The organism is Promicromonospora sp. NPDC050880 (genome assembly GCF_044456525.1).
Taxonomy (GTDB): Bacteria; Actinomycetota; Actinomycetes; order Actinomycetales; family Cellulomonadaceae; genus Promicromonospora.
On the sequence record NZ_JBITFV010000007.1, the window covers coordinates 1 to 54283 of the forward strand.

The 54283-nt window shown below is 72.2% G+C and carries 43 protein-coding genes and 1 tRNA gene; 20 read left to right on the forward strand and 24 right to left on the reverse strand.

The genetic code is table 11. From position 1 onward, the window contains the following. Positions 1-164: 164 nt before the first annotated feature. From xerC to ACIBBF_RS13580, 5 genes are all read right to left on the reverse strand, one after another. A complete protein-coding gene (gene xerC, locus ACIBBF_RS13560) occupies positions 165-1457 on the reverse strand; it encodes a tyrosine recombinase XerC (RefSeq protein ID WP_397413958.1) in 1293 nt (430 codons plus the stop codon). A 229-nt stretch (positions 1458-1686) separates the two neighbouring features. Then, the gene (ychF, locus tag ACIBBF_RS13565) at positions 1687-2772 is read right to left on the reverse strand and encodes a redox-regulated ATPase YchF (protein WP_397413960.1); all 1086 of its coding nucleotides are present in this window, start codon (positions 2770-2772) and stop codon (positions 1687-1689) included. A gap of 11 nt (positions 2773-2783) precedes the next feature. Continuing rightward, positions 2784-3551 (reverse strand): DinB family protein, encoded by a 768-nt coding sequence (locus ACIBBF_RS13570; protein ID WP_397413962.1) that lies wholly within the window; start codon positions 3549-3551, stop codon positions 2784-2786. A 51-nt stretch (positions 3552-3602) separates the two neighbouring features. Beyond that, complete coding sequence (locus ACIBBF_RS13575; protein WP_397413965.1) at positions 3603-5204, reverse strand: hypothetical protein; 1602 nt, start codon at positions 5202-5204, stop codon at positions 3603-3605. Then, complete coding sequence (locus tag ACIBBF_RS13580) at positions 5186-6007, reverse strand: ABC transporter ATP-binding protein (RefSeq protein ID WP_397413967.1); 822 nt, start codon at positions 6005-6007, stop codon at positions 5186-5188. The genes ACIBBF_RS13575 and ACIBBF_RS13580 overlap by 19 nt, the downstream gene beginning before the upstream one ends. Before the next feature lie 188 nt (positions 6008-6195). Between ACIBBF_RS13580 and ACIBBF_RS13585 the strand changes: the two genes are divergently transcribed. Continuing rightward, the gene (locus ACIBBF_RS13585) at positions 6196-7695 is read left to right on the forward strand and encodes a DNA recombination protein RmuC (RefSeq protein ID WP_397413970.1); all 1500 of its coding nucleotides are present in this window, start codon (positions 6196-6198) and stop codon (positions 7693-7695) included. Between the two features lie 126 nt (positions 7696-7821). Here ACIBBF_RS13585 and ACIBBF_RS13590 read toward each other — a convergent pair whose 3' ends face one another. Continuing rightward, a complete protein-coding gene (locus tag ACIBBF_RS13590) occupies positions 7822-8859 on the reverse strand; it encodes a 4-hydroxy-3-methylbut-2-enyl diphosphate reductase (RefSeq protein WP_397413972.1) in 1038 nt (345 codons plus the stop codon). A 64-nt stretch (positions 8860-8923) separates the two neighbouring features. On the opposite strand from ACIBBF_RS13590, the gene xseA reads away from it, so the two are divergent. Together xseA and ACIBBF_RS13600 are read left to right on the forward strand one after the other, a co-directional pair. After that, the gene (xseA, locus tag ACIBBF_RS13595) at positions 8924-10183 is read left to right on the forward strand and encodes an exodeoxyribonuclease VII large subunit (RefSeq protein WP_397413974.1); all 1260 of its coding nucleotides are present in this window, start codon (positions 8924-8926) and stop codon (positions 10181-10183) included. Between the two features lie 76 nt (positions 10184-10259). Next, positions 10260-11408 (forward strand): epoxide hydrolase family protein, encoded by a 1149-nt coding sequence (locus ACIBBF_RS13600; protein WP_397413976.1) that lies wholly within the window; start codon positions 10260-10262, stop codon positions 11406-11408. Between the two features lie 10 nt (positions 11409-11418). On the opposite strand, the gene ACIBBF_RS13605 is transcribed toward ACIBBF_RS13600, so the two are convergent. Next, the gene (locus ACIBBF_RS13605; RefSeq protein WP_397413978.1) at positions 11419-12168 is read right to left on the reverse strand and encodes a class I SAM-dependent methyltransferase; all 750 of its coding nucleotides are present in this window, start codon (positions 12166-12168) and stop codon (positions 11419-11421) included. Positions 12169-12251: 83 nt separating this feature from the next. Between ACIBBF_RS13605 and ACIBBF_RS13610 the strand changes: the two genes are divergently transcribed. Next, positions 12252-13208, forward strand: a complete 957-nt coding sequence (locus ACIBBF_RS13610) for an RNA polymerase sigma-70 factor (protein WP_397413980.1) — start codon at positions 12252-12254, stop codon at positions 13206-13208. On the opposite strand, the gene ACIBBF_RS13615 is transcribed toward ACIBBF_RS13610, so the two are convergent. Both ACIBBF_RS13615 and ACIBBF_RS13620 read right to left on the reverse strand, forming a co-directional pair. Continuing rightward, complete coding sequence (locus ACIBBF_RS13615) at positions 13174-13917, reverse strand: SDR family oxidoreductase (RefSeq protein ID WP_397413983.1); 744 nt, start codon at positions 13915-13917, stop codon at positions 13174-13176. The genes ACIBBF_RS13610 and ACIBBF_RS13615 overlap by 35 nt on opposite strands. Positions 13918-14034: 117 nt before the next feature. Further along, complete coding sequence (locus ACIBBF_RS13620) at positions 14035-15654, reverse strand: ABC-F family ATP-binding cassette domain-containing protein (RefSeq protein ID WP_397413985.1); 1620 nt, start codon at positions 15652-15654, stop codon at positions 14035-14037. A gap of 124 nt (positions 15655-15778) precedes the next feature. Between ACIBBF_RS13620 and ACIBBF_RS13625 the strand changes: the two genes are divergently transcribed. From ACIBBF_RS13625 to ACIBBF_RS13640, 4 genes are read left to right on the forward strand one after another with little or no spacing between them, the layout of a single operon-like run. Further along, complete coding sequence (locus ACIBBF_RS13625) at positions 15779-16069, forward strand: exodeoxyribonuclease VII small subunit (protein ID WP_397413987.1); 291 nt, start codon at positions 15779-15781, stop codon at positions 16067-16069. Continuing rightward, positions 16066-17001: a carbohydrate kinase gene (locus ACIBBF_RS13630; protein ID WP_397413990.1), complete on the forward strand. Its 936-nt coding sequence runs from the start codon at positions 16066-16068 to the stop codon at positions 16999-17001. The genes ACIBBF_RS13625 and ACIBBF_RS13630 overlap by 4 nt, the downstream gene beginning before the upstream one ends. Continuing rightward, entirely contained in the window at positions 16998-17687 is a 690-nt protein-coding gene (locus ACIBBF_RS13635) for a carbonic anhydrase (protein ID WP_397413993.1), read from the forward strand. Before ACIBBF_RS13630 ends, ACIBBF_RS13635 begins: the two co-directional genes overlap by 4 nt. Before the next feature lie 55 nt (positions 17688-17742). After that, positions 17743-19188 (forward strand): class II fumarate hydratase, encoded by a 1446-nt coding sequence (locus ACIBBF_RS13640; protein WP_397413995.1) that lies wholly within the window; start codon positions 17743-17745, stop codon positions 19186-19188. A gap of 230 nt (positions 19189-19418) precedes the next feature. Here the strand turns inward: ACIBBF_RS13640 and ACIBBF_RS13645 are convergent, their stop codons facing one another. After that, positions 19419-20189 (reverse strand): GPP34 family phosphoprotein, encoded by a 771-nt coding sequence (locus tag ACIBBF_RS13645; RefSeq protein ID WP_397413997.1) that lies wholly within the window; start codon positions 20187-20189, stop codon positions 19419-19421. Between the two features lie 255 nt (positions 20190-20444). Further along, entirely contained in the window at positions 20445-21704 is a 1260-nt protein-coding gene (locus ACIBBF_RS13650) for a PhoH family protein (RefSeq protein WP_397414398.1), read from the reverse strand. A 504-nt stretch (positions 21705-22208) separates the two neighbouring features. Here ACIBBF_RS13650 and ACIBBF_RS13655 point away from each other — a divergent pair. Continuing rightward, a complete protein-coding gene (locus ACIBBF_RS13655) occupies positions 22209-22763 on the forward strand; it encodes a DUF1697 domain-containing protein (RefSeq protein ID WP_397413999.1) in 555 nt (184 codons plus the stop codon). A 117-nt stretch (positions 22764-22880) separates the two neighbouring features. Beyond that, entirely contained in the window at positions 22881-24173 is a 1293-nt protein-coding gene (gene nhaA, locus ACIBBF_RS13660) for a Na+/H+ antiporter NhaA (RefSeq protein ID WP_397414001.1), read from the forward strand. Between the two features lie 24 nt (positions 24174-24197). Here nhaA and ACIBBF_RS13665 read toward each other — a convergent pair whose 3' ends face one another. The 5 genes from ACIBBF_RS13665 to ACIBBF_RS13685 all read right to left on the reverse strand — a co-directional run bounded on the left by ACIBBF_RS13665 (position 24198) and on the right by ACIBBF_RS13685 (position 29335). Beyond that, the gene (locus ACIBBF_RS13665; protein ID WP_397414400.1) at positions 24198-25370 is read right to left on the reverse strand and encodes an acetyl-CoA C-acyltransferase; all 1173 of its coding nucleotides are present in this window, start codon (positions 25368-25370) and stop codon (positions 24198-24200) included. Positions 25371-25544: 174 nt separating this feature from the next. Next, positions 25545-26195, reverse strand: coding sequence for a CoA transferase subunit B (locus ACIBBF_RS13670; RefSeq protein ID WP_026365903.1), 651 nt, complete (start codon positions 26193-26195; stop codon positions 25545-25547). 3 nt (positions 26196-26198) lie between these two features. Beyond that, the gene (locus ACIBBF_RS13675) at positions 26199-27011 is read right to left on the reverse strand and encodes a CoA transferase subunit A (protein WP_397414003.1); all 813 of its coding nucleotides are present in this window, start codon (positions 27009-27011) and stop codon (positions 26199-26201) included. A 73-nt stretch (positions 27012-27084) separates the two neighbouring features. Further along, positions 27085-27834, reverse strand: coding sequence for a 3-hydroxybutyrate dehydrogenase (locus ACIBBF_RS13680; protein ID WP_397414005.1), 750 nt, complete (start codon positions 27832-27834; stop codon positions 27085-27087). Positions 27835-27961: 127 nt separating this feature from the next. Next, entirely contained in the window at positions 27962-29335 is a 1374-nt protein-coding gene (locus tag ACIBBF_RS13685) for an MFS transporter (RefSeq protein WP_397414008.1), read from the reverse strand. 166 nt (positions 29336-29501) lie between these two features. On the opposite strand from ACIBBF_RS13685, the gene ACIBBF_RS13690 reads away from it, so the two are divergent. After that, positions 29502-30431: a LysR family transcriptional regulator gene (locus ACIBBF_RS13690; RefSeq protein ID WP_397414010.1), complete on the forward strand. Its 930-nt coding sequence runs from the start codon at positions 29502-29504 to the stop codon at positions 30429-30431. A gap of 73 nt (positions 30432-30504) precedes the next feature. Here the strand turns inward: ACIBBF_RS13690 and ACIBBF_RS13695 are convergent, their stop codons facing one another. Continuing rightward, entirely contained in the window at positions 30505-32061 is a 1557-nt protein-coding gene (locus ACIBBF_RS13695) for a helix-turn-helix domain-containing protein (RefSeq protein WP_397414013.1), read from the reverse strand. Between the two features lie 156 nt (positions 32062-32217). Between ACIBBF_RS13695 and aceA the strand changes: the two genes are divergently transcribed. After that, positions 32218-33570, forward strand: a complete 1353-nt coding sequence (gene aceA, locus ACIBBF_RS13700) for an isocitrate lyase (protein WP_397414016.1) — start codon at positions 32218-32220, stop codon at positions 33568-33570. Continuing rightward, the gene (gene aceB, locus ACIBBF_RS13705) at positions 33570-35462 is read left to right on the forward strand and encodes a malate synthase A (RefSeq protein ID WP_397414018.1); all 1893 of its coding nucleotides are present in this window, start codon (positions 33570-33572) and stop codon (positions 35460-35462) included. The genes aceA and aceB overlap by 1 nt, the downstream gene beginning before the upstream one ends. A 345-nt stretch (positions 35463-35807) precedes the next feature. Here aceB and lysA read toward each other — a convergent pair whose 3' ends face one another. The 4 genes from lysA to ACIBBF_RS13725 form a co-directional block, all read right to left on the reverse strand. Next, positions 35808-37169, reverse strand: coding sequence for a diaminopimelate decarboxylase (gene lysA, locus ACIBBF_RS13710; RefSeq protein WP_397414020.1), 1362 nt, complete (start codon positions 37167-37169; stop codon positions 35808-35810). Next, positions 37166-38827 carry an arginine--tRNA ligase gene (gene argS / locus ACIBBF_RS13715; protein ID WP_397414022.1) on the reverse strand — a complete coding sequence of 554 codons (1662 nt, stop codon included), beginning with the start codon at positions 38825-38827 and terminating at the stop codon, positions 37166-37168. Before argS ends, lysA begins: the two co-directional genes overlap by 4 nt. A 109-nt stretch (positions 38828-38936) precedes the next feature. After that, positions 38937-40481 carry a hypothetical protein gene (locus ACIBBF_RS13720; protein WP_397414025.1) on the reverse strand — a complete coding sequence of 515 codons (1545 nt, stop codon included), beginning with the start codon at positions 40479-40481 and terminating at the stop codon, positions 38937-38939. Further along, the gene (locus ACIBBF_RS13725; RefSeq protein ID WP_397414027.1) at positions 40478-41068 is read right to left on the reverse strand and encodes a SigE family RNA polymerase sigma factor; all 591 of its coding nucleotides are present in this window, start codon (positions 41066-41068) and stop codon (positions 40478-40480) included. The genes ACIBBF_RS13720 and ACIBBF_RS13725 overlap by 4 nt, the downstream gene beginning before the upstream one ends. Before the next feature lie 206 nt (positions 41069-41274). Between ACIBBF_RS13725 and ACIBBF_RS13730 the strand changes: the two genes are divergently transcribed. The 4 genes from ACIBBF_RS13730 to ACIBBF_RS13745 all read left to right on the forward strand — a co-directional run bounded on the left by ACIBBF_RS13730 (position 41275) and on the right by ACIBBF_RS13745 (position 43967). Then, positions 41275-41347 (forward strand) — tRNA-Arg (locus tag ACIBBF_RS13730). Between the two features lie 505 nt (positions 41348-41852). Further along, positions 41853-42650, forward strand: coding sequence for a TSUP family transporter (locus ACIBBF_RS13735; RefSeq protein WP_397414029.1), 798 nt, complete (start codon positions 41853-41855; stop codon positions 42648-42650). Positions 42651-42688: 38 nt separating this feature from the next. After that, entirely contained in the window at positions 42689-43249 is a 561-nt protein-coding gene (locus ACIBBF_RS13740; protein WP_397414031.1) for an STM3941 family protein, read from the forward strand. Between the two features lie 55 nt (positions 43250-43304). Continuing rightward, the gene (locus ACIBBF_RS13745) at positions 43305-43967 is read left to right on the forward strand and encodes a CYTH domain-containing protein (RefSeq protein ID WP_397414033.1); all 663 of its coding nucleotides are present in this window, start codon (positions 43305-43307) and stop codon (positions 43965-43967) included. Between the two features lie 25 nt (positions 43968-43992). Here the strand turns inward: ACIBBF_RS13745 and ACIBBF_RS13750 are convergent, their stop codons facing one another. The 3 genes from ACIBBF_RS13750 to ACIBBF_RS13760 form a co-directional block, all read right to left on the reverse strand. Further along, positions 43993-45237: a D-alanyl-D-alanine carboxypeptidase family protein gene (locus ACIBBF_RS13750; RefSeq protein WP_397414035.1), complete on the reverse strand. Its 1245-nt coding sequence runs from the start codon at positions 45235-45237 to the stop codon at positions 43993-43995. A gap of 168 nt (positions 45238-45405) precedes the next feature. Then, positions 45406-46452: a hemolysin family protein gene (locus tag ACIBBF_RS13755; protein WP_397414037.1), complete on the reverse strand. Its 1047-nt coding sequence runs from the start codon at positions 46450-46452 to the stop codon at positions 45406-45408. Further along, complete coding sequence (locus ACIBBF_RS13760) at positions 46449-47879, reverse strand: hemolysin family protein (RefSeq protein WP_397414039.1); 1431 nt, start codon at positions 47877-47879, stop codon at positions 46449-46451. The genes ACIBBF_RS13755 and ACIBBF_RS13760 overlap by 4 nt, the downstream gene beginning before the upstream one ends. Positions 47880-48120: 241 nt before the next feature. Between ACIBBF_RS13760 and ACIBBF_RS13765 the strand changes: the two genes are divergently transcribed. The 3 genes from ACIBBF_RS13765 to ACIBBF_RS13775 all read left to right on the forward strand — a co-directional run bounded on the left by ACIBBF_RS13765 (position 48121) and on the right by ACIBBF_RS13775 (position 54172). After that, entirely contained in the window at positions 48121-48804 is a 684-nt protein-coding gene (locus ACIBBF_RS13765; RefSeq protein ID WP_372494744.1) for a response regulator transcription factor, read from the forward strand. A 25-nt stretch (positions 48805-48829) separates the two neighbouring features. Then, positions 48830-50026 carry a sensor histidine kinase gene (locus tag ACIBBF_RS13770; RefSeq protein WP_397414041.1) on the forward strand — a complete coding sequence of 399 codons (1197 nt, stop codon included), beginning with the start codon at positions 48830-48832 and terminating at the stop codon, positions 50024-50026. A 357-nt stretch (positions 50027-50383) separates the two neighbouring features. Next, on the forward strand, positions 50384-54172 hold the full coding sequence (locus ACIBBF_RS13775; RefSeq protein ID WP_397414043.1) for a multifunctional oxoglutarate decarboxylase/oxoglutarate dehydrogenase thiamine pyrophosphate-binding subunit/dihydrolipoyllysine-residue succinyltransferase subunit: 3789 nt from the start codon (positions 50384-50386) through the stop codon (positions 54170-54172). Positions 54173-54283 lie beyond the last annotated feature (111 nt).

The window sequence follows — 54283 nt, forward strand, 5'->3', positions numbered from 1 at the left end:
CGGCTGGCTGCACTACTACAACCACCACCGCGCGCACTCAGCGATCGGCAACCAACCACCCATCACCCGACTGAACAACCTCCCTGGACATCACAGCAGCCCTCTGACCTCACAGGTGTGCACCTTGCTCCGCGCGCGACCGCTCTGGGCCCAGCGCGTCACAGTCAGCCCGAAGCCTGTGTCCCGGTCTTCGTGTCGGCTTGCGGGGTCCGCAGTGCCCGGCGCTCGGCCAGATCGTCTTTGAACGCGGCTCCAAGCTTCTCGGCGATCCGGTGCCGCCGTTCCTCATCCCCGAGGTGCTGGTAGTGCAGCACGACGGTCGGGTTGCTGTGCCCAGCAATCGCCATCAGCTCTGCCAGTGTCGCGCCGGAGCGCGCCGCCCAGGTCAATGCCGTGTGCCGCAGGTCGTGGAAGTGCAGCTCGTCCAGCCCGACGGCCTTTCGGACGACGAACCACTTGCGCTGGATGATCTGGCGGTGCATCACTCCCCCACGCGCCGCCCGGAAGACGATCCCGTCCGATCCGGGTTCGGAGAACTTCTCCAGGTGCTCCCGCAGGATGGGGACCACGAAGGACGGGATCGCGATCTCTCGGTAGGACGCATCCGTCTTCGGCTCACCGATCTCCTTGAACTTGCCTCGCTCCCGATGATCGGCCGCCGTGCCCCGCACGGTGACCGTTGCACGCGACGGATCGTCAAGGTCCAGGTGTCTGCGCTTGAGCGCACGCAGCTCCCCGTTGCGCAGACCCGTGGTCACGGCCAGCGGCACGATGGCCCGGAGGTAGTCCGGCATCAGTTCCGTCATGCGCCACATCTGATCGGTCGTGACAACGATCGGTTCGTGCACGGCCTTGTACCGCAGCGCACCCTTGACCTTCGCCGGCGAGGCATTCAGCAGCTCGTGGTCCACGGCATCGTTCAGGATCGACGAGAGCACCTGATAGGCAGAAAAGGCGGCGCCGCGCCCGTCGGACTTCTCCTTGCCGTGCCACTTCCTACCGCGTGCTTCCTCGGCCAGCACTACGCGCAGCTTCGTGTACCAGGTGGCCACGTCCAGGCGGGTGAGGTCCTTCAAGGGGATGTCGCCCAGCACGGGCAGGATCCGCTTCTCCAACGCCGTCTTGTAGCGGTAAAGGGTCCCCGGTCGCAGGGTCTTGCCCTCGATCGACCGGTACGCCCACTCGCGGAGCGTTACGGACCGCTGCTCGGCCAGACGCGCCTCCAGCTCGCGCACCTTCGGTGGCTTCCACTCGCCGCGGTCGATCAAGATGCGCTCGGCGTTGAGCCACGACTCGGCGGCCATCTTGTCGCCGAACGTCTTGGGGTGCCGCTCCAGGTCCGGGCCGGTGTAGCGCGCACGCCAGCCGGTCACCTTGCCGGTCGTGGCGCTCCTGCGCTTCTCCAGCTCTCCGAAGACTCGCTTGCCCGGTGTGGCTGCCAGGGTGGTCCTCTCCACCCGTCAGGTGTCCCAGCCGCTCCCTGTGGGGGAACGGCACACCCGGCACAACCTCAGACGCGAGCACTCACCTGCGGAAACACCCCGGATCCCGTGGGGGAACCATGGGGGAATGGGCGGCCCCTGGAGGCCATTTCCGTCCACCGCTGTCCCGAGGGCTCAGAAGCGTTACCGCAGGTCAACCGGTATTTGGCCTGGTCAGGAGACCAGGCCGAGACCGGGGTGATGCTCAGACGTTGAACCGGAACTCCACCACGTCCCCGTCCTGCATCACATAGTCCTTGCCCTCGATCCGCGCCTTCCCGGCCGCCTTCGCCGCCGCGACCGACCCGGCCTCGACCAGGTCCTCGAACGAGATGACCTCGGCCTTGATGAAGCCCCGCTCGAAGTCGGTGTGGATCACGCCGGCCGCCTGCGGTGCCGTCCAGCCCTTGTGGATGGTCCAGGCGCGGGCCTCCTTCGGGCCGGCCGTGAGGTAGGTCTGCAGACCGAGGGTCTCGAAGCCGACCTTGGCGAGCTGGTCCAGGCCCGACTCGTCCTGGCCGGTCTCGGCCAGCATCTCCGCGGCCTCCTCGGGCTCCAGCTCGACGAGCTCCGACTCGAACTTGGCGTCCAGGAAGATCGCCTGCGCGGGGGCGACCACCTTGCGCAGCGCCTCCTGCGCGGCGGTGTCCGCCAGGCCGGCGTCGTCGGTGTTGAAGACGTAGATGAACGGCTTGGCCGTCATGAGCTGCAGGCTCGCGATCTCGGCGAGGTCCAGGCCGGCGTCGGTGGCGCCCTGGTACAGCGTGATGCCCTTGTCCAGGATCTCCTGGGCCTTCTTCGCGGCCGCGTACAGGACGGGGTCGCCGCGCTTGATCTTGACCTCCTTCTCCATCCTCGGCAGCGCCTTCTCGAGGGTCTGGAGGTCGGCCAGGATCAGCTCGGTGGAGATGGTCTCGATGTCGCCGGGGGCGTCGGCCGAGCCCTCGACACGCACCACGTCCGGGTCGTCGAAGGCACGCGTGACCTGGCAGATCGCGTCGGCCTCGCGGATGTTGGCGAGGAACTTGTTGCCCAGGCCCTCACCCTCGGACGCGCCCTTGACGATGCCCGCGATGTCCACGAACGACACCGTGGCCGGCAGGATCCGCTGGCTGTCGAAGATCTCGGCGAGCTTGTCCAGTCGCTCGTCGGGCAGCGAGACCACCCCCACGTTGGGCTCGATCGTGGCGAACGGGTAGTTCGCCGCGAGCACCTGGTTGCGGGTCAGAGCGTTGAAGAGGGTGGACTTGCCGACGTTGGGCAGGCCGACGATGCCGATAGTGAGAGCCACGTCGCGCAAGTTTACGTGGACTCGGGCGACGGGGCGGCGCCCGCGTCGATGAGGTCCAGGTCCCGCGTGGCGAACGAATGGTGCTCCCACTCCTCGGACAGCACCACCCCGATGCACTTGCCGACGGTGAACGGCTCTGACTGGTCCATCCACGGCGGCGGCGCGGCCGGGCTGCCGGCCTCTTCGGGCGTGAGCGCGGCGAGGACGTCGCGGACCTCCTGCACCCGCTGCCGCCTGACCTCGAGCACCTCGGCGTACGACGGCGCAGCGGCAGGGTCGATCCCGATCGAACCCGCCCGCGACGAGAACTGCGAGTGCGGAACGCCGGCCGGCCAGAACACGTCGGCGTCCCGCCTGCCCTGCGCACCCCAGCGCAGCCAGCCGTCCGTGCAGCACACGAGGTGGCGCAGGGTCTGCGCGAACGACCACTCGTCGTCGACCGACACGTCCACCGTGCCCGCCGGCATCGACGCGACCCTCTCGTACGTGGACTCCCACATCTGGACATAGGCGTCCAGGGCCGCGCGGAGCCCGGCCACGGTGCGGTCCTGGAGCAGGGCACGCTCCGGATGGCGTCTGTTCAGCTCGGCCTCGACCAGCGGCGCCACCTCCACGCCGTTGACCCGCAGCCCGTAGATCGCCCCGTCGATGTCGGCGTCGACGAGCTCCACGCCCCGCATCCGGACGCCGTTGAGCACGGCCTCACGGAACTGGGCACCGCTCATGTCGACGCCACGGAAGTGCGCCCCGCGCAGGTCCTCGCCCTCGATGTGCCTCATGACACGGACGCTACGCCGGACCACTGACACACCGCGGCCCGGCAGCGACCGTCACGGGAACGACTGGACCTGCTGGAGCAGCTCCGGCAGGCGCCTGTCGTACACCCGGGCCCCGAACCGCACCCCGAGAACGAGCATCAGCGCCCCGTAGAGCACGCCCAGCACCAGCGTGGCGACACCCCACACCGCGCCGCCCAGCACCAGCGCCGCGATCCCCACCGCGAGCACGGGGACGGACAGCCCCAGGGTGATCACGAACCCGAGACCCTGGGAGACCAGCGTGGCGACCGCAGCTCCCTGCGGGGACTTGAGCGGGCTCTCCCCCGGCTTGGCCACCGGGTACACGAGCCGCGCCGAGACCGCGCACGACACCGCGGTACTGACCAGCAGGAGCCCGAGCGCCAGCCCCAGCAGAGGCAGCAGAAGGTGCCAGGAGTCGGCCACCCAGACGGTGGCCACCACCGTGATCGCCGCGACCAGCGGGGCCACCAGCAGCATCGGGATGGCCCGGCCCCAGCGGTCCGCCTTGCCGTCCACGCCCGCGGCGACGTGCAGCGCGAACGCGGTGTAGTCGTAGCCGATGTCGTTCGAGATGCTGAAGCCGAGGATCCACGCCACGAACGGGCCGGTGGCCAGCAGCATGAAGTAGTTGCCGGTGCTCTGCGTGGTGAAGTAGATGATGACCGGCAGCAGCGGCACGACGGCGATGGACCCGGAGTAGCGCGGGTCGCGCAGCCAGTAGGTGGCGGTGCGCGCGGCGACGCCCCAGGTGGGCGAGAACCGCACGAGGCCGAACGCGCCCAGGCCCTTCGCCCGGCCGCCCCCGCCGTCTCCGACGGGCGGGCTGACCAGGGCCCTGCCCAGCGCCCGGTCCCAGACCAACCAGCCCAGGGCGATGGTGCCGAGCGCCACGGCGAGCCGGCCGGCCAGGCCGAGCCAGTCGCCGTCGTGCGCCGCGCTCGCCAGCGACCACGCCGCGCCGAACGGCGTCCAGCCGACGACGCCGGCCGCCTGCTCGAACATCGGCCGGAGCTGGTCGCCGACGCTGCCGTCGACCGAGACCTCGAACCCGTTGGAGAGCGACGAGATGAGCGGGCCGATCATCACGACCAGCACCAGCGCGACGATCGTGACGACCTCGCGATAGCGCCGCGACTCCAGCACGGGTGCGAGCGCCGTCGTGATGGCCCGGGACCCGATGACGCACGTGGCCACCCCCAGCACCGCACCGACGAGTGCGACCAGGAGCACGCCCGGTTCCAGCACCCAGGCGAAGGCGGTGCCCAGCGCGAGGAGCACCGTGGCGAACCCCGGCACCGAGATCAGCCCCGCGACGGCCAGGCCCGCCACGAGGGTGCGCCGCGGGATGGCGAAGGTGGTGAACCGGTGGGGGTCCAGGGTCGCGTCCACCCCGAAGGCGAAGATCGGGATGATCCACCAGCCCAGCACCGTGAGCGCCCCGCCCAGCGTGATGGCCAGACCGGCCCAGGCCGGATCCTCCAGGAAGGCCAGCCCGCCCACGAGAGCCAGCAGGGTGCCGACGACGCCCAGCGCGTACAGCGACGCGATGATCAGGCCGATCGTCTGCCACACGCTCTTGCGGAACGTGTTGCCCATGAGGGTCAGCTTGAGGGTCAGGAACCGCGCAACCACGAGAGCCCCTCCGAGTGCTGCCGGCCGCCGACGAGGTCCACGAACCGGTCCTCCAGGGTCTGCTCGCCGCGCACCTCGTCCACGGTGCCCGCGGCCAGCACGTGCCCGCCGGCCAGCACGGCGACGTGGTCGCACATGCGCTGCACCAGGTCCATGACGTGGCTGGAGACGATCACGGTGCCGCCGTTCGCCACGTAGCCCTTGAGGATGTCGCGGATGTTGGCGGCGCTGACCGGGTCGACCGCCTCGAACGGCTCGTCGAGCACCAGGGTGCGCGGGGCGTGGATCATCGCGCTGCCCAGGGCGATCTTCTTGGTCATGCCGGCCGAGTAGTCCACGACGAACGTGTCCGCGTCGCCGGCCAGGTCGAACGCCTGCAGCAGGTCGGCGGTGCGCTCGACGACCGTCTCCTTGTCCATCCCCCGCAGCATCCCGGCGTAGGTCAGGAGCTGACGGCCGGTCAGGCGGTCGAACAGGCGCACGCCGTCGGGCAGGATGCCGAGCGTGGCCTTGGCCTCGTCGGGGCGTGCCCACAGGTCCACGCCGTGCACCCAGGCCGAGCCGAAGTCCGGCCGCAGCAGGCCGGTCGCCATGGAGAGCATCGTGGTCTTGCCCGCGCCGTTGGGGCCGACCAGGCCGTAGAACGAGCCCGCGGGCACGTCCAGGTCGACGCCGGAGACGGCGATCTTCTGGCCGAACCGCTTCCAGAGGCCGCGCACACTGAGCGCCGCGGTCGGGTCGTGCGGGGGAGGTTCGGGAGCGCCCTGGGTCCCTGTGCTGCCCGGAGGTGCGGGGATCGTCATGGCACCCAACGTAGCGGGGACCTCGGACATCGTGGATCCGACGCGGGGATGAGTCCGGGCGAGAAACCAGGTCCACCTGTGGACGGAGTATCCGGCGGCCGCGGGCCGCCGACCACAAACCGGGCGATTCCGGCCGCCCGGGGTGTCAGCGTGCCGGAGTGTCGGTGGCTCGTGGCAGCCTGTCGCTCATGGACATCGCCGCAACGATTCTGCTGGCCCTCGGCGCCCTCCTCGTGGGCGCACTGCTGGGGTGGCTCGGTCATGCGCAGCGCATCGCGCCCGCCCAGCGCGAGGCCGACCTGGAGACCGCGCGCCTGCGTGCCCAGGCCGAGTCCGCCGCGGCGCAGATCGCCGCCGCGCACGAGCGGGCCGAGGAACAGGTCGCCGCAGCACGCGAGCGTGCCGCCGAGCAGATCGCCGCGGCGCGCACCGAGCAGGAGAACGCCCGGCGGCAGTTCCAGGCGCTCGCCGGGGATGCGCTGGACGCCAACAGCAAGCGCTTCCTGGAGCTCGCCGAGGAGCGGCTCAAGCGGTCGGCGTCGGCCGGCGAGCAGGCGCTCGCGCAGCGGGAGGCGGCCGTGAAGTCGCTGGTCGACCCGCTGACCAAGGCCGTGGAGCTCGTACGCACCGAGGTGCTCCAGGCGGAGAAGGCGCGGATCGAGGGGCAGGGCGCGCTCGTGGAGCAGATGCGCAACGTCGCCGAGGTGTCGGCGGACCTGCGCAACGGCACCGCCGACCTGGTCACGGCACTGCGCTCCTCGCAGACCCGCGGGGCGTGGGGCGAGCTCCAGCTCCGCAAGGTGGTCGAGTCCGCGGGCATGATCAACCGCGTCGACTTCACCGAGCAGGCCCAGGTGACCAGCGAGGACGGCACGCTCCGTCCGGACATGGTGATCAACCTCGCGGGCGGCAAGCGGGTGGTGGTCGACTCCAAGGTGGCCTTCCTCGGCTTCCTGGAGGCCCAGCAGTCGGACGACGCCGCCTACCGCGAGCAGCGGCTCGACGCCCACGTGCGGCACATGCGCAAGCACGTGGACGACCTGGCCGCCAAGAAGTACTGGAACCAGTTCGAGCCGGCGCCCGAGTTCGTCGTCATGTTCGTGCCCGCCGAGGCGTTCCTGTCGGCCTCGCTGGAGCGGTCGCCGGAGCTGCTGGAGTACGCGGCGCAGAAGAACGTCATCATCGCGACGCCCACCACGATGCTCGCGCTGCTGCGCACGGTCGCGTACGCCTGGCGGCAGGAGTCGCTCGCGGAGAACGCGCAGAAGGTGCTCAGCGTCGGCAAGGAGCTGTACGCGCGTCTGGTCACCATGACGGGCCACGTCACCCGGACCGGCCGCGCGCTGGAGACGGCGACGAAGAGCTACAACCAGATGATCGGCTCGCTGGAGCGCAACGTGCTCACCTCCGCGCGGCGCATGGTCGAGCTCGACGTGGTGGACGAGCGGGACAGCGTGGAGGAGCTCAAGGGGGTCGAGGAGGTGCCCCGTCCCATCACCAAGTCCGAGCTGCTGGCCGCGGACGAGGGCGGGATCGTCGCGATCGACCGCGCTCAGGAGGCGGACGGCATCCTGGTGCAGGAGCTGGAGGTCACCGCGCTCGCCGTGACCGACAAGCGCGCGCTGGAGGCGGTCGAGAAGGCGTCGACCGACACCGGCCCCGCCCCCGCCGTCGGTCAGGCGGGCTGAACGGCCACGGCCAGAACCGTCGGTAGAACGTCAGGAGGTCGGCAACCCAGGTTGCCGACCTCCTGACGTTCTACCGGCCACGCGCCGCCCCACGGACCAACCCGGTCCAGGGGGCGGCGGGCGGTCTCAGGCCAGCGGCAGTTCCGTGCGGGTCTCGCGGCGGGGCCGCTTGGGCTCCTCGCCCGCGGCCTTGAGGCCGGCGCGCAGCTCGCGCGGCAGCGAGAACATCAGGTCCTCGGTGGCCGTCCGTACCTCGTCCACGTGGCCGAAGCCGTGGTCGGCGAGGTGGGCGATGACGTCCTGCACGAGGATCTCGGGCACCGAGGCACCGGAGGTCACGCCGACCGTCGTGACGCCCTCGAGCCACTCGTCCTTGATCTCGGTCTTGCGGTCCACGCGGTAGGACGCCTTGGCGCCCGACTGGAGCGCGACCTCGACCAGCCGCACCGAGTTGGACGAGTTCGCGGAACCGACCACGATCACCAGGTCGCACTCGGGCGCCAGCTTCTTCACCGCGACCTGGCGGTTCTGCGTGGCGTAGCAGATGTCGTCGCTGGGCGGGTCCTGCAGGGACGGGAACTTCTCGCGCAGCCGACGCACCGTCTCCATGGTCTCGTCGACCGACAGGGTGGTCTGCGAGATCCACACGACCTTCTCGGGGTCGCGCACCACGACCTGGTCCACCTCGTCTGGCGAGTTGACGACCTGCACGTGCTCGGGCGCCTCACCGGCGGTGCCCTCGACCTCCTCGTGACCGGTGTGTCCGATCAGCAGGATGTCGTAGTCGTCCTTGGCGAACCGGACCGCTTCCTTGTGCACCTTGGTGACCAGGGGGCAGGTCGCGTCGATCGTGTCGAGGCTCCGTGCCACCGCCGAGGCGCGCACCGCAGGCGACACCCCGTGCGCGGAGAACACGAGCCGGCTGCCCTCGGGAACCTCGTCGGTCTCGTTGACGAAGATGGCGCCGCGCTCGCGCAGCGTCTCCACCACGTGCTTGTTGTGCACGATCTCCTTGCGCACGTACACCGGTGCGCCGTACGTCTCCAGGGCCTTCTCGACGGCGACGACCGCACGGTCCACGCCGGCACAGTAGCCGCGCGGGGCGGCCAGCAGGACGCGCTTGGTCTGGGTCTCAGCAGGACGCTCAGGGCTCGTGACGCTCACGGTCGCCAGTCTAGGGGCGGTGTGCGGAGGGCTTGTGTCGGTGGTGGGTGGCAGGGTTGGACACGTGACGGAACCCACCCTGCGGCCCCAGCCCACCGAGCTCCCCGTGAAGGCACTCGACACCACGGCCACCAGCCCGTGGCCGGTCCGCGTGCTGTCGGAGAAGATCAGGGGCTACATCGACAAGATGCCGCCCGTCTGGGTCGAGGGCCAGGTGGTGCAGTTCAACCACCGTCCGGGCTCCGGCATGCAGTGGCTGACCCTCCGCGACACGGATGCGGACGCCTCCCTGCCGGTGACGATCTTCTCCCGTGTGCTCGGCATGCTGCCGCAGCCGCCCGCCGAGGGCGACCACGTCGTCGTGCACGCCAAGCCGGTGTTCTGGACCAAGCGCGGCACGCTGCAGATGCAGGCCAGCGAGATCAAGGCCGTCGGCGTCGGTGAGCTGCTCGCCCGGATCGAAGCGCTCAAGAAGGTCCTCGCGGCGGAGGGCCTGTTCGACCTCGACCGCAAGCGCCGCCTGCCGTTCCTGCCCGCCGTGGTGGGGCTGGTGTGCGGTCGCGAGTCGAAGGCGGAGCACGACGTCGTGGTGAACGCCCGGGCCCGCTGGCCACAGGTACGGTTCGAGATCCGCGAGGTCGCCGTGCAGGGCGTCAACGCGGTGCGCGAGGTGTCGGCCGCGATCGCGGAGCTCGACCAGGACCCGGCAGTGGACGTCATCGTCGTCGCCCGCGGCGGCGGCTCGGTCGAGGACCTGCTGCCGTTCAGCAACGAGTCGCTGGTGCGCGCCGTCGCGCAGGCCCGTACGCCGCTGGTCAGCGCGATCGGGCACGAGACGGACGCCCCGCTGCTCGACCTGGTCGCCGACTACCGCGCCTCGACCCCCACCGACGCCGCGAAGCGCATCGTGCCCGACGTCTCGGAGGAACGGCTCCGGCTCACCCAGGCCCGCAGCCGCATGCGCGGCGCGGTCACGGCGATGCTGGACCGGGAGCAGCACGGCCTCGACGGCGTCCGCTCGCGCCCGGTGCTGGCCGCACCGCAGACCATGCTGGAGTCGCGCGAGCGCGACGTGGTCCAGGCGCTCCGGCACAGCCGCCACGCGCTCAACTCCCTGCTGCTGCAGGCGAGCGGTGAGATCGGTCGGCTCGGCGCCCAGGTCAGGGCGCTCTCCCCCGCCTCCACGCTGGAGCGCGGCTACGCCGTCGTCCAGCGCTCGGACGGCCACGTGGTCCGGCGGCCGGACGACGTCGAGGTCGGCGCCGATCTGCACGTACGCCTGGCGGAGGGAGCACTGGACGCGAGGGTCACGGCCAAGCCCTAGGGCTGCGGGACGGCACCCGAAAGTCACTCCGGATAACGGCCAGAACCTGACCGCTACCCGCGACACAGTAGGTGTCATGACCGAGAACACCGCCCTCGTCCCCTTCCGCATCGACGTGCCGCAGGCCGACCTCGACGACCTGCACGACCGGCTCGCGCGCACCCGCTGGCCGCTCCCCGTCCCCGGCCGCGAGGACCGGACGGACTTCAGCCGCGGCATCCCGCAGGCGTACCTGCGGGACCTCGCCGGGTACTGGCGCGACGGCTTCGACTGGCGTGCCCAGGAGGCGCGGCTCAACGAGTGGGAGCAGTACACGACCGTCGTCGACGGGCAGACGTTTCACGTGGTGCACGTGCGCTCGGCGAACCCGCAGGCCACGCCGCTGATCCTGAACCACGGCTGGCCGGGCTCGTTCGTCGAGTACCAGCGGCTGGTCCCGCTGCTGACCGACGCGTTCCACGTGGTCATCCCGTCGCTGCCCGGGTTCGGGTTCTCCACCCCGCTGTCCGGCACGGGCTGGGAGCTGGCGCGGACCACCACGGCGTACGCCGAGATCATGACCCGGCTCGGGTACCAGCGGTTCGCCGCGCACGGCACCGACATCGGCGCGGGGACCGCCGGCCGCCTCGCGGCGCTCTACCCGGACCGCGTGATCGGCACCCACACCGGCAGCGACGGCCGGGCACTGGCCATGGTCGGCGACAAGTTCCCCTACCCGGACGGGCTGACCCAGGACGAGATCGCCCAGATCGAGGCGGTCCGCGCCACCGACCAGGCCGAGCGTGGCTACTTCGAGATGCAGAACCACCGGCCCGACACCATCGGGCCCGCGCTCACCGACTCCCCCGTCGCCCAGCTCGCCTGGATCGCCGAGAAGTTCCAGACCTGGACCAACGGCGCCCACGCCACCCCGGACGAGGCGGTGGACCGCGACCAGCTCCTGACCAACGTCAGCCTCTACTGGTTCACGCGCAGCGGGGCGTCGAGCGCGCAGTTCTACTACGAGTCCGAGCACTCGGGGCTCGGCTGGGTCGCGCCGTCGGACGTGCCCGCCGGCTGGGCCGTGTTCGACACGCACCCGCTCATGCGCCGTGCGCTGGACCCGTGGAACGCGATGAGCCACTTCAGCGAGTTCACCGAGGGCGGCCACTTCCCGGCGATGGAGGAGCCGGCGCTCCTGGCGGCCGACATCCGCGCCTTCTTCGGCGGCCTGCCGTCCGTGTGAGCGCTGCCGGTCAGGAGCGGCGGGCGACGAAGACCCACTCCAGGCCGGGACGGTCCGGGGCGTCCAGCACCTGCTCGACCACGAAGCCGGCGGCGTCCAGCGACTCCTCGATCTCGTCCCGCTCGCGGAAGCGCAGGGTCGAGACCGAGGTGACCACGTCGCCGTCGGGCAGCAGGCCGGGCGGGAAGCGGTAGGTGCCCTGGAAGGTGACCAGCGGGAGGTCCACCTCCAGGAGGTCGTTCCACGTCTCGACCTCGCCGACACCGGGGATGACCCGGCGGGCCGACCGGTGCTCGCGCGTCCAGCCGAGCCAGGCCTGCCGTTCCGGCACGCGGGTCTCGAACACGAGGACGCCGCCGGGCCGGAGTGCGGCGTGGATCGCGGTCAGGGCCCGAGCCCAGTCCTCGTCCCCCGTGAACACCTGCGCCACGTTCCCGGTCATGGTGGCGAGGTCGGCCGCGAGACCGAGGGCCCCGACGGTGTCGGCACCGCCCTCGACCCACCTGACCGCCTCGGCGCCCGGCTTGCCCCGGGCCACCTCCAGGGACGCCGCGGCCGGGTCGACGCCGGTCACCTCCAGCCCTCGCGCGGCGAGCAGCAGGGCCAGCACGCCGGTGCCGCAGCCGACGTCGAGCACCGTCCGCGCACCGAGCCGCTCGGCGAGGCCGACGTAGAGGTCGAGGTCGCCACGGTCGTCGTCGAACGCGTCGTAGAGCCGGGCGAGGCGGGGATCCACGAAGATCGGGTCGGGTGTGGTCATGACCACCATGTTCACCCGTCGCTGGGCCGACCCCAAGGCCATTTCGTCACGTACCGTCGTCGGGGCAGGCTAAGGAGCGCACGATGACGAGTGATGTGGGCACGCTGGACGACGCCGCGGAGGCGTTCGGGGCCGCACGGCGGCGGCTGTTCGGTATCGCGTACCGGATGCTCGGGTCGGCGGCCGAGGCCGAGGACGTGGTGCAGGAGACGTGGGTGCGGTGGCAGACGACCGACCGCTCCGTGGTGCGCAACCCGCAGGCCTTCCTGACGACGACGGCGACGCGGCTGGCCATCAACGTGCTGCAGAGCGCGCGGTCGCGCCGTGAGACGTACGTCGGGCCCTGGCTGCCGGAACCCGTGGACACGAGCCAGGACCCCACGCTCGGTGCCGAGCGCGCCGAGGCACTGGACGTCGCGGTGCTGGTGCTGCTGGAACGACTCACGCCCACGGAGCGTGCCGCCTACGTGCTGCGCGAGGCGTTCGACTACGGGTACCCGGAGATCGCCCGGATCGTGGACACGACCCCGGCCGCGGCACGTCAGCTCGTGAGCCGGGCGCGCAAGCACATCGCGTCCGAACGCCGCAACACGGTGGACCCCACGGAGCGCCGCGCGCTGCTGGAGGCGTTCCTCGCCGCGGCGCGCGCCGGCGACGTGCAGGGCCTGGAGAGGCTGCTCGCCGAGGACGTCGTGACCCGCGCCGACAGCAACGGCCGGGCCGAGCACGTGGCCCGGGTGGCGGTCATGGGCCGGAACAAGGTGGCCCGCCTGCTGGCCACGTTCGCGGAGGTCTTCTGGGCCGGCGTCACCACGCGCGCGATCGCGGTCAACGGCACGGAGGGCTTCGCCATGGAGCGCGACGGCGAGCTGGTCGGCGTCCTGGCCGTGACCGTGACCGACGAGGGCGTGCAGGACCTGATGTGGCAGATGAACCCCGACAAGACGGAGCCGCTCCGGCGGGCCTGGGCGGACCAGGCCGCGCCGGAGGACGGGGCGGGGCCGGCTACGCCTGAGCCGCCCGCCACTGCTCGTAGCTGACCTCGCCGAGCTGGGCCTCGCCCAGCGGCACGAGCTCCTTGTCCTCGAGCCGCGCGCCGAAGTAGGTGGCCTCGGGGTCGGTCCGGACCTCCCGCTCGTCACCCTTGGCCGCCAGGTGCTTGCGCACGATCTCGTCGAAGCCGAACGCCTCGGGACCGGCGATCTCGATCGTGGCGTCCAGCGGCGTGCCGGCGGCGGTCCGGGCCACGAAGCGCGCGACGTCCGCCGACGCGATGGGCTGGAACCGTACGGGCGCGACATGGGTGACGCCGTCGACGGTGGCCTCGTCGGCGATCGCGTTCAGGAACTCGAAGAACTGCGTGGACCGGACGATCGACCAGCCGTTGCCCGAGTCCTTGACGAGGTTCTCCTGCAGCACCTTGGCACGCATGTACCCGGCGTCGATGCCGTCGGCACCCACGATCGACAGGATCACGTGGTGCTGCACCCCGGCCGTCGCCTCGGCCTCCAGCAGATTCGTCGTGGACGTCCGGAAGAAGCCGGTGACGTCCTCCTCGGCGAACGACGGCGAGTTGCTGAGATCGACCACCACCTGGGCGCCGTCCAGCACCTCGGCCAGGCCCTCGCCGGTCAGGGTGTTCACGCCGGACTGCGGCGAGGCCGCCACCGCCTCGTGCCCGTGCTCGGTCAGGTTGCGGACGACCTGGCTCCCGACGAGGCCGGTACCGCCGATGACCACGATCTTCATGGTGTGCTCCTTCTGGGTTCCGCGCCGTGCGCGTGACGGGCCGACCGGCCCGTCACGCGTTCGACCGGGAGCACCCCGGATCTGTGACACCCCCGCACGGCACGTACCCCGGACGGCCTACCGCTCCCGCTCGACCCGCCGCTCGTCCCAGACGGGTTCGGCGGTCTCGCGCACGACGCCGTCCGACCCGAAGACCAGGTACCGGTCGAAGGACCGCGCGAACCAGCGGTCGTGCGTCACGGCCAGCACCGTCCCCTCGAACGACTCCAGGCCCTCCTGCAGGGCCTCGGCCGACTCCAGGTCGAGGTTGTCGGTGGGCTCGTCGAGCAGCAGGGCGGTGGAGCCGGCGAGCTCCAGCAGCAGGATCTGGAAGCGTGCCTGCTGCCCGCCGGACAGCCGGTCGAAGGGCCGTTCGGCCGCGGCGCTGAGCTCGTAGCGCCGCAGGCGGGCCATCGCCTTGCCCTTGTCCTGCGCGTGCTCCTCCCACAGGATGTCGAGCAGCGTGCGGCCGAACAGCTCGGGGTGGGCGTGCGTCTGCGCGAAGTGGCCGGGCACCACCCGGGCGCCGAGCTTCCACGAGCCCGTGTGGGCGACGTCGCCGCCCGCGAGCAGACGCAGGAAGTGCGACTTGCCGGACCCGTTCGAACCCAGCACCGCCACCCGCTCGCCGTAGAAGACCTCCAGGTCGAACGGCTTCATGAGCCCGGTCAGCTCCAGCCCCTCGCAGGTCACGGCCCGCAGGCCCGTGCGCCCGCCGCGCAGGCGCATCGTGATGTCCTGCTCGCGGGGCGGCTCCGGCGGCGGGCCGGCCTCCTCGAACTTGCGCAGCCGGGTCTGGGCGGCCCGGTAGCGCGAGGCCATGTCGGGGCTGTTCGCCGCCTGCTGCCGCAGCGTGAGCACCAGCTTCTTGAGCTGAGCGTGCTTCTCGTCCCAGCGTCGGCGCAGCTCCTCGAACCGCGCGAACCGTTCGCGCCGTGCCTCGTGGAACGTGGCGAACCCGCCGCCGTGCACCCAGGCGTCCGCGCCTGCCGGCCCGGGCTCCAGCGACACGATCCGGTTCGCCGCCCGGGACAGCAGCTCGCGGTCGTGCGAGACGAACAGGACGGTCTTCTTGGTGGTCCGGAGCTGCTCCTCCAGCCAGCGCTTGCCGGGCACGTCCAGGTAGTTGTCCGGCTCGTCCAGCAGCAGCACCTCGTCGGTGCCGCGCAGCAGCGCCTCCAGCACGAGCCGCTTCTGCTCGCCGCCGGACATCGTGCGCACCTCGCGGAACTGCGCCCGGTCGTACGGGATGCCGAGCGCCGCCATGGTGCACACGTCCCACAGCGTCTCGGCCTCGTACCCGCGCACCTCGGCCCAGTCGGACAGCGCCTGCGCGTACGCCATCTGTGCGGCCTCGTCGTCGACCGTCAGCATGGCGTGCTCGGCCTCGTCGACGGCGCGTGCGGCCTGCTGGAGGCGCGCGTCGGACACGGAGACCAGCAGGTCGCGCACCGTCGTCTCGTCCCGCACCGACCCCACGAACTGCCGCATGACGCCGAGCCCGCCGCTGACCGTCACCGAGCCGCCGTGCGGCGTGAGCTCACCGGTGATCAGCCGCAGCAGCGTCGTCTTGCCCGCGCCGTTGGGCCCGACCAGCGCCGTCGCGCTCCCCTCGCCCACGCGGAACGAGACGTCCCCCAGGAGGGTGCGGCCGTCCGGCAGGTGGTATTCGACGTGCGCTGCTTCGAGATGGCCCATGCGTCACATGGTCCGACGCCGCACCCGCCCGGGCCAAGCTGATTCCGCCACGCTGGTTCCACGGTGACGTCGAACCTGTGGACAACGGACCACGGATGTCGGCGACGTGCTGTTGACTGTCCCCGTGAGTACAGAAGCTGTGACCGGTACCGATCCGACGAAGGACGCCCCCGACGTCGCCACCCTCAGCTACGAGCAGGCACGCGACGAGCTCGTGCAGGTGGTTGGCCGCCTGGAGGCCGGCGGCGAGCCGCTGGAGGCGTCGCTCGCGCTCTGGGAGCGCGGCGAGGCCCTGGCCGCCCGCTGCCAGGAGTGGCTCGACGGCGCCCGTGAACGCCTGGCGGCCGCGCAGCAGGCCTCCGGCGGTTCGGCAGGTTCGGCCGGTTCCGCCGACTCCCCGGAGGAGGCCCGGTGAGCGCGCACGTCCTCGCCGTGGGCGAGGCCCTCGTGGACCAGGTGCGCCGTCCCGACGGCTCCACCGCCGACCACCCCGGCGGCAGCATCGCCAACGTCGCGCTCACGCTCGGGCGTCTGGGCCGCGAGGTGCGGCTGGCGACGTGGCTCGGCGCGGACGACCGGGGCGACCTGGTGCGCGGCTGGCTCGCCGAATCGGGCGTGCGCCTCGTCGAGGGCAGCGACGGCGCGGCCCGCACGAGCGTCGCGGTCGCCACCCTGGACGACGACGGCTCGGCCACCTACGACTTCGACCTCACCTGGCAGGTCCCCGCCGCGGCGCTGCCGGGCGGTCCCGGTGCCGGAGCCGACGGCGCGCTGGCCGTCCACACCGGGTCCATCGCGGCGATGCTCGAGCCGGGCGCGACCCAGGTGCGCGAGCTCCTGGAGGCCGCCCGGGCGACGGCGACCACCACGTACGACCCGAACGCCCGGCCCGCGATCATGGGTCAGGCCGACGAGGTCCGCCCGCGCGTGGAGGCGCTGGTGCACCTGTCCGACGTGGTCAAGGTGAGCGACGAGGACCTCGCCTGGCTGTACCCGGGCTCCGACCCGGTGGCCGTCGCCCGCGAGTGGCAGGCCGGCACGCCCGCGCTCGTCGTGGTCACCCTGGGTGGCAAGGGCGCGGTCGCCGTGTCCGACGCCGGCGAGGTCGAGGTCGTGGCTCCTCAGGTCGACGTGGTAGACACCGTGGGCGCGGGCGACTCGTTCATGGGCGCCCTGATCGACGGCCTGTGGGAGCACGACCTGCTGGGCGCCGGCCGGCGGGCCGCGCTCGACGAGGTCGACGCCGCCACGGTGCGGCAGGTCCTGGAGGGCTGCGTCGCTGTCGCGGCCGTCACCGTGTCCCGGGCGGGTGCCAACCCGCCCCGTCGTGAGGAGGTCGGATCATGAGCTCGGTCCCGATGCCGGAGCGGCTCACGCCGCGTGACGCCTGGGCGCTGCTGCGTTCGGGCAACGACCGTTTCGTCGCGGACGCGCCCGCGCACCCGTCGCAGGGCGCCGACCGGCGCCGCGAGCTCCAGGCCGCGCAGCACCCGCACACCGTGATCTTCGGCTGCTCGGACTCCCGGGTGGCCGCCGAGATCATCTTCGACCAGGGCCTGGGCGACGTGTTCGTGGTCCGTACCGCGGGCCACGTCGTCGACACCACCGTGATCGGCTCGATCGAGTACGGCGTGGACGTGCTCGGTGCGTCGCTCGTCGTGGTGCTGGGGCACGACTCGTGCGGGGCGGTGGCCGCGGCGGCGCACACGCTGGCCACGGGCGAGCAGCCCGGCGGGTTCGTGCGTGCCGTGGTGGACCGGGTCATCCCGTCGATCGCCAGCATCACCTCGGGCGACCAGGCGGCGACCATGGCCCTCCTGTCCGACCAGGACCTGCTGCGCCGGGAGCACGTGAAGCACACCGTCGGGATGCTGCACGGGTACTCGGCCGGGCTCGCCCGGGCCGTCGAGGAGGGCCGGTGCGCGGTGGTCGGTCTGGAGTACGACCTCGCCGAGGGCAGCGCGCGCATGGTCGACGTGATCGGTGACATCGGCGAGGTGCCGCCGGCCGCGCAGGAGCCCCTCGCGGGGTGACAGGAGTCACGCCCTGCGGTGCGTCGCCCGAGCGAGGCTGCGGCACGATAGACCCATGACTGCTGACACCGTCGTCTCGCCGGGCTCCGCCGAGCCCGGCGACACCACGACCGCCTACCGCATCGAGCACGACACCATGGGCGAGGTTCGTGTCCCCGCGAACGCCCTGTACCGCGCGCAGACACAGCGTGCCGTCGAGAACTTCCCGATCTCCGGCACCCCGCTCGAGCGGGCCCACATCGAGGCCCTCGCGCGTGTGAAGAAGGCCGCGGCGACGGCGAACGCGGAGCTCGGCGTGCTCGACCAGGACATCGCGGACGCCATCGTCGCCGCCGCGGACGAGGTCGCCTCCGGCAAGTACGACGGGCACTTCCCGATCGACGTGTACCAGACGGGCTCCGGCACGTCGTCGAACATGAACACCAACGAGGTGCTCGCGACCCTCGCCACGAACGCGCTCGGCAAGGACGTGCACCCGAACGACCACGTCAACGCCTCGCAGTCGTCGAACGACGTGTTCCCCACGTCCGTGCACGTCGCGGCGACGTCGGGTGTCGTGAACGACCTGATCCCCGCGCTGAACCACCTGGCCGAGGCACTCCAGGCCAAGTCCGACGAGTTCGCCACCGTCGTGAAGTCCGGCCGCACGCACCTCATGGACGCCACCCCGGTCACCCTCGGCCAGGAGTTCGGCGGGTACGCCGCCGCGATCCGCTACGGCGTCGAGCGCCTGCAGGCCGCACTGCCGCGTGCCGCCGAGGTGCCGCTGGGCGGCACCGCCGTGGGCACGGGCATCAACACCCCGGCGGGCTTCCCGCAGCGGGTCATCGCGCTGCTCGCGCAGGACACCGGGCTGCCGCTGACCGAGGCCCGCGACCACTTCGAGGCGCAGTCCGCGCGCGACGGGCTGGTCGAGCTCTCCGGCGCGCTGCGCACCATCGCGGTGTCCGTGACCAAGATCTGCAACGACCTGCGCTGGATGGGCTCCGGCCCCAACACCGGTCTGGGCGAGATCGCGCTGCCCGACCTGCAGCCGGGATCCTCGATCATGCCGGGCAAGGTCAACCCGGTGATCCCCGAGGCCGTGCTCATGGTGTGCGCGCGCGTGATCGGCAACGACGCCACCGTCGCGTGGGCGGGCGCCAGCGGCTCCTTCGAGCTCAACGTGCAGATCCCGGTGATCGCGCAGGGTGTGCTGGAGTCGATCCGCCTGCTGTCGAACTCGTCGCGGGTGCTCGCGGACAAGACGATCGTCGGCATCACCGCGAACGTCGACCGCGCCCGCGCGCTGGCCGAGTCGTCGCCGTCGATCGTCACGCCGCTGAACCGCGCGATCGGCTACGAGGCCGCCGCCAAGGTGGCCAAGCACGCGGTCAAGGAGGGCGTCACGGTGCGCCAGGCCGTGGTCGACCTCGGCTTCGTCGAGCGCGGCGAGGTCACCGAGGAGCAGCTCGACACGGCCCTCGACGTGCTGTCGATGACGCGGCCGCCGCAGGCCTGAGACGCCGCAGGCCCCGGACAGCAGAGAGCGCCTGTCCCGTCCCACCCGCTGATCGGGAGGAACGGACAGGCGCTCTCTGCCATGCCGGGTCCAGCAGGCCACCACCGCCCGAGGCACCCCGCGCGAACGTAGGCTTCGTCGCTCGATGAGCGGGTCTTGGCACGACGAAACCTACGTTCGGCACCCTGCCGGGTGGGCCGGCGTGAGGTCCGGGCCGGCGTGACGTCCGGTCAGACCGCCGGCGTCTCGACCGGCGCGGCGGCCTCGGCCGGGGCGGCGACCGCGGCGTCGTCCTTCTGGGCCTGGAGGATGACCGCGGCGGCGACCGCGGCACCGACGGTGGCGACGGCCGCGACCGAGGCGGCGATGGCGACCTGCGTGGCGACCGTGGCGACGCCCCACTCGCTGCCGGCGATCTCCTCGGCGCGCTCCTGGGCGGCCTTGCGCTGCTCCTTGCCGACCAGGCCGGCGATCAGGCCGGAGCCGTGCAGCAGGGAGATCAGGGTGGCGGTGCGCTCGTCGGGCTCGGCGCCCTCGACGAGCACCTTGGTGAGGTTCGCGCGCAGCGCGGTCTCGTGGCTCGAGTCGGCGGCCGGCCAGCGGGTCACGGGGAGCATGCGGAAGAGCTTGGACTCCTCCTTCTCCAGGATGCCGCGCTCGACGAGCGCCGCCAGGAGGTTCTCCTCGGCGTCCTTGGAGATCGCCTCGACGACCTTGCGCGCCGGGGCGTCCGGCGTGGCGAGCACGGCCTGCAGCGCGGCGTCGAGGGCGACGTGGCCCGCGGGGCTGTTGTCGGTGACGATGATCGTCGCGTCACCGGCCTTCTCGCGCTCCTCCTTGGTGGCACCGGCCTCCGGAGCACCCCGCAGCAGGGTCTTGCGCGCGTCGGAGAGGTCGGCCAGGAGGGCACCGGCGAGGCGAACACCCAGGTTGTCGACGTTGGCGGTCTTGCCCGTCTCGTCGTCGACGGCGAGCAGCAGGAAGTCTTCGGCTATCAGCATGCCCCGATGCTATATCCGACAAGGGCGACACACCCCGAATTGAGACGATCGCCGGACTGTCTACCTCTTTGGTTAGCCTTACCTAAGTCTGCTACTCTCGGTCGTGCACGCATCGAGAGGCGTACCGCGGGACTGCGGGGCTGGGGGGTTCCGTCCGGCGGCGCGCCTCTCGCGTGTCAGAAGTTCCGTACGTGTCAGAGGCTCAGGCCACCGGAGGTGGCCTGAGCCTCTGACATGCCGGGGCGTGGCGTCGCCTCAGACGTCCAGGCGCTCCAGCATGTCCGTCACCAGCGCCGCGACCGGCGAACGCTCGGACCGGGTCAGGGTCACGTGCGCGAACAGCGGGTGCCCCTTGAGCGCCTCGATCACCGCCGCGACGCCGTCGTGCCGCCCCACGCGCAGGTTGTCGCGCTGGGCGACGTCGTGGGTGAGCACCACGCGGGAGCTCTGACCGATCCGGGACAGCACCGTCAGCAGCACGTTCCGCTCCAGCGACTGCGCCTCGTCGACGATGACGAACGAGTCGTGCAGGGACCGCCCGCGGATGTGCGTGAGCGGCAGCACCTCGAGCATGTCGCGGGCGATGACCTCCTCGACCACCGCGGGCGAGACCAGCGCCCCGAGGGTGTCGTAGACGGCCTGCGACCACGGGTTCATCTTCTCGGACTCGGATCCGGGCAGGTAGCCCAGGTCCTGACCGCCCACCGCGTACAGGGGCCGGAACACGACCACCTTGCGGTGCTGCTGCCGCTCCAGCACGGCCTCCAGCCCGGCGCACAGGGCGAGCGCCGACTTGCCCGTGCCGGCCCGGCCGCCGAGCGAGACGATGCCGATCTCGTCGTCGAGCAGCAGGTCGATCGCCACACGCTGCTCGGCCGAGCGGCCGTGCACGCCGAACACCTCCTGGTCGCCCCGCACGAGCTGCACGCGCTTGTCGGCCGTCACGCGCCCGAGCGCGGAACCACCCGGTGAGTGCACCACCATGCCGGTGTGCACCAGGAGCGGGGACGCCGCCTCGACCGTCGCCGGGTCCAGGGCGGCGATCTCCACGGACTCGTTCTCCCAGAGAGCGCCCATCTGCTCGTCGGAGAGGTCGATCTCGCGCATGCCGGTCCAGCCGGAGTCGACGGCGAGCTCGGCCCGGTACTCCTCGGCCTGCAGACCGACCGCCGACGCCTTGACCCGCATCGGCAGATCCTTGGAGACCACGGTCACGCTGTTGCCCTCGGCGGCGAGGTTGGCCGCCACCGCGAGGATCCGGGTGTCGTTGTCCCCCAGGCGGAACCCGGCGGGCAGGACGGTCGGGTCCACGTGGTTGAGCTCCACGCGCAGCGTGCCGCCCGTGTCCCCCACGGGGACCGGCGAGTCGAGCCGGCCGTGCTGCACCCGCAGCCCGTCCAGCATCCGCAGTGCGCTGCGGGCGAAGTACCCGAGCTCGGCGTGGTGACGCTTGGCCTCCAGCTCCGTGATCACGACGATCGGCAGGACGACGTCGTGCTCCGCGAACCGCAACATCGCCTTCGGGTCGCTCAACAGCACAGACGTGTCGATGACGAAGGTCCTGCGATCGTCACCGACCGCGCCGGCTGCGGCGTCGGCACTCTGGTCGGTCGGACGGGTGGTCGATGCGGAATGGCTCACTGCGGCTCTCCCTCCGGCGCCGAAACGCCGTGACAGCCTCGTCGCTACCTGGCGGGCACCGCCTGTCGGCGGAACCGACCCGGTCGAACCGGGGCTGGTGGATGGGCCGGGCGACCGGCTCGGCGCGCCGCGTCGTGGCGCAGAGCCGGGACCGGCCCTTCTCCACGGAGCAAGCACTCCATAGGTTGGCCTCCCGAAGGGGCGACTGGGTGCCGTCCCTGAACTGGAACCTACGCGCACTGCCATCCTGTGGCCAGAGTTATCCCTCGGCGGGTCGCAAGTTGTCACGAACTGTTCACATGGTGGCAATGGCTTCACCCGCGAGTCAAAGAATCGCAAAACTCGCAGGAAGGCGTGCCGTAGCGGGAGGATGGACGCATGCCTCATCTCGCGATCCTGCTGCGCGCCGTGAACATCGGGCCGGGTCTGCGCGTCTCGTCGGCGGACCTGCGCGGCGCCGCCGAGGACGTCGGCCTCGGCGACGCCCGCACCCTCCTGAACAGCGGCAACCTCGTGGTCGCCACGGACGGCGCCGATCCGGGCGACATCGTGCGGCGCGTGCAGGAGCGGCTGGCCGAACGCGTGGGCCGGCCCGTGGCCGCCGTCGGACTGAGTGGTGCGCGGCTCGAGGAGATCGCGCGGGACAACCCCTTCCCGGCCGCGGCACGCGACGACCCGGCCCGGCTCCAGGTGCACGTCCCGTTCGGCGACGTGGACGCGGCCGGGGTGGCGCGGCTCGACCTGGCCAACGCCGGGCGCGAGATGCTGGCCACGGCCGCGGGCGTGCTGTACGTGCACTACGTGGACGGCATCGGCCGGTCGAAGCTCACGGCGACCGTGATCGACCGGGCCGTGGGCGCGCCCACCACGGCGCGGAACTGGAACACGATCACCAAGCTGCGTGCCGCGTGCGCCGATCGGAGGTCGAGGTAGCGTCGAGGACGGGTCAGGTAGGGTAAAGATCCGGGCGTGCCGGGAGGCCTGGTCGGTGGAGACCGGGTCGGATCGGTCCGCACCCCACGACCCTGCAGCAGCCCGAGAGGACGCCCGTTGAGCGGTACCGCCCCTGCCCCCACCCGGATCCAGCGCCTGCGCAAGTGGGTGTCGCGTGAGACGACGGGCGGTGCGCTCCTCATCGGTGCGGCGTTCCTCGCCCTGGTGTGGGCCAACTCGCCGTGGCGGGAGTCCTACCAGGCCCTGTCGGGCACCGTGGTGGGGCCGGCCGCGATCGGTCCGCTGCCCGTCCACCTCGACCTGACGCTCGCGACCTGGGCCGCGGACGGCCTGCTGGCGATCTTCTTCTTCGTGGTCGGTGTCGAGCTCAAGCAGGAGTTCGTCGCCGGGAGCCTGCGCAACCCCAAGGAGGCCGGGGTCCCGATGATCGCCGCGGTCGGCGGCATGGCGATGCCCGCCCTGATCTACGTGGGCGCCCTGCTGCTGCTCGACGAGCCCGGGGCGCTGCACGGCTGGGCGATCCCGACGGCCACCGACATCGCGTTCGCGGTGGGCGTCCTCGCGATCTTCGGCCGCGGGCTGCCCGCCGCCATCCGCACGTTCCTGCTCACGCTCGCCGTGGTCGACGACCTGCTGGCGATCGTCGTCATCGCGATCTTCTACACGAGCGAGATCCACTGGCTGCCGCTGCTGGGCACGCTCGTGTGCGTGGTGCTGTACGCCTGGCACGTGCGCTCGCGCGCGCCGCGCTGGTACGTGCTGCTGCCGCTCGCCGTCGTGGCGTGGGCGCTGATGCACTCCTCCGGCGTGCACGCCACCATCGCGGGCGTGCTGCTGGGCTTCACCGTCCCGGCGATCGCCCGCCACGGCGAGCCGACGGCGCGCACCGCCCGGTACGAGCACCGGCTCCGGCCGATCTCCTCGGGGATCGCGCTGCCCGTGTTCGCGTTCTTCGCCGCGGGCGTCTCGCTGGTCGACGGCGGCGGACCCGGCGCCGTGGTCGGTCAGCCGGTGGTCGCCGCGATCGCCGCCGGGCTCGTGGTGGGCAAGCTCGTCGGCGTGCTGGGCACCACGGCGCTGGTCACCCGGGTCACGCCGCTGCGGCTGCCCGACGGCATCGGCGTGCGCGACCTGCTGCCCGTGGGGCTGCTCGCGGGTATCGGCTTCACCGTGTCGCTGCTGATCAGCGAGCTGTCCTTCGGCGACTCCGAGCACACCGACGGCGCCAAGATCGCGATCCTCGGCGCCTCGGTGCTCGCCGCGATCCTGGGCGGCGTCTCGCTGCGCTGGGACGCCCGCCGCGCCCGTACCTCGGACATGAACCTGGACGGGCGGGCGGACGACGTCCGCGCCTACATCGGCGACGCCGAGGACCGCGAGGCGCACTGACCCGGCGCTGAGCCGACGGCGGCGTCAGACCTCCAGCAGCAACGCCTCACCCTGGCCCCCGCCGCCGCACAGGCCGACGGCGGCGCGCCCTCCGCCGCGCCGGGCCAGCTCGTGCGCCGCGTGCACCGCGATGCGCGCGCCGGACGCCCCCACGGGGTGTCCCAGTGCGATGCCGCCGCCGTGCACGTTGACGATGTCGAGCGGCACACCGAGCTCCTTCGCGGACACCCCGACCACCACGGCGAACGCCTCGTTGATCTCCACGAGGTCGAGGTCGGACGCGGACCAGCCCTCGCGCTCCAGCGCCTGACCGATCGCCCGGGCCGGCTGGGAGTGCAGCGAGTTGTCCGGCCCAGCCACCTGGCCGTGCGATCGGACCGTCGCGAGCACCGGCACCCCGGCCGCCTCGGCCCGGGCGCGCGTGGTGAGCACGAGCGCCGCTGCGCCGTCCGAGATCTGCGACGAGTTGCCCGCCGTCAGCGTCCCGTCGCTCGTGAACGCGGGGCGCAGCCGCGCGAGCGACTCGGGCGTCGTGTCGGGCCGGACTCCCTCATCGGTGCGCACCTCGACGGGTTCGCCGCGGCGCTGCGGCACCGACACGGGCGCCAGCTCCGCCTCGAAGTACCCGTCCTTCGCCGCGGCGGCGGCCCGCTGGTGCGAGGCCGCCGCGATCTGGTCCTGCTCCTCGCGCGAGACGAACACGTCGCCGGTGTTGTGCTCCTCGGTCGAGATGCCCATGGAGACGTCGTCGAACGCGTCGGTCAGGGCGTCGTGCGCCACGGAGTCGGCCAGCTCGGCCGAGCCGTAGCCGAACCCGGACCGCGCACCGGCCAGCAGGTGCGGGGCGTTGGTCATCGACTCCTGCCCGCCCACCAGCACCACGGACGCCTCGCCCGTGCGCAGCAGCCGGGCGCCGTCGATGATCGACGTCAGCCCGGACAGGCAGACCTTGTTCACCGTCACGGCCTGCACGTCCCAGGGCACCCCGGCGGCCACGGCCGTCTGCCGGGCCGGGTTCTGCCCCGCGCCCGCCTGGATCACCTGGCCGAAGACCACCTTGTCCACGTCGGCCGCGAGCGCACCCGCGCCCTCCAGCGCCTTGCGTGCCGCGACGGCGCCGAGCTCCACGGCGCTCAGCGCGGACAGCGAACCCTTCAGCCGTCCCTGCGGCGTCCGCGCCGCCGAGACGATCACCACGTCGTCGGCACTGTGTGTCGCGCCCGAACCGGTGGCGCCCGGACGGGTGCTCGTGGCACCCGTGGGGGCGGAAAATGCGTCACTCATGAGACCTCCTTTGGCCGTTCTTCCCAGCGTATCCCCCGGATTCACCGGCGAGCCCCGCGGTCGAGGGCGCACCGGTCACGCACGAGCTCAGCCCGCGGACCCGACCAGCTCGACGGCGAGCTCCGGCTCGGTCTTCTCGACGACCTCCTCGGCCGTCACGCCGGGCGCGAGCTCCCGGAGCACCAGCCCGGACGGCGTCACGTCGAGCACCGCCAGGTCGGTGATGATCCGGTTCACCACGCCCTTGCCGGTCAGCGGCAGCGAGCACTCGCGCAGGATCTTCGGCGACCCGTCGCGCGCCACGTGCTCCATGAGCACGATCACGCGGCCGGCGCCGTGCACCAGGTCCATCGCGCCGCCCATGCCCTTGACCATCTTGCCGGGGATCATCCAGTTGGCCAGGTCGCCCGTGGCCGAGACCTGCATGCCGCCGAGGATCGCGGCATCGATCTTGCCGCCGCGGATCATCCCGAACGACGTGGCGGAGTCGAAGATGGACGAGCCGGGCAGCAGCGTGACGGTCTCCTTGCCCGCATTGATCAGGTCGGGGTCCACGGCGTCCTCGGTCGGGTACGGGCCCACCCCGAGGATGCCGTTCTCGGACTGCAGCACCAGGTGCCGGTCGGCCGGCACGTAGTTCGGCACGAGCGTGGGCAGTCCGATGCCCAGGTTCACGTACATCCCGTCGGCCAGCTCGCGCGCGGCGCGCGCGGCCATCTCCTGTCGCGTCAGTGCCATGGTTCAGCCCTCCTTGCTCGTCGAGGTGCCCGACGGCGCGGGCTCCGTCACCGTGCGCCGCTCGATCCGCTTCTCGATGTCGGTGCCGACGTGCACCAGCCGGTGCACGTACACGCCCGGCAGGTGCACGCTGTCCGGGTCGATCTCCCCCGGCTCGACGAGCTCCTCGACCTGGGCGATGCAGACCCGTCCCGCCATCGCGGCGAGCGGCGAGAAGTTGCGCGCCGACCTGTTGAACACGAGGTTGCCGTGCCGGTCGCCGCGCAGGGCGTGCACCAGCGCGAAGTCGGTGCTGATGGCCTCCTCCAGCACGTACTCGGCGCCGTCGTCGCCGAACGTGCGCACCTCCTTGGCCGGCGACGCGATCGCCACGCCGCCCGCGCCGTCGTACCTGCGCGGCAGGCCGCCGTCGGCCACCTGCGTGCCCACGCCCGTCCGCGTGAAGAAGGCCGCGATGCCCGCGCCGCCGGCGCGGAGCTTCTCGGCGAGCGTGCCCTGCGGGGTGAGCTCCAGCTCGAGCTCGCCCGAGAGGAACTGACGCTCGAACTCCTTGTTCTCGCCCACGTAGGAGCTGGTCATCTTGGCGATGCGCTGCGCGCCGAGCAGCACCCCGAGACCCCAGTCGTCCACGCCGCAGTTGTTGCTCACCACGGACAGGCCGCTGGTGCCCTGCGCCAGCAGCGCCTCGATCAGGGCGATCGGGTTGCCGCACAGGCCGAACCCGCCCACGGCCAGCGAGGCGCCGTCCGGGATGTCGGCCACCGCCTCGGCCGCGCTGGCGACCACCTTGTCGAACCCGGTGCGTGCTCCAGTCATCGTCGACTCCTTCATCAGGTCAGTACCGGCAGGTCGCGCCATGAGCCAGTGTCACACCCCGGGTGCCCGGGGGTCACCGGGCGCTCCAGCCGCCGTCGACGGCCCACGAGGCGCCGGACACCATGGCGGCGTCCGGGCCCGTGAGCCAGCCGACCAGCGCGGCGACCTCGTGCGGCTCCACGAGCCGCTTGACCGCGGACTCCGCGAGCATGACCTTCGCCATCACCTCGGACTCACCGATCCCGTGCACCCGGGCCTGCTCGGCGATCTGCTTCTCCACCAGGGGCGTGCGCACGTAGCCGGGGTTGACGCAGACGCTGGTCACGCCGTGCTCGCCACCCTCCAGGGCCGTCACCTTGGACAGGCCCTCCAGGCCGTGCTTGGCCGCCACGTACGCCGCCTTGAACGGCGAGGCCACCAGCCCGTGCACCGACGAGATGTTGACCACCCGCCCCCAGCCTCGGGCATACATGCCCGGCAGGGCGGCGCGGACCAGCAGGAACGGCGCCTCCAGCATGATCCGCTGGACCAGCCGGAAGTCGTCCGGCACGAAGTCCTGGATGGGGCTGACGCGCTGGATGCCCGCGTTGTTCACCAGCACGTCCGTGTCCAGCCGCAGGTCGTCCAGGGCCCGGGTGTCGGACAGGTCGACCACCCAGGCCTCGCCGCCCACCTCCTCGGCGACGGCCTTGGCGCCGTCGCCGTCCACGTCCGCCACCGTCACGTGGGCACCGCGTGCGGCGAGCTCGCGAGCGCACGCGGCGCCGATCCCGCTCGCGCCACCCGTCACGAGGGCCCGGCGGCCCGTCAGCGTCAGCTCCATCGTCGGTCCTTCTCCTCGGCCTTCCACCACGTGCTCCTCCACCGCTCGTCCTCTCGCCCGCGTGCTCGCGGCCGTGCGGGCCGCCCGGCGGGCTCCCGGCCGCCTCACGACCGGGAGCCCGCGCGACTCAGTCCCGTGCGAGTCCCTTCGCCGCGAGCGCCTGCTCGCGTGCCTGGTCCTCGGCGTCCAGGGCGTGCAGCGATGCGCCCCTGGTCTCGCGCAGCGCTATCGCCGCGACGAGGGTGATGAGGGCGGCGACGCCCATGTAGACGGCGGTGGGCCACCAGGAGCCGGTGTTCTTGAGCCAGGTGGTGGCGAGGATCGGCGCCAGGGAGCCCGCCACGATGGAGGTCACCTGGTAGCTGATCGAGACGCCGGAGTAGCGCATCCGGGTGGGGAACATCTCGGCCATGATCGCGGGCTGCACGGCGTACATCAGCGCGTGGAACAGCAGGCCTGCCATGAGCACGGCCAGGATCACCCAGGCGTTCTGGGTGTCCATGGCCGGGAAGGCGAACCAGCACCAGGTGGCGCCGAGCACGGCCCCCGTGATGTAGAGCGGCTTGCGGCCCACGCGGTCCGCGAGGCGCCCGACGGCGAGGATCACCACGAAGTGGAACGCGTGCGCGGCCGCGACCACACCGAGGATGCGCGTGGTGTCCATGCCGAGCGCGGTGCCGAGGTAGACGATCGAGAAGCTGACCACGAGGTAGTACAGGATGTTCTCGGCGAACCGCAGGCCCATGCCGGTGAGCACGCCACGCGGGTAGCGCCTGATCACCTCGAGCACGCCGTAGCCCTTGTCGCCCTCGTCGATCTCGGCCTTCGCCTCCTCGTAGATGGGCGCGTCCGAGACGCGGGTGCGCACGTAGTAGCCCACGACGATGACGACGGCGGACAGCCAGAACGCGACGCGCCAGCCCCAGGCGAGGAAGGCCTCGTCGGTCAGGGTGGCCGACATCGTGTAGAGCACGACGGTCGCGAGCAGGTTGCCCGCGGGCACGCCGGCCTGCGGCCACGCCGTCCAGCGGGCGCGCTCGTCGTCGCGGCTGTGCTCCGCGACGAGCAGCACGGCGCCGCCCCACTCGCCGCCGAGCGCCACGCCCTGGACGAAGCGCAGGATCACCAGGAGCGCCGGGGCGAGGAACCCGACCTGCTGGAACGTGGGCAGGCAGCCCATGAGCACGGTCGCCACGCCGATCAGCACGATCGTGAACTGCAGCGTGTACTTGCGTCCGAGCTTGTCGCCCAGGTGGCCGAAGATGACGCCGCCCAGCGGTCGGGCGAGGAAGCCGACGGCGTAGGTGACGAACGCGGCGATGATCGCGTCGTAGGCGTTGCCCGTCTCGGGCATGAGCACCTTGTTGAACACGAGCGCCGCGGCGGTCGCGTAGAGGAAGAAGTCGTACCACTCGACGACGGTGCCGGCCATCGAGGCGGCGACGATGCGCCGGATGAGCGACCGGTCCCCCGGTGCGCCCTGGCTCTGCTGTGCGGACATGCTGCTGCTCCTAGGTGTCGACTCTGACACGGGACGTGGCCGGCCCGGTGTGGTCCGCGCGGACCGCCACGATGACCCGCCCGAGTTTTCCCGGAAGCACTGTGCGCAGCAATGACGAACTCGGCAGACGGCGTGTGCAGGAATGCACACTTGGTAGCGTCACCGCATGTCAGCCCGCAACGACCCGCCGGCCGGCCAGGTCGCCGACCAGCTCCTGGTGCTCCTGGCCGTGGCCCGCACCGGCCGGTACACGACGGCGGCCCGCGCGCTCGGCGTCAACCACACCACGGTCGCCCGCAACATCACGGCGCTGGAACGTGCCCTGGGCGGACGCCTCCTGGTCAAGGGCGCCGACGGCTGGGAGCTGACGGCGCTCGGCCGGCGCGCGGCCCGGGCCGGGGAGGCCGTGTCCGACGCCGTGGACCGGCTCGTGGGCGGCGACACCGAGGCCGACCCGGTGACCGGCGTCGTGCGGATGACGGCGACCGACGGGTTCAGCGCCTACGTGGCCTCCCCCGCGATCGCCCGGCTCCGCGGGGAGCACCCGGAGCTGTCCGTCGAGCTCGTCACGGTCACCCGCGTGGCCACCCACCACCGCTCGGGGGTCGACGTCGACGTCGTGGTCGGGGACCCCAACGTGCAGCGGGCCAAGGCCGTGCGCCTGGGTGAGTACGTGCTCGGGATGTACGGCTCGCGGGACTACCTGGCGCGGCACGGCACGCCCACCACGGTCGAGGAGATGTCGCGGCACGGGCTGGTCTACTTCGTCGACTCGATGCTCCAGGTCAACGACCTCGACGCGCCCCGGCGCCTGGTCCCAGGCATGCCGGACGCGCTGGCGTCGACCAACGTGTTCGTGCACGTCGAGGCCACGCGCGCCGGCGCGGGACTGGGCTTCCTGCCCTGCTTCATGGCCGACCGGCACGACGACCTGGTGCGGCTCCTGCCCGACGAGGTCACCGAGCGGCTGCCCTACTGGGCCGTGATCCGCAGCGAGTCGTGGCGCCGGCCGGCCGTGGCCGCCGTCGTGCAGGTGCTGGCCGACGAGATGGCCCGTCAGCGCGACCACATGCTGGGCCTCACGACTTCCCCCTGACGCCGAGTGCGGACCTGGTGGCGGTAAGAGCCCCGAATCCGCCACCAGGTCCGCGCTCGTCGGTCCGGGGGGCTCAGTCCTCCGGAGCGTGCCGTTCCAGGAACTTGTAGACCTCCGTCGTCTCCACGCCCGGGTACGCGCCCGAGGGCATCGCGGCGAGCATCGACGCGTGCGGCCGCGCGGACGGCCAGGCGAAGTCGCCCCACTTCTCCGACAGCTCGGCAGGCGGCCGCCGGCAGCACGACTCGTCGGGACAACGGGAGGCCGCGCGCTGGGTGGTCTCCCGCCCGGAGAACCACTTGACGTGCGCGAACGGCACGCCCACCGACACCGAGAAGGCGCCGTCCGAGGTGTTCTCCACGCGGGACGTGCACCAGTACGTGCCCGACGACGTGTCGGTGTACTGCGCATACGGGTTGAACCGGTCCTCGACGTCGAACACCCGGCGGGCCGTCCACTGCTTGCACACGTGCTGGCCCTCGACGGCGCCCAGGGCGTCGGACGGGAACCGCACGCCGTCGTTCTCGTAGGCCTTGTGCAGGATCCCGGACTCGTGCACCTTCATGAAGTGCACCGGGATGCCGAGGTGGCGCGTGGCGAGGTTGGTGAAGCGGTGCGCGGCGGTCTCGAACGACACCCCGAACGCGTCACGCAGGTCCTCGATGGCGATCGCCCGCTCGTCCTTGGCGTCGCGCAGGAACTTCACGCCCGGTTTCTCGGGCACCATGAGCGCGGCCGCGAGGTAGTTGGCCTCGACCCGCTGCCGCAGGAACTCGCCGTAGTGCCCCGGCTCCGTGTGCTCCAGCACGTGCGAGGCGAGTGCCTGCAGCAGCGCGGAGCGGGTGTTGGACCGGCCGCGGAACCCCTTGGACGGCAGGTAGAGGCGCCGGTTGCGCGTGTCGATCACCGACCGCGTCGAGTGCGGCAGGTCGCTCACGTAGTGCAGCGTGAAGCCGAGGTGCGCGGCGATCTCGGCGGCCATGCGCTGGGGCAGCGGCCCGGACGTGTGCCCGACGTCGGCCAGCAGGCCCTTGGCCACCTGTTCCAGCTCCGGCAGGTAGTTGTCCTTGGCGCGCATCTCGTCGCGGAGCTCGCCGTTGGCCCGGCGTGCCTCCTCCGGGGTGGCCGCACGCTCGGTGTGCAGGCGCTCCAGCTCGCGGTGCAGCGCCAGGATCGTCGAGAGTGCGTCGTGGGGCAGCGACTTGCCGATGCGCACACCGTCGATACCGAGCGACGCGAAGAGGGGGCCGCGCTGCGCGCGCTCCAGCTCGATCTCCAGCGCGTCGCGCTCCGACGGCGGCTCGGCCGAGAGCAGGTCGTCCACGCCGGCGTCGAGCGCCCGCGCGATGGCCTGGAGCTGCGAGAACTTGGGCTCGCGCTTGCCGTTCTCCAGCGTGCTGACCTGCGACGGAGCACGATCGATGGCCGCCGCGAGGTCTTCCAGGGTCATGCCCTTGCCGGTGCGCAGGTGGCGGATGCGGCGACCGATCGTGAGGGCGTCCGGCTCGGCGTCCGGCGGCGTCGTCGCCGTGGTCGGCGCCGTGACCCTAGAAGCGTTTTGACCGCTCTGCGGAGAACGCGAGGATGTCGCGTTTCGCGCGGTTCTGCGATTTCCTGGGGTTCCTGCCATGCCCGAGGGTGACATACGGAAAGCCTTCCGATCAACAGAAGAACACAAGATCTTCTACTCAGATCTGCTTGAGAAGGGGGTTGTGCGGGGCGGAAGGTCGTAACACGTCACCGGCAGACGCGGTGACAACGTTCCGTCCCGAGAAGGAGACCCGCCATGAGCGCACCCACGATCCATCCCACGTCCGAGGCGACCACGTCCGCGACGACCGCGGTGCCGGCGACTCCCCGCGCCGGCGACCAGGTGCAGACCGCGGACGAGCTGCGGCGGTCCTGGGCGTCCGATCCCCGCTGGGCCGGGATCGAGCGCACCTACACCGCCGAGGACGTCGTCGCGCTGCGCGGCTCGGTCGGCGAGGAGAACACGCTGGCCCGCCGCGGCGCCGAACGCCTCTGGAAGCAGCTGCACGAGGAGGACTACATCAACGCCCTCGGGGCGCTGACCGGCAACCAGGCCGTGCAGCAGGTCAAGGCCGGGCTCCAGGCCATCTACCTCTCGGGCTGGCAGGTCGCCGGCGATGCCAACCTCTCCGGCCAGACGTACCCCGACCAGTCGCTCTACCCGGCCAACTCCGTGCCGGCCGTCGTGCGCCGCATCAACAACGCCCTGCTGCGCGCCGACCAGATCGACGTCTCGGAGAACGGCGCCCCCACGCGCGACTGGCTCGCCCCGATCGTGGCCGACGCCGAGGCCGGCTTCGGCGGCCCGCTGAACGCGTACGAGCTGATGAAGTCGATGATCCAGGCGGGCGCCGCCGGCGTGCACTGGGAGGACCAGCTCGCCTCGGAGAAGAAGTGCGGCCACCTCGGCGGCAAGGTGCTCGTCCCGACGCAGCAGCACGTCCGCACCCTGAACGCCGCCCGTCTCGCGGCCGACGTCGCCGACGTGCCGTCGATCGTGATCGCCCGGACCGACGCCGAGGCGGCGACGCTGATCACCTCGGACGTCGACGAGCGCGACCGCCCGTTCATCACCGGCGAGCGCACCAACGAGGGCTTCTACAAGGTCACCAACGGCATCGAGCCGTGCATCGCCCGCGCCAAGGCGTACGCGCCCTACTCCGACCTGATCTGGATGGAGACGGGCACACCGGACCTGGAGCTGGCGCGCAAGTTCGCCGAGGCCGTCAAGGCCGACTTCCCCGACCAGATGCTGAGCTACAACTGCTCGCCGTCGTTCAACTGGAAGAAGCACCTCGACGACGACACGATCGCCAAGTTCCAGCGCGAGCTGGGCGCCATGGGCTTCACGTTCCAGTTCATCACCCTGGCCGGCTTCCACGCCCTGAACTACTCGATGTTCGACCTGGCCCACGGCTACGCCCGCGAGCAGATGTCGGCCTACGTGAAGCTGCAGGAGCTGGAGTTCGCCGCCGAGGAGCGCGGCTACACCGCCACCAAGCACCAGCGCGAGGTGGGCACGGGCTACTTCGACCGGGTCGCCACCGCGCTCAACCCGGACTCGGCCACCACCGCACTGACCGGCTCGACCGAGGAGGCGCAGTTCTGATGACCGCCACCATCGACACCCGCGCCCAGGGCACCAGCCCGTACGACGCCGACGCCGGCCTGGCCGGTATCGGCACACCTCCGGCGTCGCGGACGGCGTCGGTCCCTGCGCCGGCCGCGCCGTCGCCCGCCCCCGCGCCGTCGCCCGCCCCCGCCCGGACGTCAGAGGCCGCCGCCCCCGCGCCGCGCAGCTCGGCGCCCAGCACCCTGCCGAACGGCGGGGTGGGCGCCTCCGGGACCGGTGCCCGCCGCGGCGTGATCACCGTGACCGGCTCCGTGGGGCCGCGGTACGACGAGATCCTCACACCGGAGGCCCTCGGGTTCCTGGCCCTGCTCCATGACCGGTTCGACGCCGCCCGCGACGACCTGATCGCCCAGCGCCAGCTGCGCCGGCAGGACATCGCGGACGGTACCGACCCCGACTTCCGGGCCTCCACCCGGCCGGTGCGGGACGACCCGGACTGGCGGGTCGCCGGCTCCCGGAACGCGCCGGGGCTGGAGGACCGCCGGGTCGAGATCACCGGCCCCACCGACCCGAAGATGACGATCAACGCCCTGAACTCGGGCGCCCGGTGCTGGCTCGCCGACGCCGAGGACGCCTCCAGCCCCACGTGGCCCAACGTGGTGGAGGGACAGCTCGCGCTGCACGACGCCATCCGCGGCACCCTCGCGTTCACGAACGAGGCGGGCAAGGAGTACCGGCTGCGGTCGTCGGACATCACCGACCTGCCGACCATCGTGTTCCGGCCGCGCGGCTGGCACCTCGACGAGGCCCACCTGCGGTACACGGACGCGCACGGCATCACGAGCAACGCCCTGGGCAGCCTCGTCGACTTCGGTCTCTACTTCTTCCACAACGCGGCCGAGCTCGTCGCGCGCGGCCGGGGCCCGTACTTCTACCTGCCCAAGCTGGAGGGCTACCGGGAGGCACGGCTGTGGAACGAGGTGTTCGAGGTGGCGCAGGACGCGCTCGGCATCCCGCGCGGCACCGTGCGCGCCACGGTGCTCATCGAGACCCTGCCCGCGGCCTTCGAGATGGAGGAGATCCTCTACGAGCTGCGCGACCACTGCGCGGGCCTGAACGCGGGCCGCTGGGACTACCTGTTCTCGGTGATCAAGTGCTTCCGCACCCGCGGCGAGTCGTACGTGCTGCCGGACCGTGCCCAGGTCACCATGACCGCGCCGTTCATGCGCGCGTACACCGAGCTGCTCGTGGCCACGTGCCACAAGCGCGGGGCGCACGCCATCGGCGGCATGAGCGCGTTCATCCCCGACCGCCGCGACCCGGAGGTCACGGAGCGGGCGTTCGGCCAGGTGAGCGCTGACAAGAAGCGTGAGGCGTCCGACGGGTTCGACGGCACCTGGGTGGCCCACCCCGACCTGATCCCGGTGGCGCAGGCCGAGTTCGACGCCGTCCTGGGCGACGCGCCGAACCAGGTGTCGCGCCTGCGGGACGACGTCACGGTGGGCCAGCACGAGCTGCTCGACATCGCCTCGGCCCGCCGGGCCGGTGCGACGGTCACCTCGGCCGGCCTGCGGTCGAACGTGTCGGTCGCCGTCCGCTACCTCGACGCCTGGCTGCGCGGTACCGGGGCCGCGGCGCTCGACAGTCTCATGGAGGACGCCGCCACGGCGGAGATCTCGCGGTCGCAGGTGTGGCAGTGGATCGCGTCCGGCACCGTGACCGAGGACGACCAGCAGCCCGTGACCCGCGAGCGCGTCGAGGCGATCCTGCTCGACGTCGTCGCGTCGCTGCCGCACGACCACGGGAACCGGCTCGAGGACGCGGCGGCGATCTTCCGCCAGGTGGCCCTGCAGGACGACTTCCCGCCGTTCCTCACGAGCCCCGCCTACCAGGGTCACCTGGTGGACTCGGCGGTCGACCGGCCGTAGCACCTCGACCGGCCGCGCGGCCGGTCATCGGACCGGTCACGCGGCCGGTCATCCGGCCGGTCATCCGACCGGTCACAGAGCCGGGGCGCCCCGCCGTCGGTCGGGGCGCCCCTTCCATCCGCCCGACGCCGCACCGGCCGCCGTTCTCTCTCCGCACCCCACCACCCCCGGGGCGAGGCCGGCGCGGTGTCGGGCTTGGCGTGGTGACGGCGGACGCAGCGCAGGCAGCCATCCGGCGGAGGTGACCGGGACCATGACGGCCGGAGACCGCGCACCACCGTCGAGCGGATGCGTGGCCGGACTGCCATGCCCGCTCGACGCCGTGCCGTCAGGTCATCGGGCGGGTCAGCCCTGGTCGAGCCCCAGCAGGTCGTCCTCGGTCTCCCGCCGCACCAGCACCCGGGAGGCGCCGTCGGACACCGCCAGGACGGGCGGGCGGGGCAGCATGTTGTAGTTCGACGCCATGGAGCGCCCGTACGCGCCCGTGGCGGCGACGGCGAGCAGGTCGCCCGCGCGCACGTCGGCCGGGAGCTGCACCTCGTGCACCACGATGTCGCCGGACTCGCAGTGCTTGCCCACCACGCGCGCGAGGATCGGCTCGGCGTCCGAGGACCGCCCCACGACCTCCGCGTGGTACGCGGCCCCGTACAGGGCGGGGCGGATGTTGTCGCTCATGCCGCCGTCGACCGACACGTAGGTGCGGGTGAAGTCGGTTCCGCCGTCGGCCGAGACCGTGACCGGCTTGACCGTGCCGACCGTGTAGAGCGTGAGGCCCGCGGGCCCGACGATCGCCCGGCCGGGCTCGATCGAGAACCGCGGCAGGTTGGTGCCCAGCTCCTGGCAGACGCCCGCCACGGACTGCGCGATGTCCTTCGCGACCCGCTCGGGGTCGAGCGCGACGTCGCCCGGCAGGTAGGCGATGCCGTACCCGCCGCCGAGGTCGACCTCGTCCACCAGCACGCCCGACCGCTCGGCCAGGTCGGCCCGCAGCCGCAGCACCACGCGCGCCGCCGCCTCGAAGCCGTCGGGGTCGAGGATCTGCGAGCCGATGTGCGAGTGGATGCCGAGCAGGCGCAGCTCGGGGTGCTTGAGCACCGCGAGCAGCGCGGTCATCGCGGGGCTCTCCGCCCCGTCGGCCGCGTTGACCGACAGCCCGAACTTCTGGTCCTCGTGCGCGGTCGCGATGTACTCGTGCCCGCCCGCGTGCACGCCCGTGGTCACGCGGACCATCACCGGTGCGACGACGCCGCGCTCCCCCGCGAGCCGCGCCATGCGCTCGATCTCGACCAGCGAGTCCACGATGATGCGGCCCACGCCGGCGTCGAGCGCACGCCGGATCTCGGCGTCGGACTTGTTGTTGCCGTGCAGGCCGATCTCCGCACCCGGCACCTCGGCCCGCAGCGCGACGGCGAGCTCGCCACCCGAGGCGGTGTCCACCCGCAGGCCCTCCTCGCGCGCCCAGCGCGCCACGGCCACGGTGAGCAGCGCCTTGCCGGCGTAGTACACGTCCACGCCGGTGCCGACGGCGCCGAACGCCGCCTCGAACGCCGTGCGGTAGGCGCGGGCGCGCGCCCGGAAGTCGGCCTCGTCCAGCACGTAGGCCGGCGTGCCGTGCCGGGCCGCGAGGTCGCGGACGTCGACGCCGGCGACGGCCAGCGCGCCGTCGGGCAGCCGGCCGACCCCCGTGGACCAGGGCGCGCCGGTCACATCCGCTCCGGTGCGCTCACGCCCAGCAGGTCCAGGCCGTTGGCCAGCACCGTGCGGACGGCGTCGTTCAGCCACAGGCGGGCCCGGTGGGCGTCCGTGACCTCCTCGTCGGGGTACGGCGTGACGCGCAGCTTCTCGTCGTCGTTGTACCAGGAGTGGAAGTCGCCGGCGAGCGCCTCCAGGTAGCGGGCCACGCGGTGCGGCTCGCGCAGCTCCGCGGCCTGGGCCACGATCCGCGGGAACTCGGTGAGGCGGCCGATCAGCGCCGTCTCCGAGGCGTGCGAGAGCTGGGCCGGGTCGAACCCGTCCGCGCGGCGCACGCCCCGCTCCTCGGCCTTGGTACCGATCTGCACGGTCCGGCTGTGCGCGTACTGCACGTAGAAGACCGGGTTGTCGTTGGTCTGCTTGAGCATGTCCTCGCCCTGCAGCTCCAGCGGCGTGTCCGCGGGGTAGCGCGCGAGCGAGTAGCGCACGGCGTCCTTGCCGATCCAGTCGACCAGGTCGCGCAGCTCGATGATGTTGCCGGCGCGCTTGGACAGCTTGGCGCCCCCGACGTTGACGAGCTGCCCGATGAGCACCTCGATGTTGGTCTCCGGGTCGTCCCCCGCGCAGGCCGCGATGGCCTTGAGGCGGTTGATGTAGCCGTGGTGGTCGGCGCCCAGCAGGTAGATCTTGCCGGGGAACCCGCGGTCCTTCTTGGACAGGTAGTACGCGGCGTCGGCGGCGAAGTACGTGGGCTCACCGTTCGCCCGGATCATCACGCGGTCCTTGTCGTCCGTGAAGTCCGTGGTGCGCAGCCAGACCGCGCCCTCCTGGTCGAAGACGTGCCCCTGCTCCCGCAGGCGGGCGACGGCCTTCTCGACGGCACCGGAGCTGTGCAGGTCACGCTCGGAGAACCAGACGTCGAAGTGCACGCCGAAGTTCTCCAGCACCTCGCGGATCTCCGCGAGCTGGTGCGCGTAGCCCGCCTCACGGGCGACCGCGACGGCCTCGTCGTGCGGCAGCTCCGGCAGGTCGGGGCGGTCCGCGAGCACCTTGGTCGCGAGCTCCTTGACGTACTCGCCGCGGTAGCCGCCCTCGGGGACCTCGCCGTCCGTGGCCCGCGCCAGCACCGATGCGCCGAAGCGGTCCATCTGGGCGCCCGCGTCGTTGATGTAGTACTCGGCGGTGACGTCGGCGCCCGCCGCCCGCAGGATGCGTGCCAGGGAGTCGCCCAGCGCGGCCCAGCGGGTGTGCCCGATGTGCAGGGGACCGGTCGGGTTGGCGCTGATGTACTCCAGGTTGATGACCTGGCCGGTCAGGGCGTCGCCCCGGCCGTACGCAGCGCCCGCCTCGACGATGGTGCGCGCCAGCTCGCCCGCCGCCGCGGCGTCGAGCGTGATGTTGAGGAAGCCCGGGCCGGCGACACCCGCGGACTTGATGCCCGGCGTCGCCCCGAGGCGGGCTGCCAGGTCCTCGGCGAGCGCCCGCGGCGTCGTGCCCGCCTTCTTCGCGAGCTGGAGGGCCACGTTCGTGGCCCAGTCCCCGTGCTCTCGCTGCCTGGGTCGCTCCACGTGGACCGACGCCGGGACGGCGTCGGCAGGCAGGGCGAGTGTGCCGTCGGCGACGGCCGCGGCCAGGGCAGCGCTCAGCGCTTCGGAGAGCTCGGTGGGGGTCACGGATCGATTCTACGGGCCGGTCCGGGTCGGCCGCCCCGGTTGTCCACAGGCAGCGGACGGCGGTGACGCACCCCACCCCTGGGCGCGTCACCGCCGTCCGGCACAGGCATCAGTCGGTGCCCACCTCGAGCGTGCCGAGGATCTGCCAGAACCGGTCGCCCGAGTGGGGCGGACCGTCGTAGGTGAGCTGCACGAACCTGCCATCGGGGAGCCGCACCTCGGCCCGCGCGTTGAACGCCGCGGCCTCGGCCTCACCGTAGGCGGTGTAGTCGGTCATCCGGACGGTCGCGCGCTCGGCCCCCGGGACGTCGAGCCGGTACCCGCCGACCGGTATCTCACCGTTGCCGGCAAGCCCTGGCTCCTCGATCCAGGCGTTCAGCCCTTCGCCCGGGTCGCCCTGCGGCGCGGTTCGCACGACCGTGCCGTCGCCCCCGGACTGGTCCACCCAGTCCGAGGGCACCCGCAGGCGCAGGCCCGGCGCGTCCGAAACGACCACCCAGTCCTCCGGGATCGCCGGCGCGTCGTCCACGAGCGGCCGGGCGTCCGTCAGGTCGCCGTAGGAGGGCAGGTCGGCCGCCTCCGGGGTGAACTCCAGGCTCCCGGCGATGGTCCGCACCACGCGGTCGCCGCCGGTGTCGTCGGGCGCGTAGACGTCGATGGAGTACGTCCGGCCCCCGGCCCGGCGGACCTCTATCCACGCGTGGAGCGTCCCGTCCTGCGGGTCGAGCTCGGCACCCGCGCGATCCGCGCCGGACGGCGGCTCCATGGCGTACGTGTAGCCGAACTCGCCGTCCGGGTCCTGCGTGGTGGCGAGCGTGGTCACCTGCAGGCGGAGCCGTCCGTCCGGGTCGTCGATCGAGACGGTCGGCCAGTTGTCCTCCCGGGACGCGGACAGCGCGTCCTCCACCCAGTCGCCCGGCGTCGCGAACCGCAGTCCCTGGTGCTCCTGGACCGTCCAGTCCGCGGGGTGCTCCTCGACGACGTCGAGCGTGTTCCCCTGGACGTCGAAGTTCGCCTCGGTCGCGTCGGGATCGACCCGGACGCCCTCGACGAGCCGTTCGAACAGCTCCGGCGAGTCCGGTGCGTCGGGCAGGACCACGACGACCTGGACGACTCGCCCGGACTCCAGCTCAACCTGCAGCACCCCCTGCGGCCCGACGTCCCAGCCCTCCTCCGCCAGCACATACTGTGCCGACTCCGCACCCGGCACGTCGACGTCGACCAGGTCGGCCTCCGACTCGGACAACGAATCGCCGTCGTCGAGCGTCATGACGGTCACCGCAGAAGTCACCGCCGCGGGATCGAACGGCCCGTCCTGCTCGTCCGAACCCCAGGACGGGTACCCCTCGCCCTGGTCGTACGGTTCGAAGTCCGACGGCACCGACAAGATCAGCCCGCCCCCGGACACCTCGTGCCAGCCGTCCCCGAAGGGCCAGCCAGCCGGCAGCACCTGCCTGCCACCGGCGACCAGGCCGCCGACGGTGGCGAGGGCCGCGACCGCGAGCGCCGCGACGCCGCCGATCACCCCGCGCCGGGTGCGCTCGTGGCGGATCGCCCGCCGTGCCATCGCCTCGCCGTCGATCCCGTCCACGGGCCCCACGTGGCTCGCGGCGTCGTGGATCAGGCTCACCAGCGTGTCGCTCTGCTCCCTCATGACTGCGCCTCCTTCCGTGAGGTGTCCGGCGATCCGCCGTCGTCCGACTGCTCCACTCCCAGCACGTCCCGCAGCCGGTCGAGCCCACGGGACGCGCCGGACTTGACAGCCCCCACGGAGATCCCGAGGTCTTCGGCGGTCTGCTTCTCCGTGCGGTCCAGCAGGTAGCGCAGGACGACGACGCGCCGCTGCGCTGCCGGGAGCTGCCGCAGGGCGCGCACGAGCTCGTCCCGGTCGACGACGTGCTGCGTGCCATCGGGTGCGGCGCCCGGGCGCAGGTCGGCCGGGGCCACCAGGACGTCCCGCTTGGTGCGCCGCCAGGTGTCGATCCGGGCCGTGGCGATCACCCTGCGGGCGTAGGCGAACGGGTCGCCGTCGCCCACCCTGCCCCAGGCCCGGTAGGTCCGTTCCAGCGCGAGCTGCACGAGGTCGGCGGCCCGGTGCGCGTCCCCGCACAGCAGGTAGGCGATGCGGGACAGCTCGGGTGAGCGGTCGCTGGCGAACGCCGTGAAGCGTTCGGCCGCCGTGCCCGTGGTCACCACCCGGGCGCGAGGGTCGTCGATGACCGCCGCATCGTCACTCGTCATGTGCGCCACCTCGTTCGTCGTCCGCGTACCGGTTCGTACGCCTCTGGGGTCGAGCTCTTCGCGGGATCACGGCACACAGACGCATGCGGCGAGCAGAAGGTTGCCACGACGGTGCACGTCACGCGCCCGGGTGCACACGACGGGCTGCTTACCTGGTAGTCTCACTTCGGCCGTTACGGGAGCACGATCTCCCTGCCGACGGCCCCGCGCCTGTAGCTCAGTGGATAGAGCGTCTGCCTCCGGAGCAGAAGGTCGGGGGTTCGAATCCCTTCAGGCGCACACACCGGGAAAGGGCCCCTCACCTGGCATCACGCCAGATGAGGGGCCCTTTCGCTGTCCGGGGCCGGGCGCGGTTCCCCACCACGTCCCACGGTGCGCGGCGTGCGCGTGTATCGCGAGGCGTGCCTCCGGCACCATGGGTCAAACGGCCGGCGAGCCCCTCGCTGCGGGCCCGGCGGGTGGACGACTGCCCGACGCCGCCCACGAGAAGTGCGCTTCTACCCAGTCATTGCGCCCAGAACCGAGCGGGATTCTGGGCGCAATGACTGGGTAGAAGTGCACCTCCGCCCCGAGAGCCCACCCGGTCGTCCTCGTCCGGCCCGGAGCCGGACCCGTCGACGACCGAGCCGCCGGACCCACCCAGGAACCGGACCCACCGACGAGCCGGACCCACCCAGGAACACAGACGAACACACCGGCGACGCCCAGACCACCCTGCCGGCAGCAGGTCCGCGCAAGGCCCCCCGCACCGACGGACACCGCACCCCGTAAAGTCCGCCCCGTCATGACCCCCACCCTCGACCTCACGACCACCGTCGTCATCGGCGGCACCCTCGCCACGCTCCTCATGGGCCTGGCCAAGACCGGCCTGCCGCCCCTGGGCGCACTGGGCGCCGCCGTCATCGCGTCGGTCCTCCCGCCCGTCCCGGCGGCCGGCGTCGCGCTGCCCCTGCTCATCGTCGGTGACCTCGTCGCCGTCGCCACCTACGGCCGCGACGTGCGGTGGCAGATCCTGCGTGCCCTGCTCCCCAGCGTCACCCTCGGCCTCGTCGTGGGCTTCGCCGCCCTGCGCTGGGCCCCGCCCGACGTCAGCGCACGGATCGTGGGTGCCCTGCTCCTCCTCGCGGGACTGGGCGACCTCGTGCGGCAGGTCACCGCACGACGCGCGGCCGGCCGCCCGGGTGCCGAGACCGTCACCGAAGCCCACAGCAGCACACCGAACGCCCGCGAACGCCTGACCCGCGCCACCCTGGGCGCCATCGCCGGCGTTTCGACCATGATCGCGAACGCCGGCGGCCCGCCCATGAGCCTCTACCTGCTCCGCACCGGCGTCTCCCGCGCGGGCCTGCTCGGCACGGTCGCGCTCTTCTTCCTCACCGTGAACATCGCCAAGCTGCCGTTCAGCGCGGGGCTCGGCCTCGTCTCGGCCGACTCCCTCCGGATCTCGCTCGTCCTGCTCCCGGGGCTGGTCGCGGGCCTCCTGCTCGGCCGCCTGGTGGCGCACCGCGTCTCCGGCCCCGTCTTCAGCACCGTCGTGCTGGTGATGACCGCGGTGGCCGGCGCACGCCTCCTGGTCGGCTGAACTACCGATACATCCCACGCTGCGGCTACTGTCCCGGTATGCCCGACGAGTCCGTGGACTTCTACCCGTCCCGCGCCCACGTCCTCCTGCTCGCGCTCGGCGCCCTGGCCCTGGTCGCGCTCTGCGCCGTCGTCGCCTGGCTGGGCTTCGGCCTCGCGCAGACCAGCGGCTCCCGTGCGGCGCTGGCCGTGGTGTCGGTGAGCGCGATCGGCGTCCTCGTCTTCACGGGACTCGGTCTCATCGTGCTGCGCCGTCTCCTCCTGCCCACCTGGCCCGTGCTCACGCTGGACGGCGACGGCCTGGTCGACTGGCTGCCCAACCTCGGCGTCGAGCAGGTGCTCTGGTCAGAGGTCACCGGGGTCCGCGAGGCACGGCTGGCCTTCCGCCGGGTGCTCGCCGTCGACGTCGCCGACCCGCGGGCTGTCGTCGCCCGCCAGCGCACCGTCGTCCGGCGCGTCGCGGCGTCCGTGCACGCGTCGCTGGTGGGCACGCCCGTGGTGCTCAAGCCGGGCAGCATCGCCGTGCGCCCGGAGGAGCTCTCGGCCACGTTGTCCCAGTTCGTGGCGGGACGCACGCCTGACACCGACCCGGTTGCGTAGACTTCCTGAATCATCCGCGGACAAGCACCGCGCACCCAGCAGGGCGAGGGGCCTCATGAGCGACGACCGCTACGAACCCGGCCAGACCGATCCCGACCGCGGCTACGCCGACTTCGAGTTCGAGCGCCGGTTCTTCGTGCGCGACCTCCCGGACGAGCTCCGGGACGCACCCGCCCTCATCGTGCAGTCCTACTTCCTGGCCGACGACGGCTACGCCCTCCGCGTCCGCGTCCAGGCCGGCGATGTCGACGCCGACCTGACGGCTGACACCGACCCGGCGGAGCTCCTGCGGGCGCACACCGCCGACATCGACTTCGCCGCCGTCACCGTGAAGGGTCCCGCCGTGGGCGGTACCCGGTACGAGGCGGAGCGTGAGCTGGACCCGAACGTCGGCGTCGAGCTGGTGCGCCGCGGTGGCGCCCCGATCGTCAAGGTGCGGTACGCCGCGTGGCTGGGCGCGGACGGCTGGTCCATCGACGTGTTCGGCGGTGCCAACCACCCGCTCGTCGTGGCCGAGTGCGAGCGCTCCGGCCCGGTCACGGGCCTGCAGATCCCGGACTTCTGCGTCACCGAGATCACCGACGACCGTCGCTTCTCGAACGAGTCGCTCGCGATGGAGCCCTACAGCGGCTGGGCCCCGGCCTTCGCCGCGGAGCTCGCGAGCGAGGGCCCGGTGTTCCGGCAGGACTTCGGGCCCAACACGCACCTACGCCTCTGACAGGGGCGGGCGCGGGCACCGGGCTCTACCCGTGCCACTCACCCTTCTCGACGACGCCGGACACGAACTCCCAGTGCCACGGCTCGTACTTGCTGCCGCCGAGCTGCGCCCACGACGGGTTCTGCCACCCGTAGGACGGCGCGTTGGCCCAGAGCCACGAGAAGACCTCGCTGTCGCCGGTCTCCTTCGAGCAGAGGTCGATCGCAAGGCCCCAGCCGTGCATCGACGTGCCGGGCGACGCGGCGTACCAGCCGCGGGACGCCTTGAGCTCGTACTGCGTGTCCAGGTCGCGGTAGCTCGCCACGAGGCACATCTCGCGCCCGAACGACGCGCGGAACGCCTCGTTGAGGGCGCTGAGCGACATCGCGGCGTCGGGCCGCAGGTACTCCCCCGCCTGCCACAGCTCGCACAGCGAGTGGTCCGCGAGCGCACCGTTGGTGCCCTCGACGGGCGCGTCGACGTCGCAGTCCGGCAGCGGGCTGCGGTCGAAGGACCGGCTCGCCGCCGACTCGGGCCGCGTCATCGCCTCCGCGCGCAGCACCGCGCCGGACGTCTCGGGCCGCTCCACGGGCTGGGTCACGAGGTCGAGCACGTTCGGCCCGGTCGGCGGCGCCTCGACCTCGAACGGGGACTCGCCCGACGGGGCCAGGCCCTGGGCGAACGGGGCCGCGATGGTCGCCGCGGCAAGCGTGCCGATGACGGTGGCCCGCGAAATGAGGCGCTGCCCCGCGGGTACCGAGGGCGCGCGGACCGGCCGCGGGATCGCGCCGGTGACGAGCTGGTCGAACGAGGCCGTACCCCGGGCGGCCGGCGGCGCGGTGGGCGTGGCCGGCACGGGCCGCGGAAGCAGCGGGATCTCGCCCGAGGGGTGCGGTAGCCGGGGCGGCCGCGCCGTCGGCACCGACGGACGGCCGGGAGCCGCCGCGGGCAGCGGCGTGACCTGCACGGCCGGGAGCGGCACCGACATCGGCGCCACGGGAAGGGTCTGGTGGGTGATCAGCGACGCGGGGACGGGCGGCTGCGCGAACGCGACCCGGGTCTCCGCGGCGATCCGGTTGCCCGCGGCCGACCACGGCGCGGAGGCCTGCGGGTGCGGCACGGGCGGGCGCGTGACAGGCGGGTGCGTGACGGGCGGATGTGCCACCGGCGGGTGCGTCGGGTGGTTCCGTGCTCCGCGGGCGCGGAGCGCCTGGGCCTGCTGCTCCGCCTCACGCCGTGCCCGGCGCGTCATGGGCGCGGGCTGCACGCTGGTCACAGCCGTGGACTCCACTGGCCCTCCGTCATCGTGTGTCCGCGGCCCCTCGCGGTGAACATGTCGCACGTGACACTAACCCTGGTCGAGCCCCCTGCCAAGCCCTGACGGGCGAGGTGCGCTACCCGTGCGTGACGCGTTCCCTACCCGTGCGCGACCGGGAGCCGGCGGACGGTCAACCCGCGATCAACGACGCTGCATGGCGTCGCGCACCTCGCCCACCAGCTCCTCGAGGATGTCCTCCAGGAAGACGACGCCGAGCACCTGCCCCTCAGCGTCCTCCACCCGGGCCAGGTGCGCCCCGGAACGCTGCATGACGCGTAGCGCGTCCTCGACCTCGTCGCCCGGTGCGACGGCGGCCAGGGCGCGCACCCGCCAGGCGGCCACCGGCTCGAAGCGTGCCGGGCCGGTGGCGTACAGCACGTCCTTGAGGTGCAGGTACCCGACCAGCTCGTCCCCCTCGTCCCGGCGGGCCACCACGGGGAACCGGCTGAAGCCGTGCCTGGACACGAGCCGCTCGATGTCGTCGGGCGTGCTGGCCTCGTCGACGGCGACCAGGCCGTCGACCGGCACCATCACGTCGCCCGCGGTGCGGTTGGAGAACTCGATGGCACCCGCGAGCAGGCCCTGCTCGTCACGCAGCACGCCCTCGGCCTGGGAGTGCTCCACGATGGACTGCACCTCCTCGGCGGTGAACGCCGAGGCCACCTCGTCCTTCGGCTCCACGCCGGCGAGGCGCACCGCGTGGTTGGCGATCCAGTTCAGCGCGCCGATCACGGGGCGCAGCACCCGTCCGAGCAGCACCAGCGGCGGCCCGAACCACATGACCGCCCGGTCCGGACCCGCCACGGCGAGGTTCTTCGGCACCATCTCGCCGAGCACCACGTGCAGGTACACGACCAGCGCGAGCGCGACGACCAGCGCGATCGGGTGCGTGAGCTCGTCACTCACGCCCAGGGCGTGCAGCGGCCCCTCCAGGAGGTGGGCGAGCGCCGGCTCCGCCACGATGCCGAGACCCGTGGAGCAGACGGTCACGCCGAGCTGCGCGCACGCCAGCATGAGCGACACGTGCTCCATCGCCCACAGCACGGTCGCGGCGCGGCGGTCACCCGCCGCGGCGAGCGGCTCGATGGCGCTGCGCCGTGCCGAGATGACGGCGAACTCCGCGCCGACGAAGAACGCGTTGCCCGCGAGCAGCACGAGCCCGACGACGAGTGCGGTGGTCGTGCTCATCGGTTCGTGCCCTTCTCGATGCGCGACGCGTCGTCGCCCGTGCCGTCGCCGGGCAGCGGCCGGACCCGGACGCGCTCGACGCGCCGCCCGTCCATCGCCTCGACCCGGAGGGTCACGCGCGACGCCGCGTTCCGGACGGTGACCTCGTCGCCGACGGCGGGCATCCGCCCCAGCTCGGCCATGACGAGCCCGCCGAGCGTCTCGTACGCCGCGCCCTCCGGCACCTCGATGCCCGTGTACTCGATCAGCTCGTCGGGGCGCAGCACGCCCGGGACGATCCAGGACCCGTCGGCGGCCCGGGCGGCACCGGCGCGCCGCGGGTCGTGCTCGTCCGCGACGTCGCCCACCAGCTCCTCGACCACGTCCTCCAGCGTGACGACGCCGGACGTGCCGCCGTACTCGTCGACCACCACCGCCATCTGCATGCCGAGCTCGCGCAGCTCCACGAGCAGCGGGCCGAGACGCACGGTCTCCGGGACCCGCGGGGCCTCCACCATGAGCGCGGCCGCAGGGACCTCGTCGCGCCGGTCGTGCGGCACCCCGACGGCACGCCGCAGGTGCACCAGGCCGACCACGTCGTCGCGGTCCTCGCCGATCACGGGGAACCGCGAGTGGCCCGTGCGCCGGGCGAGCGCCACGACGTCGGCCGCCGTGGCACCACGATCCAGCACGGACATGCGCAGCCGGTCGGTCATGACGTCACGGGCGCTGAGCGTGTCCAGCTCGATCGAGTTGGTCAGCAGGGTCGCCACCGACTCCTCGAGCGTGCCCTCCTCGGCGGAGCGCCGCACGAGCGAGGCGAGCTCGGACGCGGACCGCGCGCCGGACAGCTCCTCCCGCGGCTCCACGCCGAGGCGGCGCAGCAGCGCGTTGGCGGACCCGTTGAGCACCGCGATGAGCGGCTTGAACGTGATCGTGAACACGCGCTGCACCGGCACCACCAGGCGCGCGGTGGCGAGCGGGGCCGAGAGCGCGAAGTTCTTGGGGATCAGCTCGCCGCACACCATCGAGAAGGCGTTCACCAGGACGAGCGCCAGGACGCCCGCCAGGCCGGCGGAGACCGCGGTCGGCACGGACGCCGTGCCGAGGGCCGCCGACAGCAGGGAGTTCAGGGCCGGCTGCGCCGTGTACCCGAGCAGGATCGTGGTCAGCGTGATGCCGACCTGGGCGGAGCTCAGCTCCGTGGAGAGGTGCCGCAGGGCGGTGCGCACGCTGCGGTCCCGCATGCCGTGCCCCAGCGCGGGCCGGGCGGCATGGGCGGAGGTGGATCCGGACCCGGTCCGGCCGGGTCTGTCCCCCTCCGAGTCGTCGGAGTCGCCGATCACGGCGGGGTCGATGGTGACGAGGGAGAACTCCCCTGCCACGAAGACAGCAGTACCTGCTGTGAGGATGACGCCGACGGCGACCATGATCCAGTCGCCGGTCATCTCGCGCTCCGGAAGGCACTCGGGGGGTGCAGGATCTTCCAGGAATTCCGGTCGGGATATCGCTCGATCATCGTGCGACAGATCGTAGCGGGAGGCGGACTCTCAGGCTCGTCTCAGTGTCTTGTCAGGCAAGTACGGGCATGATTGACCTATGTCATCTGGTATTCCCCAGCCGTCTGGGGCCCCGCAGCAGCCCGGTACGGCGTCGGCCGCAGCCTCGACCGGCCAGCAGAGCGCGACCGTGCTCGTGGTCGAGGACGAGCCGACGATCGCCACGGCGATCGCTCAGCGCCTGTCCGCCGAGGGCTGGCGCGTCGAGGTGGCCCGCGACGGGCTGTCCGGTGTCGACGCGGCCTCGCGGCTGCGCCCCGACGTCGTCGTGCTCGACGTGATGCTGCCCGGGATCGACGGCCTCGAGGTGACGCGCCGCATCCAGGCCGAGCACCCGACCCCGATCCTCATGCTCACGGCGCGCGACGACGAGACGGACATGCTGGTCGGCCTCGGTGTGGGCGCCGACGACTACATGACCAAGCCGTTCTCGATGCGCGAGCTCGTGGCCCGCATCAAGGCGCTGCTGCGGCGGGTGGACCGCGCCGCGCAGGCCGCCGCCACCACCCCTGCCGACCCGCCCATGACCATGGGCGACGTCACGGTGGACCGCGCCCAGCGGCGCGTGTACCGGGCCGGCGACGAGGTGCACCTGACCCCCACGGAGTTCGAGCTGCTGGTCATGCTCGCCGGGTCCCCCAAGACCGTGCTCACGCGCGAGCGCCTGCTCGCCGAGGTGTGGGACTGGGCGGACGCGAGCGGCACCCGCACCGTCGACTCGCACATCAAGGCGCTGCGCCGCAAGCTCGGCCCCGACCTGATCCGCACGGTGCACGGCGTGGGCTACGCGTTCGAGCCGCCCGCCGGCCAGTGATCGGGTCTCACGACCAGGTGTCCCGATGATGCGGCCGCACGTGCCCCGTCCCCGCGTGCCGGACGTGCGCCCGCTCGACCCGCTCAGCTCGCTCAAGATCAAGCTCGGCGTGCTGGTGGCGGCCACCGTGACCGCCGCCGTGCTCATCACGTGGCTGGGCCTGCAGGCGTCCCTGGGCCCGAGCCGGACGTTCCCGCTCGCGATCATCCTGTCGCTGCTGGTCACGCAGGTCCTGGCCCGCGGCATGACGTCGCCGCTGCGCGAGATCACGGAGGCCGTCCAGGCCATGGCGGACGGCGACTACACGCGCCGGGTGCGCGCCACGAGCAGCGACGAGGTGGGGCAGCTCGCGCACGCCTTCAACCGGATGGCCGAGGACCTGGCGTCGGTGGAGCAGACCCGCCGGGACCTGATCGCCAACGTGTCGCACGAGCTGCGCACGCCGGTCGCCGCCCTGCAGGCCCAGCTCGAGAACATGGTCGACGGCGTGGTCCCGCCCACGCCGGCGGCCCTGGAGCAGGCCCACGCGCAGACGGAGCGGCTGACCCGGCTCGTCACCTACCTGCTGGACCTGTCGCGCATCGAGGCGGGCGCGTCGGCCCTCAACGTCGGCACCATCGCGGTGGGCGACTTCCTCGAGGACTGCGCCGAGGACCTGTCGATGGTCGACGCGGCGAAGGACCTGCACTACGTCGTGGACGTCACCCCGGAGGACCTGGTCATCGAGGGCGACGCCGAGCGGCTGCGCCAGGTGGTCACCAACCTGCTGCAGAACGCGATCCGGCACTCGCCGGCCGGCGGCGTCGTGCGCCTGGACGCCTACCCGGTGGACGGGAGCGAGGGGGCCGACGTCGTGCTCGAGGTGAGTGACGAGGGTCCCGGGATCGCGGCGGCGGACCGGGAGCGGATCTTCCAGCGGTTCGTCCGCGGCACGGGGTCCGGCGACGGCAGGGGGCGCAACGGCTCGTCGCCCGAGCCGTTCCCGGACGCCGCGGGCGGCACGGCCGGGAGCACGGCCGGGAGCACGGTCGGCAGCACCGCCGGCGGCACGGTCGGGTCGAGCGGCGGGACCGGGATCGGCCTCGCCATCGTCCGCTGGGCGGTCGAGCTGCACGGCGGGCACGTCGAGGTGGTGGACTCCGAGCGCGGCGCGACGATGCGCGTCACCCTCCCCGCGCGGGCACACCCGGCACCGGGTGTCACAACCACGCACACGGTGTGAACCGGGCGAAGCCCGCAGGAAACCCAGCAGCCTAGGGGTCCGGTCGGCCGAAGCGTGAGACGGAGTCCCGTGATTTCCGTCACACACGCAAAGAACGTCCAGCCTGCAACAAAACCCCGTAACGCGGCGTTGGCCTCTTCGAGGGCGAATGTTGCCCGCGTTTTGCTCTGGCTGCGGGAAGCATGACGAACCACCTTCATTGGTGCCGTGGCACACGGCTGGGCCCGTGCGACCACACCCCACCGGAGGGCTGAAAGGGCCTACCCTTGGAGGGTCCGAAAACATTCGGGCTGCGCGCGCCGCGACCAGACGTGGCGCGCTACGAACGCAACTGTGGTGAAGGTGGGCGATCCGCGCGTGTCCCCTAAGGCTGGTTCAGAGTCGATCAGCGTGGCGAGCTCGTCATTCGGAGCCAACGAGTGGCTTGTGGACGAGCTCTACCAGCAGTACCTGAAGGACAAGAACGCGGTGGACCCCGCGTGGTGGGACTTCTTCGCCGACTACACCCCGGGGGAGAACGGGTCCGCCAAGGACGGCGGTCCAACGGCCCCCACCGCGTCCCCGGCGGCCGCACCCGCGGCACCTGCCGAGGCCGCCCCCGCGCCGGCAGCACCTGCGCAGCAGGCCCCGGTCACGGGCGGCACCGCCGCCTCGGAGGCCGTCCAGCCGGTGCGCGAGAAGGTCCTCCCGGCCGACCCGAAGATCAACCCGGCGAACCCCATCGCCACCCCGCCCACCACGCACTACGCGGACACGTTCGAGCGCCCGGTGGCGCACCCGGACGCCGTCGACGACGTCCAGAAGCTCCGCGGCCCGGCCGCGCGCGTGGTCACGAACATGGAGGCCTCTCTCGAGGTCCCCACCGCTACCTCGGTGCGCGCCGTGCCCGCCAAGCTGATGGTCGACAACCGCATCGTCATCAACAACCACCTCAAGCGCGGTCGTGGCGGCAAGATCTCGTTCACGCACCTCATCGGCTTCGCGCTGGTCGAGGCGCTGGCGGACATGCCCGTCATGAACGCCCACTACGAGCAGGTGGACGGCAAGCCGGGGGTGAACCAGCCCGCGCACGTCGGCTTCGGCCTCGCGATCGACCTGGCCAAGCCCGACGGCTCGCGCCAGCTCCTGGTGCCCAGCATCAAGAAGGCCGAGGAGCTCGACTTCGCCGAGTTCTGGGCGGCCTACGAGGAGCTGGTCCGCAAGGCTCGCGGCGGCAAGCTCGGCGTCCCGGACTTCCAGGGCACCACGATCTCGCTGACCAACCCGGGCGGCATCGGCACCGTGCACTCCGTGCCGCGGCTCATGCAGGGTCAGGGCACCATCGTCGGCGTCGGCGCCATGGACTACCCGGCCGAGTTCGCCGGCGCGTCCGAGGAGCAGCTCGCCCGGATGGGCGTCTCGAAGGTCATGACGCTCACGTCGACCTATGACCACCGCATCATCCAGGGCGCGCAGTCCGGCGAGTTCCTCAAGATCATCGCGGAGAAGCTGCTCGGTCTGGACGGCTTCTACGACCGCGTCTTCGCGGCCCTGCGCGTGCCGTACGAGCCCGTCCGCTGGGTGCGCGACAACACGGTCGACGCCGACGTCGAGGCCGCCAAGCCGGCCAAGATCGCCGAGGTCGTGCAGGCGTACCGTTCGCGCGGTCACCTCATGGCGGACACCGACCCGCTCGCCTACCGCCAGCGCAAGCACCCCGACCTGGACATCCAGAACCACGGCCTGACGCTGTGGGACCTGGACCGGACCTTCCCGACGGCGGGCTTCGGCACCAAGCCGAAGGCCACGCTGCGCGAGATCCTCGGCCTGCTGCGCGACTCGTACTGCCGCACCATCGGCATCGAGTACATGCACATCGCCGACCCGGCGCAGCGCAAGTGGCTCCAGGAGCGCCTGGAGGCCGGCTACGCCAAGACGCCGCGCGAGGACCAGCTCCGCATCCTGCGCCGCCTGAACTCCGCCGAGGCGTTCGAGACGTTCCTGCAGACCAAGTTCGTCGGGCAGAAGCGCTTCTCGCTGGAGGGCGGCGAGTCCCTCATCCCGCTGCTCGACGCGATCCTGTCGAAGGCCGCCGAGGGTGGCCTCGACGAGGTCGGCATCGGCATGGCCCACCGCGGCCGCCTCAACGTGCTGGCGAACATCGCGGGCAAGAGCTACGGCCAGATCTTCAAGGAGTTCGAGGGCCAGCTCGACCCGAAGAGCGTCCAGGGCTCCGGTGACGTCAAGTACCACCTCGGCACCGAGGGCACGTTCACCTCGGAGTCCGGCGCCACCACGCGCGTCTACCTCGCGGCCAACCCGTCGCACCTGGAGGCCGTGGACCCGGTGCTCGAGGGCATCGTGCGCGCCAAGCAGGACCGCATCGACCTCGGTGGCGACGGCTTCTCCGTGCTGCCGATCCTGGTGCACGGCGACGCCGCCTTCGCGGGCCAGGGCGTGGTCCCCGAGGTGCTGAACCTGTCGCAGCTGCGCGGGTACCGCACCGGCGGCACCATCCACGTGGTCGTCAACAACCAGGTCGGCTTCACCACCGGCCCGACGGCGTCCCGCTCGACCACCTACGCGACCGACGTGGCCAAGGGCTACCAGGTCCCCGTCATGCACGTGAACGGCGACGACCCCGAGGCCGTCGTGCGCACCGCCGAGCTGGCCTTCGCGTTCCGCGAGCAGTTCGGCCAGGACGTCATCATCGACCTCATCTGCTACCGCCGCCGCGGGCACAACGAGGGCGACGACCCGTCGATGACGCAGCCGCTCATGTACAACCTCATCGAGACCAAGCGCTCGGTGCGCAAGCTCTACACCGAGAACCTGGTCGCGCGCGGTGACATCACCGTCGAGGAGGCCGAGGGCGCGCTGCAGGACTACCAGTCGCAGCTCGAGCGGGTGTTCACCGAGACCAAGTCCGGGTTCACGCCCGCGCCGCAGACCGAGCACCTCGCCGGCCTGGAGCGGCCCGAGTCCCAGCGTGAGGACGCCGGGACGATGGTCGGCTGGCAGACCGCGATCTCGCAGGAGCTGCTGCAGCGCGTCGGCGACGTGCACACCACACCCCCCGAGGGCTTCACGGTGCACCCCAAGCTCGCGCAGCTCCTGGAGAAGCGCCAGCTCATGGCGAAGGAAGGCGGCATCGACTGGGGCTTCGGCGAGCTCGCGGCCTTCGGTTCGCTGCTCGTGGAGGGCACCCCGGTGCGCCTCGCCGGCCAGGACTCGCGCCGCGGCACGTTCGTGCAGCGCCACGCGGTGCTGCACGACCGCGAGACCGGTGCCGAGTGGACCCCGCTGCTGTACCTGTCGAGCGACCAGGCCAAGTTCTGGGTCTACGACTCCTCGCTGTCGGAGTACGCGGCGCTCGGCTTCGAGTACGGCTACTCCGTGGAGCGCCCGGACGCCCTGGTGCTGTGGGAGGCGCAGTTCGGCGACTTCGTCAACGGCGCCCAGACGGTGATCGACGAGTTCATCTCGTCCGCCGAGCAGAAGTGGGGCCAGTCGTCCTCGGTGGTCATGCTGCTGCCGCACGGGTACGAGGGCCAGGGGCCCGACCACTCGTCGGCCCGCATCGAGCGGTTCCTGCAGCTGTGCGCCGAGAACAACATCACGGTCGCGCAGCCGTCCACGCCGGCGTCGTACTTCCACCTGCTGCGCCGTCAGGCCTACGCCCGGCCGCGCCGTCCGCTCGTGGTGTTCACGCCCAAGCAGCTCCTGCGCCTCAAGGCGGCGGCTTCCGCGGCGGAGGACTTCACCGAGGGCACGTTCCGCGAGGTTCTCGCTGACACCACCGCCGACCCGGCGAAGGTGGACCGCGTGATCCTGTGCACCGGCCGCGTGTACTACGACCTGCTCGCCGAGCGCACCAAGCGCGGCGACGAGGGCGTGGCGCTCGTCCGCCTGGAGCAGCTCTACCCGTTCCCGGAGGAGCAGATCCGCGCGGAGCTCGCCAAGTACGGCGACGCCGAGGTGGTCTGGGTCCAGGACGAGCCGCAGAACCAGGGCGCGTGGGGCTTCATCCACCTGGCGCTGCCGATGGACGTGCCGTACGTCAAGGTGGTCTCCCGCCCGGCGTCGGCCTCGACGGCGGCCGGTACGGCCAAGCTGCACCAGGCCCAGCAGAAGACCCTGCTGGAACAGGCCTTCGCGCGCGGCTGACCGCACGCACCACGAGAGGCGGGGCCCCCCGGGGGGGCCCCCCCCCGGGGGGCCCCCCCCCGCGGGGGCCCCGCCCCCCCCCGGCGGTGCCGCGGGGCGACGCCCCGGTAA

Excerpts from the sequence above, each read along its gene's own strand:
- ACIBBF_RS13570 (WP_397413962.1), bottom strand. The coding sequence starts at position 3,551 with ATGAGGCACATCGAGGGCGAGGACCTGCGCGGGGCGCACTTCCGTGGC.
- ACIBBF_RS13580 (WP_397413967.1), bottom strand. The coding sequence starts at position 6,007 with ATGACGATCCCCGCACCTCCGGGCAGCACAGGGACCCAGGGCGCTCCC.
- ACIBBF_RS13585 (WP_397413970.1), top strand. The coding sequence starts at position 6,196 with ATGGACATCGCCGCAACGATTCTGCTGGCCCTCGGCGCCCTCCTCGTG.
- ACIBBF_RS13600 (WP_397413976.1), top strand. The coding sequence starts at position 10,260 with ATGACCGAGAACACCGCCCTCGTCCCCTTCCGCATCGACGTGCCGCAG.
- ACIBBF_RS13605 (WP_397413978.1), bottom strand. The coding sequence starts at position 12,168 with ATGACCACACCCGACCCGATCTTCGTGGATCCCCGCCTCGCCCGGCTC.
- ACIBBF_RS13610 (WP_397413980.1), top strand. The coding sequence starts at position 12,252 with ATGACGAGTGATGTGGGCACGCTGGACGACGCCGCGGAGGCGTTCGGG.
- ACIBBF_RS13615 (WP_397413983.1), bottom strand. The coding sequence starts at position 13,917 with ATGAAGATCGTGGTCATCGGCGGTACCGGCCTCGTCGGGAGCCAGGTC.
- ACIBBF_RS13620 (WP_397413985.1), bottom strand. The coding sequence starts at position 15,654 with ATGGGCCATCTCGAAGCAGCGCACGTCGAATACCACCTGCCGGACGGC.
- ACIBBF_RS13635 (WP_397413993.1), top strand. The coding sequence starts at position 16,998 with ATGAGCTCGGTCCCGATGCCGGAGCGGCTCACGCCGCGTGACGCCTGG.
- ACIBBF_RS13640 (WP_397413995.1), top strand. The coding sequence starts at position 17,743 with ATGACTGCTGACACCGTCGTCTCGCCGGGCTCCGCCGAGCCCGGCGAC.
- ACIBBF_RS13645 (WP_397413997.1), bottom strand. The coding sequence starts at position 20,189 with ATGCTGATAGCCGAAGACTTCCTGCTGCTCGCCGTCGACGACGAGACG.
- ACIBBF_RS13650 (WP_397414398.1), bottom strand. The coding sequence starts at position 21,704 with ATGTTGCGGTTCGCGGAGCACGACGTCGTCCTGCCGATCGTCGTGATC.
- ACIBBF_RS13655 (WP_397413999.1), top strand. The coding sequence starts at position 22,209 with ATGCCTCATCTCGCGATCCTGCTGCGCGCCGTGAACATCGGGCCGGGT.
- ACIBBF_RS13670 (WP_026365903.1), bottom strand. The coding sequence starts at position 26,195 with ATGGCACTGACGCGACAGGAGATGGCCGCGCGCGCCGCGCGCGAGCTG.
- ACIBBF_RS13675 (WP_397414003.1), bottom strand. The coding sequence starts at position 27,011 with ATGACTGGAGCACGCACCGGGTTCGACAAGGTGGTCGCCAGCGCGGCC.
- ACIBBF_RS13680 (WP_397414005.1), bottom strand. The coding sequence starts at position 27,834 with ATGGAGCTGACGCTGACGGGCCGCCGGGCCCTCGTGACGGGTGGCGCG.
- ACIBBF_RS13685 (WP_397414008.1), bottom strand. The coding sequence starts at position 29,335 with ATGTCCGCACAGCAGAGCCAGGGCGCACCGGGGGACCGGTCGCTCATC.
- ACIBBF_RS13690 (WP_397414010.1), top strand. The coding sequence starts at position 29,502 with ATGTCAGCCCGCAACGACCCGCCGGCCGGCCAGGTCGCCGACCAGCTC.
- ACIBBF_RS13695 (WP_397414013.1), bottom strand. The coding sequence starts at position 32,061 with ATGGCAGGAACCCCAGGAAATCGCAGAACCGCGCGAAACGCGACATCC.
- aceA (WP_397414016.1), top strand. The coding sequence starts at position 32,218 with ATGAGCGCACCCACGATCCATCCCACGTCCGAGGCGACCACGTCCGCG.
- aceB (WP_397414018.1), top strand. The coding sequence starts at position 33,570 with ATGACCGCCACCATCGACACCCGCGCCCAGGGCACCAGCCCGTACGAC.
- ACIBBF_RS13720 (WP_397414025.1), bottom strand. The coding sequence starts at position 40,481 with ATGAGGGAGCAGAGCGACACGCTGGTGAGCCTGATCCACGACGCCGCG.
- ACIBBF_RS13725 (WP_397414027.1), bottom strand. The coding sequence starts at position 41,068 with ATGACGAGTGACGATGCGGCGGTCATCGACGACCCTCGCGCCCGGGTG.
- ACIBBF_RS13735 (WP_397414029.1), top strand. The coding sequence starts at position 41,853 with ATGACCCCCACCCTCGACCTCACGACCACCGTCGTCATCGGCGGCACC.
- ACIBBF_RS13740 (WP_397414031.1), top strand. The coding sequence starts at position 42,689 with ATGCCCGACGAGTCCGTGGACTTCTACCCGTCCCGCGCCCACGTCCTC.
- ACIBBF_RS13745 (WP_397414033.1), top strand. The coding sequence starts at position 43,305 with ATGAGCGACGACCGCTACGAACCCGGCCAGACCGATCCCGACCGCGGC.
- ACIBBF_RS13755 (WP_397414037.1), bottom strand. The coding sequence starts at position 46,452 with ATGAGCACGACCACCGCACTCGTCGTCGGGCTCGTGCTGCTCGCGGGC.
- ACIBBF_RS13760 (WP_397414039.1), bottom strand. The coding sequence starts at position 47,879 with ATGACCGGCGACTGGATCATGGTCGCCGTCGGCGTCATCCTCACAGCA.
- ACIBBF_RS13770 (WP_397414041.1), top strand. The coding sequence starts at position 48,830 with ATGATGCGGCCGCACGTGCCCCGTCCCCGCGTGCCGGACGTGCGCCCG.